We start from the raw sequence: 54,830 nt of genomic DNA, 5'->3' as shown, positions 1-54,830 counted from the left end.
TCGTCGAAAGCTACACCCTGGACCGCCTGCCCCGCGCCGAGCGCAAGCGTCTCTACGCCAAGATGAACGCCGAGAGCGGGCGGGCGCTGTGGGAAACCCTCAACTGGTTCATGGACCCGTTCATGACCACCGGCGCCAGCCCCGTGGGCGTTCCGACCCTGGCGATCGCCGGCGGCAAGGACGTGATCCATCCACCGGCCACCGTCCGCCAGACCGCGGCGCGCCTGGGCGGATCCTGCGAGGTCTTCCCGTCGATGAGCCACTGGCTGCCGGGCGAACCGGGCTGGGAAGAGGTCGCCGCCGCCTGCCTGAACTTCATCGCCGCCGAGGGTCGCGCGGCCGCCTGACTTCGGTCGCGGACCCGGTTTTGCGACGGACTGCGGCTGCCGTCGAATTGCGGCGCTTTCACGGCCCTTCCTTGACTTGCAAGCGGCGAAATGACCGCCTCTTGACAGTATTCGAGGCCGATATGCTCAGAAATTCGGCGTCAAAACACTAATGCAATAGAGTCGCTAAACTTGAGGAACCTTGACGCGTGCGACGTGTTTCCGCGCGGAAGAGGTTTTCATGCACGCCTATACCCATCCGCTACAAAGACGCGAGTCGGAACGTCGTTCCTTCGGGGGCGCGGCCCCGGTTTCGGACACCGGCGCGCCGGCGCTGGCGCCGCTGGCCATGCCGGACCAGCCTCTGCACCGCGCCGCCGAGCCGCGTCGGTTCGGGCCGGAGCCCGGCCTGGGACGGCGGCGGGCGGTCCTGGCGGCCTTCTGCGCCCTGGCGACCGGCCTGGCGGTGTTCGCGGTGACGGCGGCCATGGCCCGGGACGGGCTGGACCCGCTGGAGGTCGTGCATGTGAGCCTGATCCTGGTGCTGTTCGGCTGGATGGCCTTCTCGTTCGCCGCCAACCTGGGCGGCCTGTGGCTGTCGCGCCGGGCCGACGCCTGGGAGCGGGCCATGGCCCAGGCCCCCTTGCCGGCCCTGACGAGCCGCACAGCCCTGTTGGCCCCGATCTATCACGAAGACGTCGGGCCGTTCTTCGCCCGGCTGGCGACCATGCGGGCCGGACTGCACGCCCTGGGCCTGACGCCGATGTTCGACATCGTCGTGCTCAGCGACAGCCGCCGGCCCGAGGTGGTCGCCGAGGAGCAGCGGGGCTTCGCCGCCTTCCGGCGCGGCGGCGTCGGGCCTCGGGCCTACTATCGCCATCGCCCCGAGAACATCGACCGCAAGGCCGGCAATGTCGCCGAATGGGTGCGCCGCCACGGCGGGGCCTATGACCACATGGTGGTGCTGGACGCCGACAGCCTGATGGACGGCCTGACCCTTTGGCGGCTGGTGGCGGCCATGGAGGCCGACCCGTCGCTGGGCCTGATCCAGACCGCTCCGACCATCGTCGGACGCCGCACGGTGTTCGGCCGCCTGGAGCAGTTCGCCAACAACCTCTACGGCCCGCTGGCGGCCTGGGGCGTGGCCTGGTGGAGCGGGGCCGAGGGCAATTATTGGGGCCACAACGCCATCGTGCGGGTGGCGGCGTTCGCCCAGGCCGGCGGGCTGCCGCATCTGAAGGGCAAGAAGCCGTTCGGCGGCCACATCCTGAGCCACGACTTCGTCGAGGCCGCCTTCCTGCGCCGGGCCGGCTGGGGCGTGCGGCTGGCCCCGGCCCTGGGCGGCAGTTTCGAGGAGAGCCCGCCGACCCTGATCGACCACCTGATCCGCGACCGTCGCTGGTGCCAGGGCAACCTGCAGCACCTTGGCGTGCTTGGCGCGCGCGGCCTGCATCCGGTCAGCCGCCTGCACCTGGCGCGGGGCGTGCTGAGCTACGCCCTGGCGCCGCTGTGGATCGCCCTGGTGGTGACCGGCGCCCTGCTGTCGGCGCCGGACGCGGCGACGGGCGAGGCCGGCGGCTATCCGCTGGCGGGAGCGGCCGTCCTGGCCGTCAGCCTGGCTTTCGTTCTGCTGCCCAAGCTGATGTCCTACGCGATGATGCTGGCCGAGGGTCGGGCCCGGCGGTTCGGCGGCGCCTGGCGGGCCCTGGCCAGCGTCGGGCTGGAGACGGTGGCCTCGACCCTGACCGCCCCGGTCATCATGGCGGCCCACACCCGCGCCCTGCTGTCGGTGGCCCTGGGCCGGGACGCCGGCTGGTCGGCCCAGCAGCGCGACGAGGGCCGGCTGAGCGGCCGCGCGGCCCTGGCCTTCCACTGGCCCGAGATGCTGATCGGCCTGGCCCTGGCCGCGCTCGGCCCCGCCACGGGCGCAGGCCTGTCGCCGTGGCTGGCCGTGGCGGCGGCCAGCCTGGTCGCCGCGCCGTTCATCGTCTGGTGGACGGCCAGCATCGCCCGCGGCGTGCGGCTGCGCGACGCCGGCCTGCTGCTGACGCCGGGCGAGCGCCCGACGCCGCCCGTTCAGTGCGAAGGCGTGAACAGCTTCAAGCCCAGTATGCCCGAGACGATCAGCGCCAGGCAGGCCAGCCGCCCGGCCGTGGCCGGTTCCTTGAACAGCAGGATGCCGACGATGGCGGTGCCCACGGCCCCCACCCCGGTCCAGACCGCATAGGCCGTGCCTAGCGGCAGGGACTTCACCGCCCAGCCCAGCAGGCCCATCGAGGCCACCAGGCTGACCGCGGTCAGCACAGTGGGGACCGGCCGCGTGAAGCCTTGCGTGAACTTCAGGCCCACGGCCCAGCCGATTTCGAACAGACCGGCGACGAAGAGGATGATCCAGGCCATGACGGGCTCCCAGACTTCAGGGCGGGGCCGTCCCCGGAAACGCGAAAGGCGCGGGGTCGTCCCCGCGCCTTCGACTAGATAGGACCACCGGACCGGGGGACAAGCCCCGATCCGTCCGCCCTTAGCGGCTGGTGGTGCTGTACAGGATCTGGGCCTGCTCGTAGTTCTTGCCGATCGAGCTGTCGTCCAGCTTCTTCAGGCGCATGTAGACCAGGCCGGCGTGGCCGTCGGCCCAGGCGTCGTCCCACGACACCGTCAGGCGCTTGACGTCGCTGACCGTCAGGTCGTTACGGATCAGGCGCAGCTGCGGCTTGTTCTCCCAGGTCGCCCAGTCGTGCAGGGCGTTAGCCAGGGCCTGGGCCTGGGCGTCGCCCTGGGCGTACTGGATGGTGACGGTGCAGACGTTCTTGTTGCTGCCGGGGTTGTCGACGGCGATCAGATACGGCTTGCCGATATCCATCACCCACTGCTCTTTCTTCTTCTTCATCCCGGCGGCCTTGGCCAGGGACGGCATGTCGCCGCCGACCACGGCCGGCTTGCAGACCTTGTCGAGCACGCCCAGCAGCTGCAGCGAGACCGGGTCGGTGGTCGGCGGGCCGCGGGTCGGGGCGACATAGTCCGGCGCCTGGCCGGCGGGCGGCGCGGCCACGGCGGGGGTCGCGGTCATGGTGTCGGCCGGCGTGGCGGGGGTCTGGGCGGCCGGATCGGCGGCGGGCGCCGGGGCGGCTGCGGGAGCCGGAGCGGTCGGAGCAGTCGGAGCGGTTTGCTCCTGGGCGACGGCGGTCGAAACCGCGCCGAGAGCAAAGAGGCTGGCGAGCGCAAGGCGCATGGTCGAGTTATCCCCGTTAGGCAAGAGGTCGGCATTAAAACCGACAAGCGGTCCCTCGCAACCCTTATGGTGGCCGATTAAGGCGGAGAAGCGGTCACAGGTGTAATTTTCTCAGCGCGCGGGTGCGACCGGACGCCCCAGGGGCAGGGGCGCGGCGGCCGGAGCGACTGGAACGGCGCGCTTCTCCCTTTTCGGATAACGCCCGAAATTTCGGTTTTTATAGTTGTATACCACCATTTTACGTCTTAGGGTTGCTCAACATATTGCCGGCGGGGGACGTCGCGATGATGCAAGCCCGCAGCGCGTGGCTGATCCTGATGTGCGTCGCCGGCCTGGGTTGGGCGGCGATGATCGCCATCGGCCACCCCTTCCTGAGCCTTTCCAACTGCGCCTCGGGCGCGTCGGCGATCGGCGATGGCTGGCGAAACCTGCAAGCTGGACTGCTGCTGAATCCCGCCGATCGCCTGGCCGAGGGTTGGGCGGCCATGGTCCTGGCGATGACACCGATGGCCCTGGGTCCCGCCCTGACCGCGCCGCGCAACGCCTCCCCCGAGGCCCCCGGCGCCCTTCCGCTGTTCGTAGCCGGCTACGGCGCCCTGTGGCTGCTGGCGGGCCTTGCCCTGGTTCCCGCCGCGCTCTGGGTCGCCGGCGCGCTTCCGGACCGCGGCGCGGCCCTGACCGCCATGGCCGTGACGGCGCTGGCTTGGCGGGTGAGCCCCTTTCACCGGCTGGCTTCGAGGCTGTGCCGACCTTCCTCTCCAGCGGAGGCTTCCGGGCCGGCGCCGGGCCGGCGCGCCCTGGACGGCTTCAGGCATGGCGCGGGCTGCGTCCTCACCTGCTGGCCGCTGATGCTCGCCCCGCTGGTCGTCCATGGGCACCACATCGTCCTGATGATGGCGGCCACGGTGCTGCAATGGGCCGACCACGGACGCCTGCGTCGCCTCGCCGAGGCGCGGGCGACGCGGCGGGCCGCGACGGACGACGCCTTTCGTATCGCTTCCCAATCCTCGCGAGCCCATCCCAAGCCGAATGAAGACGGGCCTCCCGTCGCAACCCTCGTCCACCACGCATCAGGGGTCAGACATGCCGCAGGCTGAACAGCTCGTCGCCAATCCAACCTACATGGCCGACATCCGCTATTTCTTCGACACGATCGACATCCAGCACATGGCGGCCAAGAACATCGATCTTGGGTCCTATGCCGGGGTCAAGAAAAACGCCCTGGCGATCTACGCCCACACCACCCAGCCCGGCGGCGACATGCCGCCCGAGCCGGATCGCAAATGGAGCGCCGAACGCTCACAGACCTTCCGCAACTGGATCGTCGCCGGCTATCCGATGGGAACCGCCGTCGCGCCGACGATCGCCGCCCTGGCGGCCGCCGCGCCCGCCGAGCGGATCCGCAAGAACGTCGCCACCCTCAGCCCGGCCGAGATCGAGCAGTTGAAGACGGCGTTCACGGGCGTGATGGCCCGGGACGCCAGCGATCCCACCAGCTACGCCGCCCTCGCCGGCGTCCACGGCCTGCCGCAGACCTGGTGCCTGCATCACGAGGACCGCTTCAATCCCTGGCACCGGGTCTATCTGAAGGCCTTCGAGGATGCGCTGCGATCGGTGCCTGGATGCCAGGACGTCACCGTTCCCTACTGGGATATCTCCACGCCCGTGCCGGATCTCCTCAAGCAGCCGCCCTTCGACAGCTATGTCGTCGCCGCCGACCTCGGGCCGCCCTACGGGGCCGGCTATCGCACGATCCGGAACGACCAGGCCGGGATCAACGCCGGCCTGGCCCGCTACAGCGTGCTCCAGCACATCAATTCGGCCTTGGTGCAAACCCTTTGGGGCGTCTCCGGCGTCAGCGGCATGCAGGACGACTTCATCGCGGCCCACGACGGCGGCCACATGTCGATCGGCCCGACGATGGCCGACCAGAACGTCGCCTCGTTCGATCCGATCTTCTGGTTCTTCCATTGCAATCTCGATCGGCTCTGGCTGCGCTGGCAGGTCAACGACTCCGCCACCACCCTGACCGGCTTCACCTCGACCCTCGAAGGGAATACAGGTTGGTTGTCGGCGCCGTTCAACGCCCTGCCGCCCTTCGACACCACGGCGGACCAGACCATCGCGTTCGGCATCGGCTACGAGGAGCCCGCCATGGCGGCCGAGGCGACATTGGTGAACAAGCTCGGCAGCATCGCAGCGGCGCGCGCCTTCGTCATCCCGCCGGCGGCCAAGGTGTCGGTGATGGTCAAGAACATCGACCGGCTCAACATCCCAGGCTCCTTCGAGGTCAACCTGCTGGCCGACGGCGAGGTGGTCGCCACCCGCGCCTTCTTCCAGCCCAACGCCCCGCGCGACTGTGAGAACTGCCGCAAGCTGGCCCTCGTCAACGTCAACTTCCAGCTGGACGCCGACCGCATCACCGGCCGCAAACTCACCGTGGAGGTCGCCGTGCCCGGCCATGAAGAGATCGGCGCGCGCTTCCCGCTCTCGGCCCTGGGCAATCCCACGATCAACGCCCGGCTTCTCCTCGAGGACGCCTGATCCCAAGCGGCGAACGGCCCGGACGCCGCCGCGCCCGGGCCGTTGCGACTTGCCCAGCGGCGCGCGCTCAGGGCTTGGCGGTGCTCAGCACGAAGGTCGCCGCATCGGGGAAGTTGGCGACGACCACGTACATCTTCAGGCCCGGATAGGCCGGCGAGAGATACGTCCCCTTCTGGATCAGCTGGTTATCCTCGGCCGTCTTCACGAAGCCCGAGCCGACGGCGATGCCGGCATGGATCATGATGTTGCGCAGCAGGGTGGAAAAGGCGACCGGATCGGTCGGCGGCTGGGCCCCGCCATAGTAGCCGACCTGGCAGAAACCGTCCTGCGGGGCCTGGGCCAGGTAGAACCGCGCCGTCGTCGGCGACACCCAGACCTTGGTCGCTGGATCTTGCCACAGGGCCTTGATCGACGCTGGCGCCGGCTTCCAGCCCAGCTTGGCGGCCGCGAGCCCGACCGCTGCGGCGTTGGTTCCGGCCGGCAGGCAGACGCTCTTGAAGACGTCCACCACCTCCTGGCGATAGGTGGGCGCGGCCTGGGCCGCGCTGGCGGCCAGAAGGGCCGAGATCAGAACCGTCGTCGCGATCCGCATCGCGTTCTCCCCGGCGCCGGCGTGGCGCACGTCAGGCTACCCGATATCGAGAATCCACATAACGACGTTCTTCTAGTCTGGCGCCCGCAGGGTGACGATGACGATCTTGGGCGGCGCCCGAAAGCGGACGGGCAGAATCGACACGCCGAGGCCGCCCGTGACGAACAGATGCCGCCCGCGGTCGACATAGGCGCCGCAGCCCCAACGGCGCGCGGCCCGCGACGCATGGACCAGGCGGCCCAGCACCGGCAGATTGACCTGGCCGCAATGGGTGTGGCCCGCCACCGTCAGGGCGACGCGGTCCGGCGCCTGGGCGAACGGGTCGGGCCAACGGCTCAGGACCACGACCGGCGCGGCCGTCGGAACGCCCGCCAAGGCGCGGGGGTAGGACGGCTCGGCGCGGAAGGAGTCGAGGTCGGCCCGGCCGGCGATCCAGAAGGCGCCTTCGGGGCGCGGCGCGAGCACCGCGCGGTTCTCCAGCACCACCGCGCCGCTGGCCGCCAGGGCCCGCTCGATCGCCGGACCGTCGTACCACCAGTCGTGATTGCCGAGCACGGCGTAGACGCCCAGCCGCGCCCGCAGACCCTTGAAGGCGGCGACCCCGCGCAGGATCTCCGACCGGGCGGGAACGGCCCGGGTCGCGGCCGGCTCATGGCCGCCGGCGTAGTCGCCCAACAGCAGCACGGCGTCGGGATGCTGGGCGTTCATCCGCGCCACCACCCGCGCCACCCGGGCCGGATCGACATGGGGCGCGGCGACATGGGTGTCGCTGATCAGACCCAGGCGCACCGGCGGACCGCGCCAGGCCGGCGACTCGATCGTCACCTGGCGCACGACCAGCAGGCGCGGCTCGATCAGGAAGGCCCAGACGCCAAGGCCATAGGCGACCAGCGCCAGCCCCGCCAAGGTCCAGGCCAGACGCAAACGGCCCGAGCGCCGCAGCAGCGCCCAGGCCGTCAGGATGATCAAAGGTCCGGCGAAGGCGCCGATCCAGGCCAGCAGCAGGACACCGCCAGGCCCGGCCATCGAAGGACTTACGCCGCCTCGACCGCGTGCTCGGCCAGGATGGTGAAGCCGTCCGGGCCGACGTCGGCGAAACCGCCCTGGATGTCGAACAGGCGCACGCTCGAGCCGTCGCGGACCGTGACCCGGCCTTCGCGCAGGGTGGTCATGAACGGCGCGTGGTTCGGCAGGACGCCGAAGTCGCCTTCCGTGCCCGGTGCGTCGACCTGGTCGACCTCGGCCGAGAACAGTTCGCGCTCGGGCGCGACGAGGGAGAAGTGCAGCTTAGCCATCAGTCGTGTGTCTCCACGGCGCCCAGGGCCGCTTCGATGTCTTCGTCGGTCTGGATCTCGGTGCCGCAGAACGGACAGAAGCGGATGGTGGCCAGCACGACGCCGGTTTCACCACCCTCTTCCCGATGACCCAGATTGAGCAGGATCAATCCGCTGTCGTGCTCGATCAGCGCGTCCTCGGGATCCGAAGACACCGCATCCTCGAGCTCTTCGCAGCAGAAGTTGATCAGCTCGTGCTCGTCGGTCATCAGGCTTCGCCGGCCAGCTTTTCAGCCTTGGCCACCGCTTCCTCGATCGGGCCGACCATGTAGAAGGCGGCTTCCGGCAGGTGGTCGTACTCGCCGTCCACGATGCCCTTGAACGAGCGGATGGTGTCCTTCAGCTGGACGAAGGCGCCGGGCGTGTTGGTGAACTGCTCGGCGACGTGGAACGGCTGGGACAGGAAGCGCTGGATCTTGCGGGCGCGGGCGACCGTCAGCTTGTCCTCTTCCGACAGCTCGTCCATGCCCAGGATGGCGATGATGTCCTTCAGGGCCTTGTACTGCTGCAGCACTTCCTGGACCGAACGGGCCACGTTGTAGTGCTCTTCGCCGATGACCAGCGGGTCCATGATCCGCGAGGTCGAGTCCAGCGGATCGACGGCGGGGAAGATGGCCTGGGCGGCGATGTCGCGCGACAGGACGGTGGTGGCGTCCAAGTGGGCGAACGAGGCGGCGGGCGCCGGGTCGGTCAGGTCGTCGGCGGGCACGTAGATGGCCTGGACCGAGGTGATCGAGCCCTTGTTGGTCGAGGTGATGCGCTCCTGCAGGTTGCCCATCTCGGTGGCCAGGGTAGGCTGATAGCCCACGGCCGAGGGGATGCGGCCCAGCAGAGCCGACACTTCGGCGCCGGCTTGGGTGAAGCGGAAGATGTTGTCGACGAAAAGCAGCACGTCCTTGCCTTCTTCATCGCGGAAGTATTCGGCGATGGAGAGACCGGTCAGGGCCACGCGGGCGCGGGCGCCCGGGGGTTCGTTCATCTGGCCGTAGACCAGGGCGCAGCGGCTGCCTTCGGTCGAGCCGTTGTTGGCCTTCGGGTCGACGTTGACGTTCGACTCGATCATCTCGTGATAGAGGTCGTTGCCTTCGCGGGTGCGTTCGCCCACGCCGGCCAGCACTGAGTAACCGCCGTAAGCCTTGGCGATGTTGTTGATCAGCTCCTGCATCGTCACGGTCTTGCCGACGCCGGCGCCGCCGAACAGGCCGATCTTGCCGCCCTTGGTGTAGGGGCACATCAGGTCGATGACCTTGATTCCGGTGACCAGCACTTCGGCGGTGTTGGTCTGCTCGGCGAAGGACGGCGCGTCGCGGTGGATCGTGCGGAAGATGTCCGATTGGATCGGGCCCTGCTCGTCGATCGGCTCGCCGATGACGTTCATGATGCGGCCCAGGGTGCCGGGACCGACCGGAACCCGGATCGACTCGCCGGTGTCGCGCACGGCCTGGCCGCGGACCAGCCCCTCGGTGGCGTCCATGGCGATGGCGCGGACGGTGTTCTGGCCCAGGTGCTGGGCGACTTCGAACACCAGGCGCTGGCCCGAGGCGGTGTTGACGGTTTCCAGGGCGTTCAGGATGGCCGGCAGCGGGCCTTCGAACTCGACGTCGACGACGGCGCCGATGACCTGCACCAGCTTGCCGGTCGCGGCGCCGATGGTGGCCGGGGCGGCCTGGGTCGCCTTCGGCGCCGCGGCCTTGGGGGCGGCGGGCTTCTTGGCGGCCGGAGCCTTGGCGGCGACGGCGGGAGCGGCGGCCGCGGCGGCGGCCTTCGGAGCGGCGGGCTTCTTCACGGCGGCCGGCTTGGCGACGGCGGCGGGAGCCTTAGCGGGGGTCTTGGCCATGGCGTTCAGGGTCTTTCGTGCGTGCTCGTGCGTGCGTTTTTTACGTTAGGCTTTTGATCAGACGGCTTCGGCGCCGGAGATGATCTCGATCAGCTCCTTGGTGATCTGGGCCTGGCGGGAACGGTTGTATTCGAGGGTGTAGCGCTTGATCATGTCGCCGGCGTTGCGCGTGGCGTTGTCCATCGCCGTCATCTGGCTGGCGTAGAAGCCGGCCATGTTGTCGAGCAGGGCCGACAGGATCTGGACCGTCAGGTTGCGCGGCAGCAGGGTCTCGAGGATGGCCTCTTCCGAGGGCTCGTACTCGTAGACGGCCGCCGGGCCGGAGGCGGGCTCGCCGCCTTCGACCACGGCCGGGATCAGCTGCAGCGCGGTCGGGACCTGCTGCACCACCGACCTGAAGCGGCTGTAGAACAGGGTGACCACGTCGACATCGCCGGCTTCGTACAGGCGCGTGACCACGTCGGCGATCGGCTGGGCCACCGACAGGGTGAACTGGCGGTAGGCTGACAGGTCGAAGTTCTCGACGATGCGCTCGCCGTACAGGCGGCGCAGCTGGGCGGTCGACTTCTTGCCGACGCAGACGATCTTCACGTCCTTGCCCTCGTGGACCAGGGCGTCGATCCGCTCGCGGGCGGCGCGGACGATCGACGAGGTGAAGCCGCCGGCCAGGCCGCGGTCGGCGGCGGCCACGACGATCAGGTGGCGATCGTCCCGGCCGGTGCCGGCCAGCAGGGCCGGAGCCCCGTCGCCGGACACGCCGCTCGCCAGGTTGGCGATGACGTTCGCCAGCCGACGCGCATAGGGGCGCGCGGCTTCGGCCGCATCCTGGCTGCGGCGGAGCTTGGCCGCCGCCACCATCTGCATCGCCTTCGTGATCTTCTGCGTCGCCTTGACGCTCGAGATCCGATTGCGCATTTCCTTCAAGCTGGCCATTCGGCGCTACTCTCTCCGAGCGTTCCGAGGGGGCTTAGGCGAAGGTCGCCGAGAAGCTGTCGAGCACGCTCTTCAGCGTGTTCTCCAGGTCCTTGTCGAGAGCCTTCTTGGTGCGGATGCCGTCCAGCAGGTCCTTGTGCTGGCTGTGCAGGCGGGCCAGGAACTCGCTCTCGAACCGGCGAACCGACGAGGTCGGGATCTTGTCCAGGTAGCCGCGGGTGCCGGCGTAGATCACGCAGACCTGCTCTTCCACCGCTTGCGGCGCGTATTGCGGCTGCTTCAGCAGCTCGGTCAGGCGCTCGCCGCGGGCCAGCATCTTCTGGGTCGAGGCGTCCAGGTCCGAACCGAACTTCGCGAAGGCGGCCATTTCACGGTACTGGGCCAGCTCGCCCTTGATCGGGCCGGCGACCTGCTTCATCGCCTTGATCTGGGCCGACGAGCCGACGCGCGACACCGAGATGCCGACGTTCACGGCCGGGCGGATGCCCTGGTAGAACAGGTCGGTTTCCAGGAAGATCTGGCCGTCGGTGATCGAGATCACGTTGGTCGGGATGTAGGCCGACACGTCGTTGGCCTGGGTCTCGATGATCGGCAGGGCGGTCAGCGAGCCCGAGCCGTTGTCTTCGTTCAACTTGGCGGCGCGTTCCAGCAGGCGCGAGTGCAGGTAGAAGACGTCGCCCGGATAGGCTTCGCGGCCCGGCGGGCGGCGCAGCAGCAGCGACATCTGGCGATAGGCGACGGCCTGCTTGCTGAGATCGTCATAGATGATCAGGCCATGCAGGCCGTTGTCGCGGAACCACTCGCCCATGGCGCAGCCGGCGAACGGGGCCAGGTATTGCAGCGGGGCCGGCTCCGAGGCCGAGGCCACCACGACGGTGGTGTATTCCAGGGCGCCGTGCTCTTCGAGCGTCTTGACGATCTGGGCGACGGTCGAGCGCTTCTGGCCGATGGCGACATAGACGCAGTAGAGCTTGGCGCTCTCGTCCTTGCCGGCGTTGGCGGCCTTCTGGTTCAGGATGGTGTCGATGGCGACGGCGGTCTTGCCGGTCTGGCGGTCGCCGATGATCAGTTCGCGCTGGCCGCGGCCGACCGGGATCAGGGTGTCGATCGACTTCAGGCCGGTCTGGACGGGCTCGTGCACCGACTTGCGCGGAATGATGCCCGGGGCCTTGACGTCGACCCGGCGACGCTCGGTGTATTCGATCGGGCCCTTGCCGTCGATCGGCTCGCCCAGCGGGTTGACGACGCGGCCCAGCAGGCCGCGGCCGACCGGCACGTCGACGATCTCGCCGAGGCGGCGGACTTCGTCGCCTTCCTTGATGGCCTGGTCCTGGCCGAAGATCACGGCGCCGACATTGTCGCGCTCGAGGTTCAGGGCCATGCCCTTCACGCCGGCCTTCGGGAACTCGACCATCTCGCCGGCCTGGACGTTGTCCAGACCGTAGATGCGGGCGATGCCGTCACCGACGGACAGCACCTGGCCGACGTCCGAGACGGCGGCTTCTTCGCCGAAATTGGCGATCTGCGACTTGAGGATGGCCGAAATCTCGGCGGCGCGGATGTCCATGGCTGTCTTGGGCTCTCTGCGTTTTATCTTTAGGGCGCGCTTATAAAGCGTTAGGCGCGCTTCAGGGCGAATTTCAGGGAATCGAGCTTCGAACGGAGCGAAGCATCGAACAGGCGGGAGCCGACACGCACCTTGATGCCGCCCAGGATGGACGGATCGACGCGGGTCGAGATTTCAGGGGTCTTGCCGACGGCGGCGGCGACGGCGGCCGACACGCCCTTCAGCTGGGCGGCGGTCAGGGCCTTGGCCGTGGTCACCTCGGCGGTGACGACGCCACGGTGCTGGGCCGACAGCTCGACAAAGGCGCTGATGGCGCCCAGCAGGTCGCCGGACCGGCCGTTGCTGGCCACCAGGCCCAGGAACTTGGCGGTCAGCAGCTGGAACTGGGCCTTGGCGGCCACGGCGGTCAGGCCCTTGGCCTTGTCCTCGGCCGAGAAGGCCGGGCTGTCGATCAGGCGACGCAGGTCGGCGCTCTGCGCCACCATCGTGCGCAGCGCCTTCAGGTCGGCCTCGACCTGGACCAGCTGGTTGCTCTCGATCGTCAGTTCGAAGAGGGACTGCGCATAGCGCTGACCCGCATCCGTCGCCTTGGTTTCGTCCGCCACTTGTTCCGCCCGGTGCGTTGCAATCGCCGCGGACAAGAAGATTAACCCTCGTCCCGGCTTAAAGGCTTGAGCGCGCTCTAGAAAAGCGCATGGACGGCCGGCGCTGACGCGCTGCCCTGTCCGAAGCCGCGCGCCTGATAACACGCAGCCTTCGCAGTCGCAACCAAGGCCAATGCGTAAGGTGCGACGGCGTTTCGGAAAAGCGGTCCGCTAGCCGTGCGTGACCCTGCGGAACACAGCCGAGGCGGCGGCCACCAAATTTCCGTCCTCGGTACGGGCCTCGGCCTGGGCGAAGACCAGGCTGCGGGTCGCGCGCTCGATCCAGGCCCTGTGGGCGGAGACCGGTCCGGCGGCGGCGTAGTCGATGATCATCGAGGCCGGTTCGGCGTCGGCCCCGGCGGCCTGGCGCAGGGCGTCTTCCAGCAGGGCGGCGGTCGAGGCGGTCATGCTAGATCCCTTAGTGCGAACCTGTCGGAAGAAAAAGGGCGGCGGAACCGGTCCGCCGCCCCATCAGGCGAATGCTCGAGGAAACAGCCGGACGGGGCGGGAGGCCCCAAGGCGTCCGGGTACTAAACGGCCGGATTACTTCTCGGCCGTCTGCACGCCGGCCTTGGCCGACGCGTTGCAGCGGGTCAGGTCGTCGGCGTCCAGCGACTTGGTCTCGCCCCCGAAGGCCGCCACGCGGCCGACTTCCTTGGCGAGGGCCTTGCACGAGACGGCGGTCAGGGCCCGCGACGGGGCGGCGGTCGAGACGCACTCGGCGCCTTCGCAGACGAAGACGGCGCCGCCGGCGACGACCTTGGTCTTGGCGGCGAGCGGGTTTTCAAGGGCGACGGCGATGCGGCCATCGGCGAAGGCCGAGCCGGCGAACAGGCAGGTCGTCAGGGCGGCGGCGGCCGCCAGGGATTGGAGCTTCATGGGAGCCCTCCAGCGTGTACAGGGGAGTTGGATCGAATGATCGGCGATAAGCTGTACTGGGCGTTCCAAGCCGGGGATGTCAGCGCCGGTATCCCCACCGGGGGCGTCGGCTCAGAACTAAGCACTGCTTAGATACCAGTGTTCAGAAATAGCGCAAGCGGATTTTATTTCGCATGAGCATTTTTTAATGAAACGGGCGTTTTGGGCTATTGCCCGAGGATCGAGTCGAAACGGCCCTTGGCCGCGGTGGGAGCGGCCCGGTCCTGGATCATGCCCTCCAGGCGGGCGTATCGGCCGTCCTTGCCGGCCTTGCGGCGGATCTCGTCGGCGTTGATCACCACGATCCGGCTTTCGCGCTCCAGGACCTTGCCCATGATCGCGGCGAACGCCGCGCCGGCCACGGCCGCCGCCGTCGGCCCGAAGGCCTCCAGCCAGGTCTCGCCGAAGATCGCCTGCAGGCGGCCGATCAGCAGTTCTCGGTTGGGCTGTTCGTCGATCAGGCCAATGAAAAGGCGGTCGCCGCCTTCGATCGCCGCGACTAGGACCAGGGCGATGGCCACGCCCAGCCAGCGCGGCTTGGCGTAGAGGCCAAGCACGGCTCCCAGTACGGCGCAGGCGGCCATCATGATCATGGATGCGATCCTGCCGCGTCTAGGTGAGCGCCGGATTAAGGCCGTTGGCGACCGATTGTCGCAAGACGGCCCGACCCCGAGCAGGGCGCCCGCTGACGTTTCAAGGATGACAAACGCGCGCATTGCGCGAGAATGCACGCACAGGTCGTCATCGCGTTTGCATCGGCGCGAAGCTGGCCCTTAGTGTGCGTCCAACCACCGCCAAGAGCGACATACGGCGCTACGTCCGGATCCAATCAGGCCCGAAGGGACTTCATGCGGATGCTCAGAACCCTCACCCGTCTCGCCCCCGTCATCGCCGTCAGCCTGTTCCTGGCCGGCTGCGGGATCAACACCATCCCCACCCAGGACGAGGCGACCAAGACCGCCTGGGCCGAGGTGCAGAACCAGTACCAGCGGCGCGCCGACCTGATCCCCAACCTGGTGGCGACCGTGAAGGGTTACGCGGCCCAGGAGAAGGGCGTGCTGACCGCGGTCACCGAGGCGCGGGCCAGCGCCACCCAGGTCAAGGTCGACGCCTCGACCATCACCGACCCGGCCCAGTTCCAGCAGTACGCCGCCGCCCAGGACAAGCTGTCGGGCGTGCTGGGCCGGCTGATGATGATCCAGGAGAGCTATCCGGAGCTGAAGTCGAACCAGAACTTCCTGGCCCTGCAGAGCCAGCTGGAGGGCACCGAGAACCGCATCGCGATCGCCCGGCGCGACTACAACAACACCGCCCAGGTCTACAACACCACGTTGCGGACCTTCCCCAGCATCATCTGGGCCAAGACCCTGTACGGCTCCCAGAAGCCGGCCCAGCTGTTCCAGGCCACCGCCAACGCCCAGTCGGCGCCGAACGTCAGCTTCGACGCGCCCGCGGCCCCGGCGGTGAACACCCAGCCCGGCCCGGCGCAGTAGGTTGTTCCTCTCCCTTCCTTCATCCCGGCGAAGGCCGGGACCCACGCCGGGTCTCCGGTCGGGGCGCAGCGCCTTGATCGGCCAGCTCCCCCGGGTCCCGGCCTTCGCCGGGATGAGGGGAGCCGTGGGCGGGCTGATGGCGGCGGTCGCCGTGCTTTTCGCCCTCCCCGCCCTGGCCGCCGGCCCGACCTTCCCCGCCCTGAGCGGACGCGTCGTCGATAGCGCCAACATCCTGTCGCCGGCGGTCGAGGCCGAGCTGACCACCAAGCTGGAGAGCCTGGAGAAGACCACCGGCCGCCAGCTGGTGGTGGCCACCGTGCCCAGCCTGCAGGGCTACGAGATCGAGGACTACGGCTACCAGCTGGGCCGCACCTGGGGCATCGGCCAGAAAGGGACCAACACCGGCGCCCTGCTGATCGTCGCCCCGACCGAGCGCAAGGTGCGCATCGAGGTCGGCTACGGCCTGGAGCCGGTCCTCACCGACGCCCTGTCCAGCGTCATCATCCAGACCGCCATCCTGCCGAAGTTCAAGGCCGGCGACCTGGAGGGCGGGGTCGTCGCCGGGACCGACGCGGTCATCGCCCAGCTGGCCCTGCCCGACGAGGAGGCCAAGACCAAGGCGGCCCAGGCCTTCAAGGTGTCGCAGCAGGCCGAGCGGAGCGCCGGCCCCTCGCCGATCCTGGCCCTGCTGGTCCTGTTCGTCGTCATCGTGGTGCTCAGCCAGGTGTTCGGCCGTCGCGGACGTCGCGGCGGCGGCCTGGGCTCGGCCCTGCCCTGGATCATCCTGAACGGCATGCTCAGCGGCGGCCGCGGCGGAGGCGGCGGCTGGAGCGACGGCGGCGGGGGCGGCGGATTCTCCGGCGGCGGCGGCTCGTTCGGCGGCGGCGGCTCCTCGGGAAGTTGGTGATGAAGACACTTTCGCAAGCCGATCAGGACCGCATCGCCCAGGCGGTGGCCCAGGCCGAGAAGACCACCGCCGGCGAGATCTATTGCGTGCTGGCCCCCGAGGTCGGCGACGACCGCGCGGTCCCGCTGATCTGGGCGACCAGCGCGGCCCTGCTGCTGCCGGCCCTGGCCCTGCTGGCAGGCTTCCGGCCCGAGATGCTGAGCCGGCTGTTCGGCGGCTGGAGCATCGGCCACGCGGCCGCCCAGGACGTGGCCATCCTGTCGGCCCTGCTGACCTATGTCGGCCTGCAGGCGGCGATCTTCGCCGTCGTCGCCGCCCTGGTCTCGATCCCGGCCGTGCGCCGCGCGCTGATCCCCTCCGGCATCAAGAAGGCCCGGGTGCGCCGGGCGGCGCTGGACTACTTCATGGCCAAGGACCTGCACCTGACCCGCGAGCGCACCGGGGTGCTGATCTTCGCCGCCCTGGCCGAGCACCGGGTCGAGGTGATCGCCGACGACGGCGTCCACGCCGCCGCGCCGAGCGGGGTGTGGGACGAGGTGGTGGCCGACCTGGTCGCCGGCCTCAAGCGCGGGGCCATCGCCGACGGCTTCGTGGCCGCCATCGCCCGGGCCGGCGCCATCCTGGCCGCCCACGCGCCGCCGCGCCCCGGCGACACTAACGAGCTGCCGGACGGGCTGACCGTGTTGCCAAAATAGAGAACCCTGTCCCATAGGGAGGGAGGGTGCGTTTGGCGCCCCTGCGCGTTCTGGCGTGACGCTTCAGGAGGCTTCGATGACCGACGAGACCGAGTTCACCGCTTTCCTCGACCAGCGACGCCGCGTCGCCCAGGCCTATGTCAACGGCGACGCCGGACCGCTGGGCGAGATCGCCGCCCAGGCCAATCCTGCCACCTTCTTCCCGCCTAACGGCGGGCGCGAGGAAGGCGCGGGCCACGTGACCGCCGTCAACGCCCGCGGCGCCCGCAGCTTCGCGGCTGGCGGCGAGACCCAGCTGGAGATCCTGCACAGCCAGGCCAGCGGCGACCTGGCCTACTGGACCGGCCTGCAGCACGCCACGGTGCGGTTCGCCGGCCACGACCAGCCGGTCGAGATGCACCTGCGGATCACCGAGGTCTTCCGCCGCGAGGACGGCGCCTGGAAAATGATCCACCGCCACGCCGATCCGCTGGCCGAGGCGAAGCCGCCGGGACAATAGATCGGGGACATGCCCTCGCGGCGTGTCCCCCAAACTGGCGCCGCGCGTGAAAAGGGACACGCCGCGACGGCGTGTCCCCGGCTCCTAGAACGACTTGCGGATCGTCAGGCCCGCCGTGCGCGGCTGGCCGATCGAATAGCCCAGCCGGGCCCGGCCGCCGCGCTCGCGATCGAACGACAGCAGGGCGTTCTCGTCGGCCACGTTGTTGACGTAGGCGATGATGTCCAGGCCGTCGTCCATCTGCACCCCGGCGCTGAGGTTGATGATGTCATAGCTGGGCAGCTGCAGGTTCAGCACCGTGGCGTCATTGCCGGAGGCTCCGCCGAACGGCAGGCCGGAGACGAACGAGCGCGGGTTGTTCTCCTGGTCGCTGGCCTGGGTGTAGCGATTGCCCACGTGCTGGAACGAGGCGGTGACATAGCCGTCCATGGTCTCGGTCAGGGTCCGCGTATAGGTGGCGCTGACCGAGATCTGGAACTTGGGCACCGACGGCAGGCGGTTGCCTTCGCGGATGCCGCCGATCACCGCCCCCGTGCCGTCGCGGACCGTGGAGTCGAACTCGGCTTGCAGCAGGCTGCCCGAGACGCGGAGGTCGAAACCGGGCGCCAGGCGGGCCGACAGCTCGCCCTCGATCCCCTTGGTGTGGGCCTTGGGCACGTTGAACACCACGCGCGACGAGCACGAGCCGGCGTCCAGCGTGGTCTGCAGGTTCTTAATGTCGGTATAGAACACCGCCCCGTTGAAGGTGACGCCGCCCATCCGGGTCTTGACCCCGCCCTCGTAGTTCCACAGCGTCTCGTCGTCGTAGGACTGGAAGCCGCCGAAGATCGCCGCGTCGGCCGGGGTGCACAGCGGCAGGTTCAGCGGGTCGTTGACCCCGCCCAGCCGGAAACCCTTGGACGCCTGGGCGTTGAAGGTCAGGCCTGGATTGGCCTTGTAGCTGAGCAGCAGCCGCGGGGTGAAGCCGTCGGACGACGTCTTGTCCACCTGGTCGTCGCCGTTGGCGAACAGGCCGCCGGAGGTGAAGCGGCGGTTCTCGCTGAAATCGTAGTAGCGGCCGCCGGCGGTGATCGTCAGCTTCTGAATCTCATAGCTGGCCTCGCCGAACACCGCCTTCTGCTTGATCTTGTAGGGCAGCGAGGCGTTGTAGGGCGAGTTGGCCGGGAAGCCGTTGGCCACCGCGGCCGAGGTGCCCGCCCCCAGGGTAGCGTCGGTATAGGCGTCGTAGCCGGGCGTGGGCAGGCGTTGGTTATAGACCCGGTCGACCTTCGAGTAGAACGCCCCGACCAGCCACTGGAACGGGCCGTCGCCGTCGGAGCCGAGGCGCGCTTCCTGGGTGAACTGCTCCAGGTCGGTGGTGTCGACCAGCTTGGACGGCAGGGTGACCGCCGCCGCCGGGAAGCCCAGGTCCACCGACACGCTGCCGCTCAGGGCGCTGGCGTCGCGGTTCACGGCGATCTTGCGGTCGATATAGCTGGTCACCGAGGTCAGCTTCAGCCCGTTGAAGCCGAACGAGGCGGTCAGATCGCCCAGGAAGGTCTTGTCGCCGAAGCTCTCGTCCAGCAGCAGGTACTGCTCGCGCTCGCCCAGGGTGATCGCCGGACGGGTGGTGGTGAACGGGTTGGCGAACAGGTTGAACGCCTCCTGGCGGTTGAAGCCGCCGGCGTGGATCTTCTGGTAGACCAGGCGTGGGGTGATGGTGATGTCTTCGGTCGGCTTGAACAGCAGCGACACCCGGCCGCCGCGGCGATAGCCGTCGTTGACGTTGTTCTTGCGCGCGCCGCCCTCGCCCAGGGCGTCGACGAAGCCGCCATATTCGGTGTCGTAGCCCACCACTCGTAGGGCGGCCTTGTCCGACAGCGGCAGGTTGACGGCGCCCTTCACATAGCCGCCGACGTCGCCGCCCTTCAGCGTGTTGAAATTGGCCTCGACCGTGCCTTCATAGGCGCCGAGCTTGGGCTGGTTGGTGATGTAGCGGATCGTGCCGCCCACCGAGCCCGAGCCGAACAGCGTGCCCTGCGGCCCGCGCAGGGTCTCGACCCGGTTCAGGTCGAACAGGTCGATGTCCGGGGTGAACAGCGACAGCGAGATCACCGACTCGTCGAGATAGACGCCCACCTGTTCCTTGACCCCCGGCTGGTCGCGGACCACCTGGCCGGCCGAGACGCCGCGCACCGACACCTGGCTCTGGCCGGGTCCAAGGTTCTGGATCGTCAGGCCGGCGACGTTGCGCGACAGGTCCTCCAGGGTCACCGCGCCGGACTTCTGGATGTCGGCCTGGCTTTGGGCGTTGATCGAGAACGGCACGTCCAGGATGGTGGCGTCGCGCTTGGTGGCGGTGACGATGATCTCCTCGACCACGTCCGTCCGGTCCTGGGCGGAGGCGACCGCCGGCGGGACGACGAGCGCCGCCAGTGAAGTGGCGGCCAGCAGCGCGCGTCGCGCGCCCCGACGATGGCTCTCAAGACGCATGAGTTCCTCCCGTTTCATCCCGGCGGCTCTTGGATTTTCAATTTTCGACCGCAACCTGAGCGTTCTTGGCCGAATCATTGAAAGTCAACACCAAAGCAAACCAGAACTTCGAAACCTCGAATCTTTAATGCGGAGCGTGAGATCGGCGCAACAATGCCGGCGTGGTCTTGGCGAGGCCCCTCGCCAATGGTCAAGCTTTATAGGTCTGCCTGGAACTGTTAGCGCTACCGCACGCAAACCGGCTTTTCGGCGGATCTCCGCTTTACGTTCGCGTGACCTTTCGCGGACGGAAATCCCGGTCTAGGGTGGCCGCCAATTCAAACTAACGTTTAAAGGGGAGAGCGCCCATGCGCGAAGCGGTCATCGTCTCTTACGCCCGGACCGGCCTGGCCAAGTCCAACCGCGGCGGGTTCAACAACACCCACGGCGCGGCCATGGCCGGCCACGCCATCCAGCACGCGGTGTCGCGCGCCAAGCTGGACGGCGCCGAGGTCGAGGACGTGGTCCTGGGCTGCGGCGGTCCCGAAGGCGCCACGGGCATGAACGTGGCCCGCAACGCCGCCATCTGGGCCGGCCTGCCGGTCACCACCTCGGGCCAGACCGTCAACCGCTTCTGCTCCTCGGGCCTGCAGGCCATCGCCACCGCCGCCAACTATGTCCGCAACGACGGCGCGCCGGTCGCCGTCGGCGGCGGGGTGGAGTCGATCTCGCTGGTGCAGGGGGGCGGCCACATGAACCGCTTCCACATCACCGAGGAAAAGCTGATGCGCGAGAAGCCGGCCCTGTGGATGGCGATGATCGACACCGCCGACATCGTCGCCAAGCGCTACAACATCAGCCGCGAATACCAGGACGAATATTCGCTGCGCAGCCAGCAGCGGATCGCCGCCGCGCAAGCCAGTGGCCTGTTCGACCAGGAAATCGTGCCGATGGCCACCCAGATGAAGGTGGTCAACAAGGAGACCAAGGAAGAGAGCCTGGTCGATTATGTGGTCACCAAGGATGAGTGCAACCGTCCTGAGACCACACTGGAAGGCCTGGCCAAGCTGGAGCCGGTCAAGGGTCCGGGCAACTTCGTCACCGCCGGCAACGCCAGCCAGCTGTCCGACGGCGCGGCGGCCGTGGTGGTGATGGAGGCCAAGGAGGCCGCGCGCCGCAACCTCGAGCCGCTAGGCCTGTTCAAGGGCTTCGCCATCGCCGGCTGCGAGCCCGACGAGATGGGCATCGGCCCGGTCTTCGCCGTGCCGCGCCTCTTGGAACGTCATGGCCTGAAGGTCGACGACATCGACCTGTGGGAGCTGAACGAGGCCTTCGCCAGCCAATGCCTCTACAGCCGCGACCGCCTGGGCATCGATCCGGAGAAGTACAACGTCAACGGCGGCTCGATCGCCATCGGCCACCCGTTCGGCATGACCGGGGCCCGCTGCGCCGGTCACCTGCTGCTGGAAGGCAAGCGCCGCAAGGCCAAGCTGGGCGTGGTGACCATGTGCATCGGCGGCGGCATGGGCGCGGCCGGGCTGTTCGAGATCTTCTAGGACCCGCACGGGGACAGGCGCAGGCGCCTGTCCCCGTCGCGTTGTCAGACGCCGGCCTTAGTGGCGGAACACCCGCACGCCGGTGAAGGCCATGGTCAGGCCCAGCTTGTCGGCGGCCTCGATCACCTCGGGATCGCGCATCGAGCCGCCCGGCTGGATGATCGCCGTGGCCCCGGCCTCCGCCGCCTGGATCAGGCCGTCGGCGAACGGGAAGAAGGCTTCCGAGGCGCAGGCGCAGCCCTTCAGATCCAAGCCGAAATCAGCCGCCCGAAGGGCGGCGATGCGGGCGCTGTCCTTGCGGTTCATCTGGCCCGCCCCGACCCCCAGGGTCTGGCCGGCGCGGGCGTAGACGATGGCGTTGGACTTGACGTGCTTGCCGACCGTGAAGGCGAACAGCATGTCGCGCACTTCCTCGTCCGTGGGCTGGCGTTTGGTGACGATCTTCAGGTCCGAAGCCTTGATCCGGGCGTCGTCGCGCGACTGGACCAGGAAGCCGCCGGCCACCGACTTGAACGTATCGCCCGTCGACAGCGCGTCGGGCAGGCCGCCGGTCACCAACAGGCGCAGGTTCTTCTTGGCCGCGAACACGGCGATCGCGTCGTCGTCGGCTTCCGGGGCGATGACCACCTCGGTGAAGATCTCGACCATCGCCTCGGCGGCCTCACGGGTCAGGCGCGAGTTCACGGCCACGATGCCGCCGAAGGCCGAGGTCGGATCGCAGGCCAGCGCCCGCTCATAGGCCTGGCGCTGGGTGGCGCCGACGGCCACGCCGCAGGGATTGGCGTGCTTGATGATCGCCACGGCCGGGCCGGCGGCCGGGTCGAACTCGGCGATCAGCTCGAAGGCCGCGTCGGTGTCGTTGATGTTGTTGTAGCTGAGTTCCTTGCCCTGCAGCTGGGCGGCCGTGGCCACGCCCGGACGCGGGTTGGGGAAGGTGTAGAAGGCCGCCTTCTGGTGTGGGTTCTCGCCGTAGCGCATGGTCTGGCGCAGGGTCCCGGCGATCGCCTTGCGGGCCGGGAAGTCCTGGCCCAGCTGGGCGGCGAACCAGGTGGAGATCGCCGCGTCATAGGCCGCCGTGCGGGCGTAGGCGCGGGCCGCCAGGGTCTGGCGCAGGGCCAGGGTGGTGCCGCCGGCCTTCAAGGCCTCCAGCACTTCGGCGAGGTCGGAAGGGTCGGTGCAGACGGCGACATAGCCGTGGTTCTTGGCCGCCGAACGGATCATGGCCGGGCCGCCGATGTCGATGTTCTCGACGCATTCGGCGTAGTCGCCGCCCTTGGCGACCGTGGCCTCGAACGGATAGAGGTTCACGTACAGGATATCGATGCCGCCGATGCCGTGGTCGGCCATGGCCTTGGCGTGCTCGGGGGCGTCGCGCACGCCCAGCAGCCCGCCATGCACGATCGGGTGCAGGGTCTTGACCCGGCCGTCCATCATCTCCGGAAAGCCCGTCAGGTCGGAGACGTCCTTGACCGGCAGGCCGGCCGCGGCGATCGCCGCCTTGGTGCCGCCGGTCGAGACCAGCTCGACCCCGGCCGCGTGCAGGACCTGGGCGGCCTCGACCAGGCCGGTCTTGTCGGACACCGACAGCAGGGCGCGCTTGGGGGCGACGAGATCGGGGGCGGACGGATAGTCGGGGGCGGCGGGCACGGCGGACTCCTCGGGTCTGGTGACGACGGAATGGAGCCCAGGCGCGCGGCGGTTGAGGTCCGCGCTCCCCGATGGTTGCCCATCACTAGCGCCAGTCACGCGGACGGCGCGGAAAATACGAGGGTCGGCGGGGGAGTCAATGCAGGTCTTGGGCCGGTCGGACGGGGCTTGATCGCCCGCCGACCGGCCCACGCCGGCCTGTTTTCAGAGGATGAAGTCGCTGGCGACCAGGGTCGGACCGTAGACGATCAAGGTGGCGTCGGCGATGTGGTCCAGGTTGTTGTCGAGCTGGACGTAGTAGTAGTTCGCGCCCGCCGGGTGCGAGATCAGGATCTCGCCCGCCACGCCGTGGAACTGGTTCACCAGGGTGAAGGCCGTATCGCCGTTAGCGGCCTTGCCGTCCGCGTCGATGGCGCTGAAGTCCAGCTTGTCGATCCCGGATTCGAAGGCGTTGATGGTCTCGTACTTGCCGATCGGCAGGTCGCTCATGGCCATGAACTGGAAGACGTCCTTGCCCGCGCCGCCGTCCATCGTGTCGACGCCGGCGCCGCCGATCAGGATGTCGTTGCCGCTGCCGCCCAGCAGGCGGTCATTGCCGTCGCCGCCGCTGATGAAGTCGTTGCCGCCCATGCCGTCGATGCGGTCGTCGCCCGCCTCGCCATAGAAGGTGTTGGCCTGGGCGCCGCTGTCCGACAGGTTGTCGGCGCCGGCCCCCGCGTAGACGGTGCTGGCGCTTTTGGTCACCAGGGTGTCGGAGCCGCTGCCCAGCTTCCAGACCTCGATCGAGCTGACCGTGTCGATGAAGCCGTCGCCGGTGTTGACCACGCCGGTCGCCTCGTTGCCGACGATCGCGGTCGTGATGTCGGACCAGTCGCCCGTATCGCGGCCCAGGCCGCCATCAAGCACGTCATTGCCGGCGCCGCCGTGCAGGATGTCGTCCCCGCCCCTGCCGTACAGGAAGTCATGGCCGGCCCCGCCGTCCAAGACGTTGGCGAAGTCGTCGCCCGAAAGCTTGTCGGCGCCCGACCCGCCGATCAGGTTCTCGATGTTGATGAACGTCATCGAACCCAGGGCGGTGGTCTGGGCGGTGGTCACGCCCAGGTCGACGATCATGGCGCTGGTCACGCCCTTGAACGAGACCGTGTCGACACCCGCTCCGCCATCCAGCTCGTAGGCGCCGTTCGCGGCCACCAGGATGTCGTTGCCGGCGCCGCCGTGCAGGATATCCGTCTTGGATGCGCTCGTCAGGGTGTCGGCGTTGGCGGTGCCCGAGACGATGGCATGGACCGGCGTCACGGGCGCCGGCGGCGTTATGGGCGCTACGGGCGTCACGGGCGCCGCCGCCGGCGCGGCCGCGACGCTGTCGGCGAGTTTGACGCTGGACGAGGGCTGAGGAATGACCGTGTCGCTGATCGTCTTGATCGACAGGCCCTTGAAGTCCGCCGCGAAGGTCTCGGGAGAGGACTCCCGGTAGACCCCCTCCTTGAAATAGGCCCCCACCAGGTCGTTAAAGCCCAGGGCGCCGTGGAAATCCACCAGCTCGACGCCGTTGCGCCAGACCATCAGGTGGCCCTGCCCAAAGGGATCGAACTTGATCTGGAGCTTGAAGTCGTACCACTGGCCGCGGACCACGTCCGCCGTGTCGGTATAGTGCCGGACATAGCGGATGTCGGCGTCGGTCGAGATCGCCGCGGCCGAATCGCGGGTGACGACGCGCATCTTGTCGCCGACCATCTCGAGCGCGAACGCCGGGCTGTGGCCGGCCTCGCCCTTGTCGAACGTCGACTGCAGCTGAACCAGCGTCATCCAGTCGGCGGTGTTCTTCGCGCCCGGTTCGATCATGACGCTGAAGCTGATCTCGTAGGTCTGCCCCGTCTGCAGCTTCGCGGCGCTGGCGATCTCCGACCGTTCCTTGGTCGGGCCGTCGCCGGCCAGGTTGTCGCCCGCCCGCACTTCGAACCGCGAGACGCCATCGGCGACCTGGTAGTTCCAGCCGTTGCCGACGTTCTGCACGTAATAGACTTGGTTTTCCGAATTCATGGACCTTACTCCCCGACCCGTGGGGAAAATGGCCAAGCGTCCTATATTCGCCTTTAAAAAACGCGGATAAAAGAATCCTAATGAGATAACGTTGAGATATATCTCAGCCCGAGTTTCCCCGCTCGAGCGATCTGTTAAGTTAATTTTGAGTAAATAAATGACCTTCTAGGCTCGCTACATTAAGTCTAATCATATGAGCGGCAGAAGTTGTGCTCTAACTTATGTAAACCCCAAAATGCTTGCGCTCCAAAATCGGAAGCGTTCAGAGCCTCGCGACACGTTAACGATTGCCGAGATCTCGATCGCGCTTTTGTCGATGCGTCGCTTCGGCGCGGCGTTGGGCCCTGCGACACTTGCTAAGCTTGGCCATTGAAGACCAGCCGTCCCCAGGCGCTCGACACCCCGTGGCGAAACGACGCGCCGCGCCGCCGCGAAAATTTGGCGTGGAGAATTGCGCCTGGGCTTCGGATTCAGGCAGGCCCGGGCGCTTTCGGACGCGACGGGGCCGTCATAGAGCCCGCCGGACGCCGGCGGGGGAGGCCTTCTAGGCCAGCCTGACCGGCAGCACGGCGCGCACGCCTTCCGGCTCGAAGGTCAACTTGGGCTGGCCGCCGAGGTCGGCCGACAGGCCGCGATCCAGCAGGCGGGTTCCAAAGCCCTTGCGGTCCGGAGGGGCCACCGGCGGGCCATCGTGTTCGGCCCAGGTCAGCACCGCCCCGTCGTCGCCCACCTGGTCCCAGGCGATGACCACCTTGCCGGCGGGGGTCGACAGCGCTCCGTACTTGGCGGCGTTGGTGGCCAGTTCGTGTACGGCCAGCGCCAGGGAAAGCGCGGTGCTGGCGCCGACCCGCAGGCTGGGCCCGTCGATGCTGACCCGACCCGGATCGCGATCGTCGACGAACGGGGCGACGCCCTGACGCACGATCTCGTCCAGCGCCGCGCCCTCCCAGCTTTCGCGGGTCAGCACGTCATGGGCGGCCGACATGGCCAGCAACCGTTCGATCAGCCGCTCGCGGACCCGCGCCGTCGCCTCATCCGCCCGCAAGGTCTGGCGGACGATCGACTGGATCGAGGCCAGGGTGTTCTTGACCCGGTGGTTGAGCTCGTTGATCAGCAGACGCTGGCGAGCCTCGGCCGCCTTGGTCTCGGTCATGTCCATGGCCATGCCGATATAGCCCTGGAACTGGCCGCGAGCGTCGATCTGCGGCCGGGCGTTGGCCACCATCCAGCGATAGGTTCCGTCGCCGCACCGGAACCGCGCCTCGAAGCTCCAGGGCCGGGGCCCCTCCGGCGCGCCGCGCGCCGCCGCGCGCCGGGCTCCGACGGTGGCGACATCCTCGGGATGGATCATGCCGATCCAAGCGTCGCCCAGCAGGTCCTGGGCGTCCAACCCGGCGAACTCGGCGAAGGCCTCGTTGGCGAAGGTGATCCCGCCCTCGGCCGAGGTCATCCAGACCGGCGCCGGCGCCGAGTCGGCCATGGCCCGGAACCGGGCCTCGCCCTCGCGCAGCCGCTCCTCTGCCCGCTTGCGCTTGGTGATGTCGGTGTGCACGCCGATCCATTCGCGGATCGAACCGTCGGGCTCCAGGACGGCGACCGCGCGGACCGCGAAATCGCGCCAGACGCCGTCATGGCGACGCACCCGATGCTCGAAGGTGTAGGGGCCGCCCTGGGCGACGGCGGCCTTCCAGGCCTGGAGGGTCGGTTCGGCGTCGTCCGGGTGGACCGCCGCGGCCCAGCCAAAACCCTGATACATCTCCGGGGTCTGGCCGGTCAGGGCGGACCAGCCGGGCTGGTCGCCGACCATCCGGCCGGAGGCGTCGTTGGTCCACAGGATGCCGTCCACAGCGCCGATGGCGGCCCGGAACCGCGCCTCGCTGGCGGTCAGCCGGTCATGCACCTCGACGCGGTCGGTGACGTCGCGGATGAACCCCAGGAACACCGTCGCGCCCGGCTCGCCGAACGCGGCCAGCGACACCTCGATGGGAACTTCGACGCCGTCGTTGCGCACGGCCATCAACTGGGACTTCTGGCGCTCGACCGGCGGTTCGGGCGAGGCCAGGCGCCGGGTCAGGATCTGCCGATAGGCGGCCTGGTGGCGCAGCGGCGCCAGCACCTCGATCAGGCCTCGGCCCAGGACCTCCTCGCGCGGCCAGCCGAAGGCCGCTTCGGCCCGGGCGCTCCAGTCGAGGATGACGCCCCGGGGATCCATGACCACCACGGGATCGATCGCGGTGCGCAGGATCGGCTGCAGGGCGGCGAGATTCGACATCTGCCCCCTCCCTCCGGCCGACGTGACCGAAGACAGCTACAGGACGAGCCGGGGGCTGTGAATTGCACCGCCCGACGCAGGCCTGGGACCTAATGTCGCAGGCCTGCGCCGATCCTAGTGGTCGGCCGCCCGGGCCAGTTTCCAGCGGATCTTGGCGCCCTTCTCCGGGCGGACCTGGCTCTTGAGCACGATGGCCCCGGCCCGCCGTGCGTGGCCGTGATCGAAATGGGCCGAGGGCGCGATATGGACGTCGACGGCGTCGTTGCGCAGCCACCAGCCGACATTGGAGGGCCCCTTGATCAGCACGCTCTTGCCGTCGCGGGCCAGCGAGGCGCGGGCGTCGGGATGCAGGTGGAAGGTGACCGAGAACGGCAGGTAGCGGCGCGGGCCGTCGGGGTTGGCCGAGCCGACGGGCAGAAGGCTGTCCTCGCCGCGCAGCTCGTCGGCCTTGATGTCAAGATAGAGGCGCCGGGCGTGGGTCAGGCCCAGGCGGCGCCAGCCGTCGTGGATGATGTCCAGCCAGACGCCGACGTCGGCGTCGTGGCGCTTGACCTCCACCTCGGTCGCGCCGTCGATCAGCCAGGGGCCCAGGGCCTCGGCCCGCCAACCCGACAGCGGCCGGCCGGCCGAGCCGTCGCCTACCGACACGGTCGAGGCGGCGTCGGACAGACGGAAGGCGTTGGCCCCGGTCGCCTCGGGACTCCAGCCGCAGCTGGTGATCAGCCGGTCCTTGCCGAACACGATCTCGACGGCGGCCGGCTGGGCGCAGGCGGCCGCGCTGAGGGCGCCGACCGCCGGCGGGCCGGCGTCGGCCATCACCTGGAGGCTGCCGCCCTGCATCTTCTGGTAGCCGACATGGGGCGCGGCCTGGGGCGGGCGCGGTCCGTGGTCGTCATGGGCCAGGGCGGCCGCGAGCCGCCGCGGCTCGACCGCCTCCCCGCCCTGGAACGCCGCCAGGCAACCGTCGGCCAGGGTAAAGAACCGCACCGACGAACTGAGGCGGTCGATGGCCCGGCCCAGGCCCTCGGGCGCGGGACGGCCGCGCTGGCCCAGGGCGTCGTCGAGGGTCAGCAGGTCGAACAGCAGTTCCAGGCCCGCCTGCGGCGAGCGGCTGGCGTGGCCGCCGTCGGGCAGGACCGTGGCGTCCAGCAGGGCGCCTACCCGCTTCAGGCCCTGGACCATCAGCCGGTCGCTGACCTTGCCGGTCAGGGCGCAGCCGGCGATGGCCACGACCACGGCGCGCTCCAGCTTGCGGCCAGGCGCGTCCGAGGCCTTGAGCAGCTGGCGGGCCCCGCGGGCGATGTCCAGCGCCATGGCCGCGATCTCGGCGTCCGACGCCTCGGGCGCCAGGGCCTTGGCGGCGCAGGCCAGGTGGAAGGTGCGGCGCTCCAGGCGCTCGCCGCTCCACGAGAACACGTTCCAGGTTCCAAACACCCGCCGCCAGTCCTGCAGCAGGCGCAGCGCCAGGCGGGCCGAGCCGGGGCCGGCGGCCAGCAGGTGCGGCAGCCAGTCGAAGCCGTGCAGGGCGGCGGCGAACTGGCGAGTCGGGCTGGGCTGGTCGAACGGATCGCCGGTCTCGCCCAGTCGCAGGGCGCCGCCGTCCAGCACCATCAGGCCGTCCAGCAGCTGGCGGCCGCGCTCGGGATCGACGGGGCGCGGATCGTGCGGGTGAGCGGCCAGGCCGACGGGCCGCGGCCGGCTGATCGTCGCCCGATGCGGCGGCGAGCCGAACCATTCGCGCTCGACGTTGCCCTTGATCGCCGCGCCGAGCGCCTTGAGGAACACGCCCTTGGTGCGTTTGCCGCGGCCTCGGGCCCCTCGGGCGCGACTGGGGGGGCCGCCGGCCAGGGCGGAGGACTTGCGGGCGGAACCTGTCTCGGGAGCCCCCTCCATGCCGCTGGATCAGCCCCCCTTCAGGGCGCGGATATTGTCGGCATAAGCGGCCGGTCCGCCCTTGAACACCGCCGAGCCGGCGACCAGCGCCGTGGCCCCCGCCGCCACGCACTGCGGGGCCGTGACCGGGGTGACGCCGCCGTCGACCTCGATGATGATGTCGGCGCCGGCCTTGTCGACCATCCGCCGCAAGGCCTCGACCTTGCGCAATTGGCCCGGAATGAAGCTCTGGCCGCCGAAGCCGGGGTTCACCGACATCACCAGCAAGAGGTCGACGTCCTCCAGGATCCACTCGACATGGTCGATCGAGGTCGAGGGATTGAACACCACCCCGGCCTTGGCCCCCAGTTCGCGAATGCGCTTGAGCGAGCGGTGCAGGTGCGGGCCGGCTTCCGGGTGGATGCTGATCAGGTCGGCCCCGGCGGCGCGGAACGCCTCCAGGTACGGATCGGCCGGGCTGATCATCAGGTGGACGTCGAACGGAATGCTGGCGTGCGGCCGGATGGCTTTGACGATGTCCGGGCCCAGCGTGATGTTGGGCACGAAATGGCCGTCCATCACGTCGACATGCACCCAGTCGGCGCCGGCCGCCTCGATGGCGGCGACCTCTTCGCCCAGCTTGGCGAAGTCGGAGGCGAGAATGGACGGGGCGATCAGCGGCGCGGTCATGTCCATGGCTTAGCGGGCTAAGGCTCGCGCCACAAGCGAGCCCGTGCCGCCCACGGGTTTGCAGTGTTCTCGGCCGCTCAAATCTTGGCGATCAGCGCTTGACGAAACGCGCCGCGAAAAAGCCGTCCAGTCCGCCTTCGCGGTGGTGGGGCAGGATCCGCAGCGTACCGCGCGGCGTCAGGCTGGCGGCCGGAGCGCCGCCTTCCTCGGGGCCGATCGGGTCCAGGGCGATGTCGGGGCGGCGGGCCAGGAAGGCCTCGACCTGGGCTTCGCCCTCTTCCGGCTCGAGGGAGCACACACAGTAGACCAGGCGTCCGCCGGGCTTCAGCCGGCCCGCGGCGCTGTCGAGCAGGCGGCTCTGAACGGCGGCCAGGCTGGCCACGTCGCCGGGCCGCGCGGCCCACAGCACGTCCGGATGGCGGCGGAAGGTGCCGGTGGCCGAGCACGGGGCGTCCAGCAGTACGGCGTCGAAGGTCCGCGCGTCGTCCCAGGCGCCGGCGTCGGCGGCGATCACCTCGGCGGTCAAGTTCAGGCGGGCCAGGTTCTCGGTGACGCGCTGCAGGCGGGCGGCCGAGCGGTCGACGGCGACGGTAACGGCGCCGGCGGCGGCCAGTTGCAGGGTCTTGCCGCCCGGCGCGGCGCACAGGTCCAGGGCGGTCTGGCCGGGCTGGACGTCCAGCAGGCGGGCGGAGATGGCGGCGGCGGCGTCCTGCACCCACCAGACGCCGTCCTCGAAGGCCGGCCAAGCCGAGACGTCGCCCCGGCGCGACGTGCGCAGCGTGCCGCCCGGGAGGATCTCGCCCTCCAGCTCGGCCGCCAGGGCCTCGGCGTCGGCGTCGGGCTTCAACGACAGGTCGGTGGCCGGCTCGAAGCCGATCTGGGCGGCGACCGCGTCGGCGGTCTCCTTGCCCCAGGCGCCCACCCAGCGGGCGTACAGCCACAGCGGCGCCAGGTGCTCGGGTTCGGCCGAGGGCGGGCCGTCGCGCAGCAGGCCGCGCAGCACGGCGTTGACCAGGCCCTTGAACGGCCGGCTGGCCTTGTTGGCGCCGGCCAGCTCGACGCTGGTGGCCACGGCGGCGAAGGCCGGGACCTCCAGGAAGAAGGCCTGGGTCGCGCCCAGGCGCAGCAGGTTGCGCACGCGCGGCGGCGGCTCCTTGGCCAGCTTGCCGGCCAGGGCGCGGTCGATGGGCCCCAGGTGGCGCAGGGCGGCCATGGCCAGGGCGCGCGCGAAGGCCCGCTCCCGCGGTTCGAGAAAGCGGAAGGCGTTGGCCGAGGCGGCCTCGTCGAGCCCCCCGCGCCGCGACAGGGCCGCGTCGATGAGGGCGAGAGCGCCTTCCCGTGCGGGGAGGCCGTCATTGAGTTCCTGAGTCACCCGCCCGCCGTGCCCAAACGCGACGGCGAGCGCAAGCTTTTTGGCGTCGACGGTGCTAGGAAGACGATCATGTCCGAGACCGATCTGCCGCCCGGCGCGGCGCCCGACAAGCCGCTCACCCCCGCCGCCCGTCGCGCCCTGGAAGAGGCCGCCGCCCGCCGCACGGCCGAACGGGCCGCCGCCCTCCCCACCGAGGAGGGCGGCCGCGACGGCCCCGAGCCGACGCGGTTCGGCGACTGGGAGCGCAAGGGCGTCGCGGTCGATTTCTAGGCCTGGCTACAGGATGAAATCGCCGTGGACCAGCGAGGTGGTGTTGGCCACCAGGATCGAGAAGTCCGCATGGCCGTCGCCGTTGACGTCGGCCTGGACCGTCACCCCGCCGGCGGCCACGTCGTAGCGAACCTCGCCGGCCACATGGTGGAAGGCGGTCTGGCCGATGAAGGCGAAGGGGTCGTCGACACCGCCCGCCACGGCGTCGATAGTCGACAGGTCGATGCGATCGCCCTGGGCGTGCGAGAAGTCAGTGATCTTGTCGACGTCGCCCGAGTTGAAGGCGCCAAACACGAACAGGTCCGAACCCGCGCCGCCAGTCAGGGTGTCAAAGCCCGCGCCGCCCGCCAGGGCGTCGGCGCCGCTTCCGCCGATCAGCGTGTTGTTGAACGCCGATCCGTTCAACTTGACCCCTGCCGTCGCGCCGGAGGCGTCGACGTCTTCGAATCCCGACACATAGGCGGTTCCGCCGACGACCTGGCTGGTCGAGAAGTTGCCCAGGTTCACCGTGGCGGCCGTCTTGAGGACCAGGGTGTCGCGACCGGCCCCGCCGTCGATGACGATGTCGGCGGCGTCGTAGACGATGCGGTCGTCACCGCCCTCGCCGCGCACCTGGTCCGCGTCGGCGCCGCCGTCGAGGACGTCGTTGCCCAGTCCGCCCTTGAGAACATCAAACCCTGCTCCCCCCATCAAGGTATCGGCGAAGGCTCCGCCGGTCAGGGTGTTGTTGAACTGCGAGCCGGTGACGATGATCGCGCCCACCGAGTCCGTGGCGTCGACGTCTTCGAAGCCGGAGACGTAGGCTGAGCCGCCCGTGACCTGGCTGGACGAGAAGTTTTCCAGATGCACGACGGCGGCCGCCTTGAGGATCAGGGTGTCGCGACCGGCCCCGCCGTCGATGACGGTGTCGGCGGCGTCGTAGACGATACGGTCATCCCCGGCCTCGCCGCGTTGCTGGTCGGCGTCCGCGCCGCCGTCGAGGAAGTCGGCCCCGGCCCCGCCGTTGAGGACATCGAAGCCGCCCCCGCCCATCAGGGTGTCGGCGAAGGCGCCGCCGACCAGCTTGTTGTTGTACTGCGAGCCGTTCAGGACGACAGCGGCGCTGGCGGCGGAGGCGTCGACATCCTNTCAGGGTGTCGGCGAAGGCGCCGCCGACCAGCTTGTTGTTGTACTGCGAGCCGTTCAGGACGACAGCGGCGCTGGCGGCGGAGGCGTCGACATCCTCAAAGCCCGCGACATAGGCCGATCCGCCGCTGACCTGACTGGTCGAGAAGTTCCCCAGGTTCACCGTGGCGGCCGTGTTGAGGACCAGGGTGTCGCTGCCGGCTCCGCCGTCGATGACGGTGTCGGCGGCGTCGTAGACGATGCGGTCGTCGCCCGCCTCGCCGCGTTGCTGGTCGGCGTCCGCGCCGCCGTCGAGGAAGTCGGCCCCGGCCCCGCCGTTGAGGACATCGAAGCCGCCCCTGCCCATCAGGGTGTCGGCGAAGGCGCCGCCGACCAGCTTGTTGTTGTACTGCGAGCCGTTCAGGACGACAGCGGCGCTGGCGGCGGAGGCGTCGACATNTCAGGGTGTCGGCGAAGGCGCCGCCGACCAGCTTGTTGTTGTACTGCGAGCCGTTCAGGACGACAGCGGCGCTGGCGGCGGAGGCGTCGACATCCTCAAAGCCCCCCACATACGCCGTTCCGCCGCTGATCTGGCTGGTCGAGAAGTTCCCCAGGTTCACCGTGGCGGCCGTCTTGAGGACCAGGGTGTCGCGACCCGCCCCTCCGTCGATCACCGTGTCGGCGGCGTCGTAGACGATGCGATCATCGCCCGCCTCGCCGCGTTGCTGGTCCGAGCCGGTCCCGCCATCAAGGACGTCGGCGCCGTCGCCGCCCGTCAGGGTGTCCGCGCCGCCGCCGCCCGTCAGGGTGTCGGCATAGGCGGCGCCGATCAATTTGTTGTCGGCGGTCGATCCGGTGAGGACGACGGCGCCGCTCGCGGCCGAGGCGTCGACGTCCTCGAAGCCGGTGACCACGGCTGTTCCACCCGCCACCTGGTTCACGGCGTCGCCGAGATCCACCGTTGCGGCGGCGGTCAGGACCAGGGTGTCGTGGCCCGCGCCGCCGCTAAGGGTTGCGACGGTGCGGTCGTAGGTGAAGGTGTCGTCGCCGGACAGGTCGAGCGCCTTCTCCGGTGGGGCGACCAGGGTGGGGGTGGCCAGGGTGGGGCTGGCCAGGACCGTCGTGGTGGTCGTACCCGAACCCTCGACGTGCATGACCTTGGTCGAGCCGTCCACGTTCTGGGCCCGAACGTCGAGGTCCAGGTTGTTGATGGTCAGCGAACCGGCGCCTGAGACGACCTCCGCGCCCAGCTCCACCGAGGCGACGTAGTCGTTTGAGGAGACGAGATTCAGGCCCTTGAGCGTGGTCAGGATCCCGGCGATGTCGATCTGGCCCTTGGGCGTATCCTGGTCGAGGACGACGGCGGNTAGTCGTTTGAGGAGACGAGATTCAGGCCCTTGAGCGTGGTCAGGATCCCGGCGATGTCGATCTGGCCCTTGGGCGTATCCTGGTCGAGGACGACGGCGGTGTAGGTCCAGTCGCCGGTGGTGTTGGCGTAGATCTTGCCGGTGACCGACCCGTTGGAATAGGTCCCCACCTGGGCGCCGAAGGCGTCGAAGTCGCCCTTGTGCACCCAGACCATGACCTCGGTCGTGACGGTGGAGGCGCCGCCGTTGGGGGTGTCGGTCAGCCAGATGTCGAACGANCCTGGGCGCCGAAGGCGTCGAAGTCGCCCTTGTGCACCCAGACCATGACCTCGGTCGTGACGGTGGAGGCGCCGCCGTTGGGGGTGTCGGTCAGCCAGATGTCGAACGAGACGTTGAAGCCGCCGGTGTTGCCCTTGTAGCTGACGTCGTAGTCGGCGGTCAGCTGTTTAAGGGTGCTCACCTGCACCGGGAAGACGCCGCCGATGTCACTGGCCTTGTGGCCGCCGCTCATCGGGGCAGGACCGAAGATCACCTCGGGGTAGGCGCGGACGGTCGGATAGGGTTCGGTGACGACGGGGAAGGACCAGTTGAAGGTCGTCTTGGCCGTCATGTCCGAGACGCTGTAGGCGCTGTTGATCGCGTAATCGGTGTTGTAGACGAGCGCGCCGGGGTTCCAGACGTTGTTGAGCACGTACCAGCCATGAGCCGTCCAGGCCGCGCCGGGACCCGTCAGCTGGGCATAGCCGGCGGGAATGGCGGCGGGGTCGGCCTTCAGACCAAAATCGTAGGCGGTCAGGCTGGACAGGGCGACGTTGCGGATCACCAGGGTCTCGCCGTTGGCGAAGCCGAGCTTGACGTCCGCGCCGCTCTGGGTGGCCAGGGTCTGCAGCTGGGCGAAGCTGGTCACGCCATAGCCGCTCAGCTGGATGACGTCGCTGCCGGGCTTGAAGCTCATGATGGCGTCGGAGCCGTTGCCGGCCGAGACCTTGAACAGGTCCCCGCCCGCGCCGCCGACCAGCACGTCGTCGCCGGCCAGGCCGTTCAGCGTCGCGCCGACCGTGCCGGCGACAATGACGTTGTTGAGGGCGTTGCCGGTCCCGGCGGTCGAGCCGGCCGAGTTGAGCAGCAGGTTCTCGACGTTGGCCGCCAGGGTCACCGGACCCCAGAACCGGGCGTCGACGGTGTCGATCCCTTCGCCGGCCTTCTCGACCACGACCGAGGCGTTGTCCCACAGGTAGTAGGTGTCGTCGCCCGCGCCGCCGATCAGGGTGTCGCCGCCCGAGCCATGGAACACGTCGTTCTTGCTCGATCCGAGTTGGGTTTCCTTGGCCGTGCTGTTGGCCACCCAGTTGCTGGTCGAGCCCGAGAGCGTCAGCTCGAGCCCCTTGGCGGTGATATACTTGGACATTGTTCCCCTCCGAACAAGGGAGGGTCTAAGCGCTTCACGCTGAACGATAAGTAGAACTTTGTGATTAATCTGCGGTTACGACAGTATAACAGAGCGTTAATTCTGCAACCTACCCGAAAGTACGACCACGACTTCGCCCATACCAGAGGTATAATTCAGTCGTTTGCGGTGATGTCGCAGATATACTAAGGAACTTCTGAACGCTGAATAGTATAGATAGCTATCCTAAGCGCGCCCATGACGAACGAAGATCAAAAACGCAGCAGAGGGATCAAAGAGTCGCCGGTGTTCGGGAGTCGTGAATCGCCGTCAGCCGAGGCCGGCGAGCGCCCTCATTGCTTGCTCTGGCGACGGCGGCGGCGCGCCGTTTTGTCGCGCCGCTCGGGATGGACGATCGTGCGGCGAACGCGGCCTCAGGCGCCGGCCATCTCGGCCACCACCTTCAGCGCCGCCTCACGCGGGTCGTTGGCCGCCGTGATCGGACGGCCGCAGACCAAGTGGCTGGCGCCGGCCTTCAGGGCTTCGGCCGGGGTGGCGGCGCGAGCCTGGTCGTTCTTGGCCGACCAGAAGGGGCGCACACCCGGGGTCACCACCAGGAAGTCGGGGCCGGCGATCTCGCGGGCCAGGGCGGCCTCGTGCGGCGACGAGACGATGCCGTCGACGCCGCAGTCCACCGCCTGGCGGATGCGCCGGGCGACCAGGTCGCGGGCGGAAAAAGCATAACCAAGTTCGATCAGGTCGGCGTCATTCAGGCTGGTCAGCACGGTGACGGCCAGGATCTTCAGGTCCGAGCCGCCCTTGGCCTTGACGGCGGCCTGCATCACCTGCGGCTCGGCGTGGACGGTCAGCAGGTCGCAGCCGGCCCCCGCCAGCACCCGAGCCGAGCGCTCGACGGTCGCGCCAATGTCGTGCAGCTTCCAGTCCAGGAAGATCGACTTGCCCTCGCCCTTCAGGTCGCGGGCCAGAGCCATGCCGTCGGTGGCCAGCAGCTCCAGCCCGATCTTGTAGAACGACACCGCATCGCCCAGCGTGTCGACCATCGCTCGGGCCTCGGCGACGCTGGGCAGGTCGAGCGGCAGGATCAGGCGCGGATCGGCCAGGAGTTTGGGGGTCATGGGCGTTTCCCGGGGTGTGGCGCGCAGGGTCGCATCCCCCTAAGTAGGGTGCGGATCCGCGCGAATTGAAAGCTAAGCACCCCGAATGAGCCAGGCCGAGCTCGCCGTCAACTTCTTCGTCGCCCTGTTCGCCCTGATCGACCCGATCGGCAACGTGCCGCTGTTCGCCGCCGCCACCCTAGGCGCGGCCGCCGCCGGCCGACGGATGGTGGCGGTCTATATCGGCCTGTTTGTCGCCGCCTTCCTGATCTTCTTCTACTTCACCGGCGTGTCGCTGCTGGAGTTCTTTGGCATCTCGATGCCGGCCTTCCGCATCGCCGGGGGCATCATCCTGTTCATCCTGGGCCTGGACATGGTGCGCGACGACTTCACCACCATGTTCGCCGACGCGGCCGAGGGCGTGGAGGGTCAGTCGGCGCGGGTCTACGCCAAGCAGCGGTTCGAGCGGCTGATCGTGCCGTTCGCCATGCCGTTGCTGATCGGGCCGGGCGCGATCTCGACGGTGATCATCTACGCCAGCGAAGCCAAGGGTTTTGGCCTGGCCGGCGTGGCCATCGGCTGCGGGGTGATCGCGGCCGTCGCGGTGGTGCTGGTGGCCACCTTCTGGGCCTCGCCGATCATCAGCCGGGTGCTGGGCCGGATCGGCATGAGCATCGTGGTGCGGGTGCTGGGCCTGATCCTCTGCGCCCTGGCGGTGCAGTTCGTGCTGATCGGGGTGGGCGACGCGACGCGGGGCCTGGTGCGTCAGGACGCCAAGGCGCCGTACGCGGATCACAGGTAGCCCGATCTAGATCTTCCGAAACCGCGAACCCTGGCTGGCCATCAGGGCCAGGGCCCAGTCGTCGGGGACCAGCTTGGCCAGCGCGGCGATGGCCTTGTTGGGCGCGCCGGGCACGCAGATCGCGCGATTGGCCTCGACGGCCTCGTAGCCGGCGGCGGCCACCTCGTCGGCGCCCAGCCACAGCCAGGCGGGCAAGCTCTGGCTGACGTGGGCGCGGGTGCCGTTGACGTCGTGAAATTCCGAATAGGTGAAGCCCGGGCACAGGGCGCTGACGTGGACGCCGCTGGCTTGCGTCTCCAGGTGCAGGCTCTGGGAGAACTTCACCAGAAAGCTCTTGGTCGCCGCATAGAGGGTGTGGCCGGCCGCGCCGGGGGCGAGGCCCGCCAGGGAGGCGACGTTGACGATCCGGCCGAAGCCGCGCTCGACCATGCCCGGCAGCACCTTGTGGGTCAGGCCGCAGACCGAGACCAGCAGCACCTGCAGGAAGGCCGCCTGGTCGGTCCACTGGGTCTGGGCGTAGGCGCCGGGCAGGCCGTAGCCGGCGTTGTTGACCAGGGCGTCGACCACCCGGCCTTCGGCCTCGATGGCGGCCAGCACTTGGTCGACGGCGTCGGGCTGGGCCAGGTCGGCGGCGATCGGATAGGCCTCGACCCCGAACCGCAGGCGGATCTCGGCGGCCAGGGCCTCCAGCCGGTCCAGCCGGCGCGCGGTCAGGGCCACGTCATAGCCGTGGCTGGCGTAGATGCGGGCGAAGGCGGCCCCGATGCCGGCGGAGGCGCCGGTGATCAGGGCGAGGCGGCGGGCCATGCGGCGTGTGTCCAGAACAGCGGCTTAACGTCACCAGACGAAGCACGACCGCTGATTTGGTTCAAGCATGCGCCCATGGCCCCACCCGTCATGACGGACCAAAAAGAGGGAGGGGGCGCTCGGGCTCAAGCGCCCCCTCGGCGGCGCCGGAGCGCCGCGGAGCCCGTCCTTCGGGCTGGGGGATCAGGAAGGACGGGGCTTGTCGCGTCTAGGCCGCTTCGCTGAGCGCCGGCTGGGCGCCGCGCGTCCAGCGCACGGCGGCCTCGGCGATGCGCACGCCGAACAGGCGGGCGGTCTCGCGGTCGCCGGCCGGCGGGCTGATCTCGGGCGAGGCGTTGTCCGATTGGCCGGCCAGGCCGATGAACGAGCCGACGCGGTTGATCGTGTCGGGGCCGCGCTCGGCGGCGGTGACCCCGGGAGGGGCCAGGCCCAGGTTCACCCAGTTCATGCCGTGCTGGGCGGCCAGGATGGTCAGGCTTTCCAGGGCGTGACCCTTGTCGCCGGCGAAGCTGTGCGAGTTGGTGAAGCCCGCGGCCAGCTTGTCCTTCCAGGCGCCGGTGAAGAACGCCCCGGCCGTGGCGTCGGCGAACACTTTGAACACGCCCGAGACGTCGCCCATGTAGGTCGGGGCGCCGAACACCACCGCGTCGGCCGCGGTGATCTGCTCGATGATCGGCGCGAAGTCCTGGGCGGCGTTGTCAATCTTCAGCACCACGGGTGTCTGGCCGGCGTCGCGGACGCCCTCGGCGATCTTGTCGGCCAGGACGGCGGTATGGCCGTAGCCCGAGTGATAAACGATGGCGACCTTGGTCATTGTCGTGAGCCCTGAAGGGTTGCGGCTTCGCAACTGAAACCGTGCCAATTACGTATGGGCGCTCACGGCATATTCCAGGGGATCAGCAACCGACGTTGGTGCAGTTATTCTGCAAGCCGATTTAGCGGCGATGAATCCGCCCTAAGCCGCCGCCTCAACCGTCGCGCTGTTCAGCAGGTCGGCGACCGAGATCTGCGACAGGCGGTCGGCGACGGCCGTGTCGGCGGCGATCATCGCCCCGCGCACGGCGTCGGGAATCTTCTCCCCCACCGGGCAGCCCTTGACGCCCTTGGGGGCCACGCCGAGGTGGGCGCAACCGTTCACGGCTCGCAGGACGACGTCCAGGGTGATGGTCTCGGGGGCCTTCAGCAGCCAGGCCCCGCCGTTGGCGCCGGCCCGCGCGCCGATCAGCCCCGCCTTGCCCAGCATGGCCGTCACGCGACGCACCACGACCGGGTTGGTCGGGACCGAGGCGGCCAGCTCGGCGCTGGCCACGGCGCGGTCCGCCGAGAACGCATTCTTGTGCGCCAGATAGGCCAGGGCGTGCGCGGCGACGGGGAATTTCTGACTGTCGGACATTTTTCTATGACAGGACCCTAAGGGCGTCGCTCGTGCGTTCAACCAAAAACTATCGTCGTCGTCCGGCGTCAGGTCACGATTGAACCCGAGCAGGATTGGGTGTATCGCGCCCCGCTTGATCGATATGGGGCTCCGCACCGCGTTTTGCGAGGGCGACCCCGGAGGGATTGAATGGCTTCCGAAGCCTCTGGCGCCCCTGCTCCCGACAGCGCCGCCCCGTGTGATGTCCCTCCGCAAGCCGGCCACGACCCGAAAGGGCACGGTTTCCTCGCGCTCGCGCTCGGCGCCGTGGGCGTGGTGTTCGGCGACATCGGGACCAGCCCGCTCTACGCCATGCGCGAGGCCCTGGCCCATTCGCGCAGCACCACCGCGACCGAGCACGCCGTGCTGGGCGTGGTGTCGCTGGTGCTGTGGACCCTGACGCTGTTCGTCACGATCAAGTACGTGATCTTCTTCATGCGGGCCGACAACAAGGGCGAGGGCGGCACCCTGGCCCTGATGGCCCTGGCCCAGAAGGCGCTGGGCAAGGTCGGCAACAAGCGCTCGACCGCGGTGTTCTTCCTGGGCGTGATCGGCGCGGCGCTGTTCTACGGCGACGGCATCATCACCCCCGCCATCTCGGTGTTGTCGGCGGTCGAGGGCATGAAGGACGCGCCGCACGTCGGCCACGCCCTGACGCCCTATATCCTGCCGATCTCGGCGGGGATCCTGGTGGCGCTGTTCCTGGTCCAGGCCAAGGGCACCCATCGCATGGCCGCCCTGTTCGGCCCGGTGATGGCGGCCTGGTTCCTGATCCTGGGCGCTCTCGGCCTGTTCCACCTGGTCGACGACCTGTCGATCCTGCGCGCCGTCAATCCCTGGTACGGCCTGCGCTTCCTGCTCGAAAACGGCTTCCTGGGCTTCGTCATCCTGGGCAGCGTGTTCCTGGCCGTGACCGGGGCCGAAGCCCTGTACGCCGACATGGGCCACTTCGGCAAAAGCCCGATCCGCGCGGCCTGGCTGTACCTGGCCTTCCCTTGCCTGGCCCTGAACTATCTGGGCCAGGGCTCGCTGGTGCTCGACCATCCGGCCTCGCGGCACAATCCGTTCTGGGACATGGTCCCGACCTTCGCCTACTGGCCGGTGCTGCTGATGGCCACCGCGGCCACGGTCATCGCCAGCCAGGCGGTGATCACCGGCGCCTTCTCGATGACCCAGCAAGCGGTGCAGCTTGGCCTGCTGCCGCGCCTGGACATCAAGCGCACCTCCGAGACCCAGGCCGGCCAGATCTACGTGCCGGCGGTCAACACCTTCCTGCTGGTGGGCGTGCTGATCCTGCTGGTGATGTTCCAGAGCTCCCACAAGCTGGCTTCGGCCTATGGCATCGCCGTGACCGGCGCGATGTTCGTCGACACCTTGCTGGCCTATGTGGTGCTGCGCCTGGTGTGGAAGTGGAGCCTCTGGCAGACCGCCGCGCTGCTGATCCCGCTGGCGATGATCGACATGGTGTTCATCGCCTCCAACATGCTGAAGATTCCGGACGGCGCCTGGCTGCCCCTGGCCTTCGGGGCTGTGCTGGTGCTGGTCATGTGGACCTGGACGCGCGGCGCTCAGATCCTGACCGACAAGACCCGCCGCGACAGCGTGCCGCTGGTCGACCTGATGGAGATCCTGCGAGCCCGCGCCCCGCACCGCGCGCCCGGCACGGCGATCTTTCTGACCTCCGACCCGGACATGACCCCGGTCGCTCTGATGCACAACCTCAAACACAACAAGGTGCTGCACGAGCGCAACGTGATCCTGACCGTCCGCACGGCCGAGACGCCGCGCGTCGCCGACGAGGACCGCGTCCGCACCCAGGCCATCAACGCCGACTTCAAGAAGGTCGAGATCTATTACGGCTTCATGGAAAGCCCGAACGTGCCCAAGGCCCTGGCCATCCTGCGCAAGCAGCAGGGCCTGAAGTTCGACATCATGGCCACCAGCTTCTTCCTGGGCCGCCGTTCGATCGTACCGTCGGCCAACAGCGGCATGCCGCTGTGGCAGGACCGGATCTTCATCTTCTTAATGAAGAACGCCACCAACCCGACCGACTTCTTCAAGATCCCGCCCGGCCGCGTGGTCGAACTGGGCGCCCAGGTGACGGTCTAGGCCATGGAAGCGGCGCTGCGCATCCTCGGCGACGGCCTGTCGATCGCCGCCCTGGCGATCATCGCCTCCACCGCCCAGTCCGCCTGGAAGCGGATTGGGGACGGCAAGCGAATTCCGATGCAGTGGGGCCCCGACGGCAAGCCGACCTGGCGCGTGTCCAAGGCTGTCGGCTTGCTGGCCATCCCAGCCCTAGCGACCGTCATCCTGCTGTCCTTCACTCTGACCCAGCTGACCTTCACGGTCGAGGGCCTCGGCGCGGTGATCGTTCTGTGCGTGCGCGCGATCCTGGCCGCCGCCCTGGCGCTGAGCCAGCTGGTGCATCTGCGCAAGGTCATGGAGACCCTGGGCGACGACGGCGACGTTTAGGCGGGGAAGCGATTTAGGACGATCCGTCCCGGCTGGGGCCAACACCCACGTTTCAATCGTCGCGAAACCGCGCTAAACGCCCCGCGACCTTGTGTTTCTCCGGCGGAGAAACACGCTGCGACTTTGTGTTTCTCGGAAGGACCCCCTCATGGCTGGCAAGCCCGTGAAGAAGGTCGTGCTCGCCTATTCGGGCGGCCTCGACACCTCGATCATTCTCAAGTGGCTGCAGACCGAATACGGCGCCGAGGTCGTGACCTTCACCGCCGACCTTGGCCAGGGCGAGGAGATCGAGCCGGCGCGCGCCAAGGCCCTGGCGGCCGGGGTCAAGCCGGAGAACATCTTCATCGAGGACGTACGCGAGGAGTTCGTCCGCGACTTCGTGTTCCCGATGTTCCGGGCCAATACGGTCTATGAGGGCCAGTACCTGCTGGGCACCTCGATCGCCCGCCCGCTGATCGCCAAGAAGCAGATCGAGATCGCCCGCAAGACCGGCGCCGACGCCGTCAGCCACGGCGCGACCGGCAAGGGCAATGACCAGGTCCGCTTCGAGCTGGGCTATTACGGCCTGGAGCCTGACATCCATGTGATCGCGCCCTGGCGCGAGTGGGACTTCAAGTCCCGCGAGGCGCTGCTGGACTTCGCCGAGAAGCATCAGATCCAGATCGCCAAGGATAAGCGCGGCGAGGCGCCGTTCAGCGTCGACGCCAACCTGCTGCACAGCTCGTCCGAGGGAAAGGTCCTCGAGGACCCGGCCGTCGAGGCCCCCGAGTTCGTCCACATGCGCACGATCGCGCCGGAAGACGCGCCGGACAAGCCGACGATCATCACCATCGACTTCGAGAAGGGCGACCCGGTCGCCATCGACGGCGTGGCGATGAGCCCGGCCACGCTGCTGACCAAGCTCAATGAGCTGGGCCGCGACAACGGCATTGGCCGCCTGGACCTGGTCGAGAACCGCTTCGTCGGCATGAAGTCGCGCGGCGTCTACGAGACCCCGGGCGGCACGATCCTGCTGGCCGCCCACCGCGGCATCGAGTCGATCACGCTCGACCGCGGCGCCATGCACCTGAAGGACGAGCTGATGCCGAAATATGCGTCGCTCGTTTACAACGGCTTCTGGTTCGCCCCCGAGCGCGAGATGCTGCAGGCCGCCATCGACTACAGCCAGCAGAAGGTCACCGGCCAGGTGCGGGTCAAGCTCTACAAGGGCAACGTCGCCGTCATCGGCCGCACCAGCCCCTACAGCCTCTACGACCAGGACCTGGTCACCTTCGAGGAGGGCAAGGTCGCCTACGACCACCGCGACGCTGGCGGCTTCATCAAGCTCAACGCCCTGCGCCTGCGCGTTCTGGCCAAGCGCGACAAGCGCGACGCTTAAGGCTCCCAGCGTTGGCGACACGACAAAGCCCCGCCGGCGACGGCGGGGCTTTTTTGTTGGCGGATGATGTCCCCGTCCGACGAAGCGGGGCGAAAAGCGCGCGCTTTCGGGTGCGATGGCGCTCGCGGCGACGGCCGAAGGGCGACAGCAAGGGTGGCCTGGGCGCGCAGGTCGGGCTAAACCCTGGCATGGCGCGAACCAAGCAAAGCCCTGAATTCGAGATCGAGGTCGACGGCGAGCCCTTCGTCTGGCGGCTGCATCGCCAGCCCGGCTGGTCCAGCGACGCCCCGGTGCTGCACGGCATGGCCATCGCCGTGCGTCACGCCGAAGGCCAGCGCGAGGCGGTGGTCGAGTTTCCGCCGGGCCCGCACCCCCGCTACGGCGCGCCGCTGCTGAAGCCCGCGCAGATCGCAACCGCGCTGGTGGCCAAGGCCATCACCTCGGCCATCGCGGCCGGATGGAGCCGCGGTCCCGCGGCAAGACCGTCGCCATCGTCGTGGACGCCACCGGGGCCTGACGCCTAAACCCGCGTCGGATCGCCTCGGCCGGCCTCAAAGCCTCGCCGGTCACTTGGTCTCGCCTGGCCGATAGGTCCGCTCTACATGGCCGGCCAGTTGGTCCGGATAGAAATAGACCGTCCGCAGGTCGCCCTGCCCATAGCGCTGGACCTGGTCGGCGAAGTGCCTGGAGCCCGGGTCGCCGCTCTCGCCGCCGGCCGACACGGCCAGGGCCTTCACCCTCGGACCGAACTCGACCACGGCTACGAAGCTGTTGCCGCTGGTCCCGTAGTAGTTCTTCGTGCCCGGATAGCGCTTGGCCCCGAACGAGGCCAGCGAACCCCACTGGCCCGAGGTGAAGGGCACGGCGATCGAGGGCTTGGCGTCGTCGAAGGTCTGGACGATGGCGCCGTCGTTGCGCTGGAAGCGGTTGATCCGGCCCCACGGCGTGCGCCAGTCGCCGAAGTCGGCCGCCAGCCGGTCCGAGGCCTCGGCCAGAGCCGCCAGCTTCTGGGCCGGCGTGGTGCGCTCGGCCATGTACTTGTAGACCGACACGCCCTGCGCCTTGGCCGCCGCCGCCGACTTGGCCCACAGGGCCTCACCCCAGAACACAGCCAGCGAGGTCTCGGTCGAGCCCTCCGACCACTTCAGGTCCCACCCCCTCAGCGCCGCCATCTGGTCGCCCAGCCGGCCCTTGACCGGGTCGCCGTCAGGCGTCTGATCATAGGCCTTGGACAGGGTCGGGATCAGTTCGGCGAAGGCGGTCAGGTAGGGATCGTAGGCCGCCTGGATCAGGGTCGGCAGGGTGAAGTCCTTGCGTGCGCTCAGCACCCGCGTGGCGTGGACCCCGCGCGGCGTCTCGCCGACACTATCCATGTAGCGCGGATAGTCGGCCTGTCTCGGGCTGTAGGGACCGGCCGCCGAATAGGGCCAGTTGTTGGTGTTCATCAGCCAGCCGTTGGGCGGGTTCTTCAGGTGCGGCGCCTCGGACAGGGCGTGCAGGCCCTTCCAGTTCGCAGCCGGGTCCGTCCCGTCGACCGGGCGCGTATAGTCGAAGCGGTCGTCACGGCGCGGGATGAACTGCGGGTGAAGATAGGCCACCTCGCCCTTGGCGTCGGCGAACAGGGTGTTGTTCGAGGAATTGGCCTTCAGCTCGGCCACCTTCAGGAAGCTTTGGTAGTCGGTCGCCTTGGTGCGCAGGAACGACTGCTCAAGGGCCTCGACCGGCCGGTACATCATCGCAAAGGCGATCCACTTGCCGCCCCCTTGGCCGTCCGCCGCCCGGACGATCGGGCCGTGATGGGTGCGATAAACGGTGAAGGTCCGGCGAGCCAGGGCGCCGTCGGCGACCTTGTAGGCGACCTCGACGGCCGACGTCGCCACCGGCCGGTCCTCGGCGCCGTACCGGTAGACCAGCTTGCCCTCCTTGCGGACGATCGTCTCGGCGAACTCGTCCACCACATCGACCGTGCTGGAGGTATGCATCCAGCCGGCATGGGCGTTGAAGCCCTGGTAGATGAAGAACTGCCCCCAGGTCGCCGCGCCATAGGCGTTCAGCCCGGCGTCGCTGGTCATCTGCAGCTCGGAGCGGAAGAAGAACGAGGTGTGCGGATTGATCAGCAGCAGGGCGTGGCCGTCCCGGGTGTTGGACGGGGCGATGGCGAAGCCGTTGGAGCCAGTGGGCTCGGAAAATTCCACCGCCTGGGCCAGCTCGCGGGCCCTGACCTCGGCCGAAGCCTGGAGCTGGGGCTTGCCGTAGAAGGCCTCCAGCTCGCCCAGCGAGATCCGCTCGACGTCGCCGCCGATGCTGCCCTCGGTGAAGCTCAGCGCCATCCAGGGCTCGAACCGGGTGATGACCTTCGGCTTCACCGCCGGATGGGTCGCCAGGTAGAAGTTCAGTCCGCCGGCCCAGGCGTCCATCAAGGCCTTCAGCCAGGCGGGGCTCGCCGCGTAGCGGGCCTGAAGGTCGGCGGGATCGACAAACAGCCTCATCCGCAGGTCCTGCCAGACCGCCGCCTCGCCCTCAGCCTCCGCCGTGCGGCCCAGGGCGGTCAGGTAGTTGGCCTCGATGCGCGGGAAGTCGTCCTCGGCCTGGGCGTAGACCATGCCGAACACCGCGTCGGCGTCGCTCTTGCCGTGCACATGGGCGATTCCCCAGTCGTCGCGCGTGATCTGCACCCGGGCCGCGATGGCGCGCTGCCGGGCTAGGTCGGCGGCGGGCCCGGCGGCCAGGGCGGGCGCCGACAGCGCCGCGCAGGCCGTCGACAGCAGCAACAGGTTTCCGATCCGCAAGACGCGCCCTCCCGATCCACGGATAGGACCGTCGGGCGCCGCCGGGACCTTGTCCAGGCCCGCGCGGGAAGTCAGGCGCGATCCGGCCCGCTTGCCGCGAAAGGTGGTCGGGAAATGTCGGAAAGGCCCTTAGTGGAGCCGAGGGGAAAGCTCGAACGGCCTTTGAAAATACACGGAAATTCCGAGTGCGATGTTACGGTTGAGAGGCGCGGATGTAACACTTTCCCCGTTCAGGGCATGTTCGGGAACGCTTTGGCAGGCTGTTGAAGGCCTATGATGCTGCGGGCCTGGCCGTGGCCACCGACTGGCGACGCTATTGGGCGCCATCAAAGGTGACCTACCTGGGTTTGGACATCTCTCACCTGAAAGAACCCCTTGGTCTGAATGGACAACGGGCTGTTGTCGCTCAGCCAGCGGCAGCCGCCTTATCCAACTGACTCTTTACCCACTTTGACCGTTCCGTGAACACGTCGGTCAGTTTGTCGTTTAGGGGGTGAGCGCCGCCCGCCTCGGCGATCTCGTCGCGAGCCGCCGCCGCCAAGTCGGGGAGTTTGTCCGCCATCAGGCCGATGCGGTCGCGCACTTGCTCGAAGTCGATGCGGTTCTCCTTGGCGAAACCGGCCCAGCGACGCAGGCCAATCTCACCCAGACGATATTCGCCGCCGATTTTCATGGCGAGTTTTACGTCTTGAAACTGCACCTGAGGCGCATAGGGCAGGATGCTCGCCACGTCGTAGATGGGCGCCAGTCGCGCCCGCCCACCGCCTGCGTGCAGTAGCGAGAAGTTCTTGGCGTGGGCGTCAGAGCCGCCGATCATCCAATTGAAGATGGCTGCGTCTACGAAGCTCTCGATATCCTCTTTCGGCGCGGAAGATACCACGCGAAGCAAGTCAAGAATGTCCCGCAGGCCGGGGCCACCTTCGTTTTGGTATTTCCGATCCGGCAGCACGCCGAGGGCTTGGCAGAAGTCCTCTTGATGGATGCGAGCGACTCCGGTGGCCGTGGCAAGCCGGTCGTATCGCTCCACGACGATGGCGACCTCGCCTTCGAATGTTTGGACGGACGACTGGGCGACAGGAAGGCCAAGTCGCCCCAAAACGGATAGGCAAAAGTGCTCATTCTCGGCCTGTGCCTCGAGGTCAGCGGATGGCGGTTTCAGGATATGGGTCGTCGGAATTCTTCCGCGTGGTATGCCCCATTGGCCGTTCTGCTGAATGAGCGCTATCTTGGGCTGGGCTCCCGCGAGGCTGAACTGACCGCCGTCACCCGCCCGCCGCCACGCACCACGGTTAGTTCGCAAACCGGCAAGACGCTCGCCGACTTGTCTCTCAGTCAGCCAATCCACTCCATCTGCCTCACCATCGAGCACGGCGGCGAGGCGAGCCGGCGCGACGAACTGGACGGCGCCCGCGCAGTCTTCACCCACAGCGCCGATCAGTCCGAAGGGCTGCCGCGCACTTACCTGAAAGCGCCGCGCCCACTCTTGGATAACTTGTTCGTTGTCGGGTAGCAGCCCCCAGACGAAGGCACCGACTGCGGCGCCCGAGTAGCTCGCGCCGGTGAGGGGCATGGAGAGTGAGACCGGGGTAGCCCCCGGTCGCTCACGCCATTGCGGTGCGTAGGTTAAGGATAGGCGCCCTTTTTCGTAGTCCAGACGCCCCGCTTCGATCCCATTCATCAGGATGACCAGATGGCTCATTTTGGGGGCGCCATTCGCCGGGCGCGCGCAATTACAGCGTCCAGGTCCGGTGTGGACAAGGGCTGCTCGGACGATTGCTGGGTTAAGCTCTCGGCTCCAACTGAAAGCCGCATGCCAAGAGCATTCAAGGTGCGAAGGAGCAGTCTGAGCGAGGCTCCGGAGCTACCATTCTCGACTTGGATTAGCCAACGTCGACTCGCGCCCACCTGGGCGGCAAGTTCGACCTGATCCAAACCGAGAGCCTTACGGCGTTCGCGGATCGCGGAGCCGAGATCATGAGGCGTATTGATCAGCACGATTCAGACCTATGTGCATGATTTTTCACATCGTGATGTGTGCATAATTTTTCACTTCTCGCAACGTGCAGAATTATGCACACGTCACGATGTGCAATAAGATGCACATATGCCAGCGGCGGGACCGAGCGCGCCCGCCGGTCGCTTCCTCAGGTGCATGATCGGGCATCCCGGCGCCGGGAGAGCGGCGCCTGTCCCCACAACAGACAGCTGGGCCGAGCAGGCTCCCGGTCGCCGCTCAGATCCCGCAGAAGACTGAATCATCGCCGCGTAGGATAGGAGACATCAAGGCGCGCACCTGACATGACCAACGCCTTGCGGTTGTGGTGGGAACGGGTATCGTCGCAACAAGCAACGTTGGGGACGTGTGGTGGCGGATGGACCGAAGTTCTTTGCAGCATCGCCGCAAGCCTTCCTGAGATCCGCCGTAAGCGCGGTTCCAGCGGTACGATACGCCGTCGGCATTGGCGGGATCGCGGCAGTCGTCGCCATCATCGCTGGCTTTCAGATCGACCTACGTATCGCGCTGTTTGGCACGATCATAATCTTGGGGCTCATGTTTGTCCTGCTTGTCTTCGCCCGTATTGCGAGCGTCGCTGGAGCCGCCTTGCTGCTCCCCGCTCTGTTCGCGAACCTCCAGGACGGGCCGCCGAGAGCCTCTCTCTCGCCTCGCACCCGTCGCGGATCCCGACGTCGCCCTCTTGCTCTCCCTTGGCTGACCTTGCCGCAGATCACCGAACCTGAACTAGCGGCGACCGCCAACCGTTCTCGGCCGCTCCCCCAGCGTAGCGTCTAGCCTCGCCAGCCTATTTATCGACGACGGACGCGCTGTCGGCCGCAGGCTTGATGTAGCCGACCAAGGTGAGCAGTTCGGTGACCACGCGGGCGGCGTTTCGTTGCGCGAGCAGCCTCAGTTGCTGGATTTCCGGATCACTGTGCGGGTTGGGGTATTCGAAGGCCGCCGCCACCGTCGGCCCATCGCGCCGATAAGATTGGTCTGGATCATCATGGGTGAACCGGTTGACCAGGATCGTCAGCGCCTTGTCCACGACCTCAGCATGCTTGCCGCCAAGAGCCTCGGCGATGCGTTCAGCCGCCCCCGGCTTGTCGGTGTAATGTTCCAAGCAATAGACGAGATCGTGTGCGTCCTTTGGATGGCCGCGATGCTCGAGCGCAAAAGCCTTCAGTCACGTGAAGCTGACGATGTTGGCGTAGGCGATGGTCTCCTTGGTCAGGGCCTTGTCCGTCAGGCGCTCGGCCTCGATCACGATCTTGTCGTGGAGATCCTTGACGATCGAGGCGTGGGGGACCTGTACCGCCGACAGGTTTCCCTTGGTCGGCAGCTCCTGCATTTGGCCGCCGCTGAGATTGGGATCGTCGGACAGAAATTCCAGAATGACCGCGGTCCCATCTTCCGTCCACATCCGCCAGCGCCAATTGACCTTGGCGCCTTTGTCATTCTCGGCGCGCTCAAACCCCATGGCCTTCAGGTTGGCTTCAAGCGTTTGATAGGCCTCGGTGTTGGCCAGAACCGCCAAGTCGATGACGAGATCGACGTCGGCAGTGCCGGCATGGGCGCGAACTTCCGGCGGCTGCGCCCGCACAAGATATCGCGGGGTCAGCCCGCCAACGAGGTAGACCGACTCCTTCCACGGACCCAGACCACTGAGCAGGGTCACCAACATGCGTTCGCAATCCGCCGTTACGCTGGCGTCGTAGAATTCGATGGTGCGCGGCTTGGTCATGGGGTCGGAAGTCTTTCGGCGCGAAGGTGGTCGGCGAACTCCGATGAGCGCCCACCGCCCTGCAGAAGGTCGAGATAGGTTTGAAGCGGGTCGGCGATCCAGCCGAATTCATTGCGCTCCCGGAACGCGAAATCGGTCGGTGAATCGGCCCTGATCACCGCCAGATTCCATCCGTCGACGACGCTGCGGGCATTCATCTGGGCCAGGACCGCGTCAGCACGGTCAGCACCGATACGACACTGGATCTGGCCAATATGCGACATGTAGGGCGCATGGGCCTGGCCGGCGACCGCGCCGGTGATTTCGTAGTCGGCCCCAACCTGAGTGGCGACGGCGTCCAGCTTCCGCACGACGGGCGCGACCGCGCTTTCTGGGACGTAGTAGGTGCGCATTTCCGGCGGCTTACTGGTTCGCTGATGTTGGGCCCAGGCGTCCAACAACGCGCGGCGATCGGACAGGCGGCGCTCCTTGCTTGGCCCGCTGCCGCGCACCTCGACCCAATCGCGGCGCTCTAGTTCGGTCAAGGTCTGGGAGGCTGTCGCCGGCGAGACCTGAGCGCGCTCGGCAACGTCCTGAACGCCGAACCATTCCTTCCGGCACACCCAGGCGGCGTGCAGGACCTGGGCGCGACGACCAGTGAAAACGGCGTTGATCGACCGCTTCTGGCGCTTGGCCATTGGGCGATCGATCAAGACGTAAACGCCGTCGGCAGGGATATAGAGGCTGCCGCTCTCGTCGAAATATCCGACGCGGGCGTCCTGCAGATGCTTTCGAGCGCCAGGCGAAACGGTCTCGGACGCCACCATCGGCACGCGTTGGCCATCAATACCGGGCATCTCACGCAGATGGTCGCGCAATTGCCAGATCGACTCGCGCACGTCGCGTGGAAAGGCCGAACGCTTGACTTGAACGAACAGGCGCAGCGATCGCCCATTGATCGCGACGTCGATCACGGCGTCAGCGCCGCCGTCTTGAAGAAGGATCGCGACGTCTGGATCGAGCACGGCGCCGGGAATTTCGGCGAGCGCACTGTTCAACTGTTCGACCAGAGCCTGCTCGTACAACATTCTTGAGGAATTTCCTGCGCAGTAAATATGGCATTTGTTCCATATTCGGGGAAATGTCAAAATTTACTGCGCAGGAAATTGCTGGGTTCCATCAGCGCTATAGGATCCGTCGCATCCCGCCTCGCCGATTTAGCCAAAAGCCTCACAACGGTGCCGATGTTATCGAACATTGGAACTGTTAGCCGCTTGGCGGATGTCGTTGAAATTACCTAAAGCATACGCCGCCGCTATTTAGAGCACCATTACTTGCACTTCGAGCAATTTTACTACAATGTAGTTCAACAGATTTTCGAACCACGGCGCACCCTGGCGTATCCGAACCTTGAAAAACTCTCGGAAAGGACTTGCCCCGATTAAAATCGAGCGACCAACATGGCGTCCGAGTAAATCCTCCTCACCGGCAAGGCCATCGCCCGTCCACCCTATGCCCGTCGGCGAGACTGGGGTGCAAGCGGAGCGGCGGGCTTCGCGGGAACCCGGCTGCAGGCCGCACCGCGGCCGAAGCTGGGCGGAAGCCGATCCGAAGCGCACCAGGGGCGGAGCCCCAAAGTTTGTCCGCGCTGCTCGTGAATCTCGATCAGTTGATGCGCGATCCATCTATCTATCCAGAATCACCACCCAAATAGCGCCTGAGCGTGACCCGATAGCCGACCGCTTTGAACGTAGAAGCGGACTTTTCCAGCGTCTGAGAAGGGTGGGGAGCGGACAATCGCGCTGGTCGCCCGGCACTAAACCGGGATGCAACCTGAGCACATCAGCCGGACACTCGAACGACTTTCTGACGAAGCACCCAGACACCGGCGATCATGAAAAACATGAGCATCATGGTCCCTATGATCCGGCCAACGGTTGGAGGCGTGCCAACTTTGGCTGCCCTTTCGAGTGCTGCCGCCGCACGCCACAGCGCGAAGAACAACGTCGCGAAGAATAGAAGCGCCACGGGGCTGTTCCGGGTGGGAAGACCGAAGATCGCTGCGACCAACGTGATTGCTGGCGGCGCTAGGAATATCCAAGGCGTCCATTCGGGGATTTCAGGTGCCGGTCGTCGCGCTAGGGAAACTGTGAAGATCGCCCAGCTCCAACCACACATCAGGCCAGCAAACAGCGCCGTGAATATCCCTTGAAACAGGGGCATGCCGAGCGCTGCCAGTGGCACCAAGTTCAACAAAATCCAGACGATTGTCAGGATTGCAGGGTGCAGCAAAGCGATGCGCTGCGCGACGGCCGGGCGGTACATGAGGTGCGTTTCGTTGTGAAGCTTGAGGGACTGTCCTCCGCAATCACCTGCGTCGCAAGCTTCTAAGATTTGGTCCGCTCAGGGTCGTTCATCGCCGGGAGCAGCGCTCCAGCATTCGGACATTCGCCGGCGTCGCCACCAACGGACCTTCCCAGCTTCAGCAAGGGGTGGATTCCTCCGTGCGCCATCAGCGCCCAGACGATCCTCGCCATCTTGTTGGCCAATGCGATGGTGACCAGCATCCGTGGCTTTCGGGCCAGCATGCTCTCCAGCCCTGGGTTGGAAGGTGTCCAAGGGCGCAATGCGCTGCCTGATCAGCGTGGACTCCCTGACGGCATCATGATGCGCGTGTACTCGCCATTGAATATGGTAGCACTAAGTGCTACACATTTCTCATGACCAAGGCCAAGGAAGTCACGCGGGCCTTCAAGACGGCTTGGTTCACCAAGGCGGCCAAGAAAGCGCTGATCAAGGACAGCGAGCTTTGCGCGGCGGTTGCGGCGGCAATGGCTGGCCAGGCCGATGATCTGGGTGGCGGGGTGTTCAAGAAGCGCCTCGACAAGAACCGTAGCCGCAGCATCATCCTGGCCAAAGGTCGAAGGTATTGGGTTTACGCCTATCTGTTCGCGAAGAAGGACAGGGCGAATATCGACGACGACGAATTGAAGGCCTTTCGTCAGCTGGCCGATCTCTACGCCGAAAAGACCGACGTAGAGATCGACAAGGAGCTAAAGGCCAAGGCGATTGTGGAGATCTGTCATGACCAAGCGCAAGTTTAAGAGCGACGCCTTTGAGGCGATCCATGACAACGTCGCCGGGATGTACCGGGCCGGCACCATCGACAAGGCCACGATGCGCGACTTCGACGCGACGTGCCTCGCCGTGCCGCCGATGATCGAGCCCGCGCAAATCAAGCAGCTCCGCGAGAGCAACCATGTCAGTCAGCCAGTCTTCGCCCGCTATCTAAACACCAGCGAGAGCACCGTGGAAAAGTGGGAAGCCGGTGCCAAAAAGCCCAGCGGCGTTGCGCTCAAGCTGCTGGCGATCGTTCAGAAGCACGGCTTGCAAATCCTGGCCTAGGAGGCGTCGCTTCAGGGCCGCGCCGATACGGCTTTCACCGGAACTGCCAATTTTTGACTTCTGGGACCTTGGAAAGGCCCGCTTTTGGTTGTCGGCAACGGCGTCGCCGGCGCGGATCCGAGGGGCTGGACCATCACGTCAGCGTTCAGCGGACGCTTGCTGGGGTTGCCTTCAATCAGCTTGAGGTGGGTGGAGATCTGGGCGGCCGACCTGTTGTTGACCTGCAAAGTAGGTCAGGCGTTCGACGACAGCCGGGACAAGGATGTGCGCTACTTCCTCGAGCGTCGGTCCGATCCCATCGGCGCGGCGATCGCTGCCTCGATCACGCTTCCCGCCGAATGACCACAACCAGCCCGTAGTCGGCCGCCGAGCTTGGAGCGCGTGATGAAGAATCCCCTGAAGCCGGCGGCGCGAATGACCGGCGAAACGGCCGGGCGGATCACCGGCGTCTCTCTGCCGATCTTCGGACTCCAATGGAGCGACCCGGGAACAATTATACGCGCCACCTTGCAACATCCCTGCGGCCGAAGCCCCGGTCACCGAGTTGACCGGAATCATCATTCCCGAGGGTGTTTTATTGAATTAAATCTGATAGTTAACTGGGTCCTTGGTGGAGCCGAGGGGAATCGAACCCCTGACCTCCTCATTGCGAACGAGGCGCTCTACCATCTGAGCTACGGCCCCAAGGAAGCGCGGAGATACGTTGGGCCGGCGGCCTCGTCAAGCGTCGGGTTGGGTCTGTCGGCGGGGTTCGCTTGCCAGGGCCGTCGCAGCGCGGCAAGAAGCGGTGTCACTGGACGGGAAGCTCATGGTCGCCATCCTCAACTTCGTCTTCTTCATCGCCGGCGCGCTGCTGAGCCTGCTGTGGTGGGCGATCATCATCTCGGCGGTGCTGAGCTGGCTAGTGGCTTTCGACATCATCAACCTGCGCAATCGCGCGGTCTATCAGATCAGCACCTTCCTCGACCGGGTGACCGGTCCGATCCTGCGCCCATTCCAGCGGATCATCCCGCCGCTAGGCGGCGTCGACATTAGCCCGATCATCGTGCTGCTGATCATCACCGGCGTGCAGAGCATCCTGCTTCCGGCCCTTCACCGGACGCTGATCGGCCTGGTCGGCGGCGGCTACTACTAGCCGCGATGTCTTCAGGCCTGCGCCTGGCCATCCGCCTCACCTCGCGCGGAGGACGCGAGGCGGTCGACGGCTGGGCGGTCGACGGCGACGGCCGGCCCTATCTGAAGGTGCGGGTCTCGGCCCCGCCGGTCGAGGGCGCGGCAAACGCGGCCCTGATCGCTTTCCTGGCCAAGACTCTGGGCGTGTCCCGGTCGTCCGTGACCCTGGCGTCCGGCGCGGGAGCGCGGCTGAAGCTGATCGACGTC

The 54,830-nt window shown here is 67.7% G+C and carries 53 protein-coding genes, 1 tRNA gene, 3 pseudogenes and 1 riboswitch (2 of these 58 cut by a window edge); of the genes and pseudogenes, 20 read left to right on the top strand and 37 right to left on the bottom strand.

Features of this window, described 5'->3' with window-relative positions:
- Both ASD47_RS24495 and mdoH read left to right on the top strand, forming a co-directional pair.
- On the top strand, positions 1 to 347 hold the 3' end of the coding sequence (locus ASD47_RS24495; protein WP_056762354.1) for an alpha/beta fold hydrolase. Its footprint begins 403 nt before the window's first position; the window shows 347 of its 750 coding nt (coding positions 404–750); the start codon falls outside the window, past its left edge; it ends in the stop codon at positions 345 to 347.
- Positions 348 to 567: 220 nt separating this feature from the next.
- Positions 568 to 2,346 (top strand): annotated as a pseudogene (gene mdoH / locus ASD47_RS27830) (glucans biosynthesis glucosyltransferase MdoH); the annotation flags it as partial.
- 56 nt (positions 2,347 to 2,402) lie between these two features.
- Here the strand turns inward: mdoH and sugE are convergent.
- Entirely contained in the window at positions 2,403 to 2,726 is a 324-nt protein-coding gene (gene sugE, locus ASD47_RS26395; RefSeq protein WP_082564796.1) for a quaternary ammonium compound efflux SMR transporter SugE, read from the bottom strand.
- A gap of 121 nt (positions 2,727 to 2,847) precedes the next feature.
- Positions 2,848 to 3,555, bottom strand: a complete 708-nt coding sequence (locus ASD47_RS24485) for a hypothetical protein (protein WP_056762350.1) — start codon at positions 3,553 to 3,555, stop codon at positions 2,848 to 2,850.
- Positions 3,556 to 3,842: 287 nt separating this feature from the next.
- Here ASD47_RS24485 and ASD47_RS24480 point away from each other — a divergent pair, with 287 nt between their 5' ends.
- The gene (locus tag ASD47_RS24480; protein WP_235526198.1) at positions 3,843 to 4,652 is read left to right on the top strand and encodes a DUF2182 domain-containing protein; all 810 of its coding nucleotides are present in this window, start codon (positions 3,843 to 3,845) and stop codon (positions 4,650 to 4,652) included.
- Positions 4,639 to 6,099, top strand: coding sequence for a tyrosinase family protein (locus ASD47_RS24475; protein ID WP_056762347.1), 1,461 nt, complete (start codon positions 4,639 to 4,641; stop codon positions 6,097 to 6,099). The genes ASD47_RS24480 and ASD47_RS24475 overlap by 14 nt, the downstream gene beginning before the upstream one ends.
- Positions 6,100 to 6,166: 67 nt before the next feature.
- Here ASD47_RS24475 and ASD47_RS24470 read toward each other — a convergent pair whose 3' ends face one another.
- The 11 genes from ASD47_RS24470 to ASD47_RS24420 all read right to left on the bottom strand — a co-directional run bounded on the left by ASD47_RS24470 (position 6,167) and on the right by ASD47_RS24420 (position 14,517).
- On the bottom strand, positions 6,167 to 6,691 hold the full coding sequence (locus tag ASD47_RS24470; RefSeq protein WP_056762345.1) for a hypothetical protein: 525 nt from the start codon (positions 6,689 to 6,691) through the stop codon (positions 6,167 to 6,169).
- Positions 6,692 to 6,763: 72 nt separating this feature from the next.
- Complete coding sequence (locus ASD47_RS24465) at positions 6,764 to 7,717, bottom strand: metallophosphoesterase (protein ID WP_056762343.1); 954 nt, start codon at positions 7,715 to 7,717, stop codon at positions 6,764 to 6,766.
- Positions 7,718 to 7,725: 8 nt separating this feature from the next.
- Positions 7,726 to 7,986, bottom strand: a complete 261-nt coding sequence (locus ASD47_RS24460; protein WP_028038864.1) for an ATP synthase F1 subunit epsilon — start codon at positions 7,984 to 7,986, stop codon at positions 7,726 to 7,728.
- Positions 7,986 to 8,234 (bottom strand): hypothetical protein, encoded by a 249-nt coding sequence (locus ASD47_RS24455; RefSeq protein WP_029910885.1) that lies wholly within the window; start codon positions 8,232 to 8,234, stop codon positions 7,986 to 7,988. The genes ASD47_RS24460 and ASD47_RS24455 overlap by 1 nt, the downstream gene beginning before the upstream one ends.
- A complete protein-coding gene (atpD, locus tag ASD47_RS24450) occupies positions 8,234 to 9,862 on the bottom strand; it encodes a F0F1 ATP synthase subunit beta (RefSeq protein WP_056762341.1) in 1,629 nt (542 codons plus the stop codon). The genes ASD47_RS24455 and atpD overlap by 1 nt, the downstream gene beginning before the upstream one ends.
- A 57-nt stretch (positions 9,863 to 9,919) precedes the next feature.
- A complete protein-coding gene (locus ASD47_RS24445; RefSeq protein ID WP_056762338.1) occupies positions 9,920 to 10,795 on the bottom strand; it encodes a F0F1 ATP synthase subunit gamma in 876 nt (291 codons plus the stop codon).
- A gap of 34 nt (positions 10,796 to 10,829) precedes the next feature.
- Positions 10,830 to 12,362: a F0F1 ATP synthase subunit alpha gene (gene atpA, locus ASD47_RS24440; protein WP_056762336.1), complete on the bottom strand. Its 1,533-nt coding sequence runs from the start codon at positions 12,360 to 12,362 to the stop codon at positions 10,830 to 10,832.
- Positions 12,363 to 12,412: 50 nt separating this feature from the next.
- On the bottom strand, positions 12,413 to 12,967 hold the full coding sequence (locus ASD47_RS24435; RefSeq protein ID WP_056762334.1) for a F0F1 ATP synthase subunit delta: 555 nt from the start codon (positions 12,965 to 12,967) through the stop codon (positions 12,413 to 12,415).
- A 210-nt stretch (positions 12,968 to 13,177) separates the two neighbouring features.
- On the bottom strand, positions 13,178 to 13,414 hold the full coding sequence (locus ASD47_RS24430; protein ID WP_056762331.1) for a hypothetical protein: 237 nt from the start codon (positions 13,412 to 13,414) through the stop codon (positions 13,178 to 13,180).
- 135 nt (positions 13,415 to 13,549) lie between these two features.
- A complete protein-coding gene (locus ASD47_RS24425; protein ID WP_056762329.1) occupies positions 13,550 to 13,885 on the bottom strand; it encodes a hypothetical protein in 336 nt (111 codons plus the stop codon).
- 206 nt (positions 13,886 to 14,091) lie between these two features.
- Positions 14,092 to 14,517: a hypothetical protein gene (locus tag ASD47_RS24420; RefSeq protein WP_056762327.1), complete on the bottom strand. Its 426-nt coding sequence runs from the start codon at positions 14,515 to 14,517 to the stop codon at positions 14,092 to 14,094.
- Positions 14,518 to 14,772: 255 nt separating this feature from the next.
- On the opposite strand from ASD47_RS24420, the gene ASD47_RS24415 reads away from it, so the two are divergent.
- From ASD47_RS24415 to ASD47_RS24400, 4 genes are all read left to right on the top strand, one after another.
- Entirely contained in the window at positions 14,773 to 15,417 is a 645-nt protein-coding gene (locus tag ASD47_RS24415) for a LemA family protein (protein WP_056762325.1), read from the top strand.
- 136 nt (positions 15,418 to 15,553) lie between these two features.
- Positions 15,554 to 16,324 carry a YgcG family protein gene (locus ASD47_RS24410; RefSeq protein WP_156402417.1) on the top strand — a complete coding sequence of 257 codons (771 nt, stop codon included), beginning with the start codon at positions 15,554 to 15,556 and terminating at the stop codon, positions 16,322 to 16,324.
- The gene (locus ASD47_RS24405; protein WP_056762321.1) at positions 16,324 to 17,019 is read left to right on the top strand and encodes a TPM domain-containing protein; all 696 of its coding nucleotides are present in this window, start codon (positions 16,324 to 16,326) and stop codon (positions 17,017 to 17,019) included. Before ASD47_RS24410 ends, ASD47_RS24405 begins: the two co-directional genes overlap by 1 nt.
- A 76-nt stretch (positions 17,020 to 17,095) precedes the next feature.
- Complete coding sequence (locus ASD47_RS24400) at positions 17,096 to 17,518, top strand: DUF4440 domain-containing protein (RefSeq protein WP_056762319.1); 423 nt, start codon at positions 17,096 to 17,098, stop codon at positions 17,516 to 17,518.
- An 84-nt stretch (positions 17,519 to 17,602) separates the two neighbouring features.
- On the opposite strand, the gene ASD47_RS24395 is transcribed toward ASD47_RS24400, so the two are convergent.
- On the bottom strand, positions 17,603 to 19,990 hold the full coding sequence (locus ASD47_RS24395; RefSeq protein ID WP_056762401.1) for a TonB-dependent receptor: 2,388 nt from the start codon (positions 19,988 to 19,990) through the stop codon (positions 17,603 to 17,605).
- Between the two features lie 347 nt (positions 19,991 to 20,337).
- Here ASD47_RS24395 and ASD47_RS24390 point away from each other — a divergent pair, with 347 nt between their 5' ends.
- On the top strand, positions 20,338 to 21,525 hold the full coding sequence (locus tag ASD47_RS24390) for an acetyl-CoA C-acyltransferase (RefSeq protein WP_056762317.1): 1,188 nt from the start codon (positions 20,338 to 20,340) through the stop codon (positions 21,523 to 21,525).
- Between the two features lie 57 nt (positions 21,526 to 21,582).
- Here the strand turns inward: ASD47_RS24390 and purH are convergent, their stop codons facing one another.
- The 6 genes from purH to ASD47_RS24360 form a co-directional block, all read right to left on the bottom strand.
- On the bottom strand, positions 21,583 to 23,172 hold the full coding sequence (gene purH / locus ASD47_RS24385) for a bifunctional phosphoribosylaminoimidazolecarboxamide formyltransferase/IMP cyclohydrolase (protein WP_056762315.1): 1,590 nt from the start codon (positions 23,170 to 23,172) through the stop codon (positions 21,583 to 21,585).
- A 28-nt stretch (positions 23,173 to 23,200) separates the two neighbouring features.
- A riboswitch (ZMP/ZTP riboswitch) is annotated at positions 23,201 to 23,281 on the bottom strand.
- A 95-nt stretch (positions 23,282 to 23,376) separates the two neighbouring features.
- Entirely contained in the window at positions 23,377 to 25,212 is a 1,836-nt protein-coding gene (locus tag ASD47_RS28050) for a heparin lyase I family protein (RefSeq protein WP_056762312.1), read from the bottom strand.
- A gap of 544 nt (positions 25,213 to 25,756) precedes the next feature.
- Positions 25,757 to 27,484 (bottom strand): PAS domain S-box protein, encoded by a 1,728-nt coding sequence (locus tag ASD47_RS24375; RefSeq protein WP_056762311.1) that lies wholly within the window; start codon positions 27,482 to 27,484, stop codon positions 25,757 to 25,759.
- 114 nt (positions 27,485 to 27,598) lie between these two features.
- Positions 27,599 to 29,377, bottom strand: a complete 1,779-nt coding sequence (locus tag ASD47_RS24370; RefSeq protein WP_156402411.1) for a heparinase II/III family protein — start codon at positions 29,375 to 29,377, stop codon at positions 27,599 to 27,601.
- 9 nt (positions 29,378 to 29,386) lie between these two features.
- Positions 29,387 to 30,046 (bottom strand): ribulose-phosphate 3-epimerase, encoded by a 660-nt coding sequence (gene rpe / locus ASD47_RS24365; protein WP_056762398.1) that lies wholly within the window; start codon positions 30,044 to 30,046, stop codon positions 29,387 to 29,389.
- 91 nt (positions 30,047 to 30,137) lie between these two features.
- Positions 30,138 to 31,418 (bottom strand): RsmB/NOP family class I SAM-dependent RNA methyltransferase, encoded by a 1,281-nt coding sequence (locus ASD47_RS24360; protein WP_056762309.1) that lies wholly within the window; start codon positions 31,416 to 31,418, stop codon positions 30,138 to 30,140.
- Positions 31,419 to 31,487: 69 nt separating this feature from the next.
- On the opposite strand from ASD47_RS24360, the gene ASD47_RS24355 reads away from it, so the two are divergent.
- Positions 31,488 to 31,688, top strand: coding sequence for a DUF1674 domain-containing protein (locus tag ASD47_RS24355; protein WP_056762307.1), 201 nt, complete (start codon positions 31,488 to 31,490; stop codon positions 31,686 to 31,688).
- A gap of 6 nt (positions 31,689 to 31,694) precedes the next feature.
- On the opposite strand, the gene ASD47_RS28375 is transcribed toward ASD47_RS24355, so the two are convergent.
- From ASD47_RS28375 to pyrF, 5 genes and pseudogenes are all read right to left on the bottom strand, one after another.
- The gene (locus ASD47_RS28375; protein ID WP_369800344.1) at positions 31,695 to 32,777 is read right to left on the bottom strand and encodes a calcium-binding protein; all 1,083 of its coding nucleotides are present in this window, start codon (positions 32,775 to 32,777) and stop codon (positions 31,695 to 31,697) included.
- A gap of 39 nt (positions 32,778 to 32,816) precedes the next feature.
- The coding region (locus tag ASD47_RS28370) for a calcium-binding protein (protein ID WP_369800343.1) at positions 32,817 to 33,189 on the bottom strand (373 nt) is incomplete at its 3' end.
- A gap of 63 nt (positions 33,190 to 33,252) precedes the next feature.
- Positions 33,253 to 33,946, bottom strand: a 694-nt coding sequence (locus ASD47_RS27820; protein WP_369800342.1) for a calcium-binding protein, incomplete at its 3' end; no start/stop codon positions are given.
- Between the two features lie 492 nt (positions 33,947 to 34,438).
- A pseudogene (locus ASD47_RS28365) lies at positions 34,439 to 35,114 on the bottom strand (hypothetical protein); the annotation flags it as partial.
- An 866-nt stretch (positions 35,115 to 35,980) separates the two neighbouring features.
- Positions 35,981 to 36,682 (bottom strand): orotidine-5'-phosphate decarboxylase, encoded by a 702-nt coding sequence (gene pyrF, locus ASD47_RS24330; protein WP_056762296.1) that lies wholly within the window; start codon positions 36,680 to 36,682, stop codon positions 35,981 to 35,983.
- Between the two features lie 85 nt (positions 36,683 to 36,767).
- Between pyrF and ASD47_RS24325 the strand changes: the two genes are divergently transcribed.
- Complete coding sequence (locus ASD47_RS24325; RefSeq protein WP_056762294.1) at positions 36,768 to 37,463, top strand: MarC family protein; 696 nt, start codon at positions 36,768 to 36,770, stop codon at positions 37,461 to 37,463.
- Positions 37,464 to 37,469: 6 nt separating this feature from the next.
- On the opposite strand, the gene ASD47_RS24320 is transcribed toward ASD47_RS24325, so the two are convergent.
- From ASD47_RS24320 to ASD47_RS24310, 3 genes are all read right to left on the bottom strand, one after another.
- Complete coding sequence (locus ASD47_RS24320) at positions 37,470 to 38,270, bottom strand: SDR family oxidoreductase (protein ID WP_056762292.1); 801 nt, start codon at positions 38,268 to 38,270, stop codon at positions 37,470 to 37,472.
- A gap of 208 nt (positions 38,271 to 38,478) precedes the next feature.
- The gene (locus tag ASD47_RS24315; protein WP_056762290.1) at positions 38,479 to 39,084 is read right to left on the bottom strand and encodes a flavodoxin family protein; all 606 of its coding nucleotides are present in this window, start codon (positions 39,082 to 39,084) and stop codon (positions 38,479 to 38,481) included.
- A gap of 141 nt (positions 39,085 to 39,225) precedes the next feature.
- The gene (locus tag ASD47_RS24310; protein WP_056762287.1) at positions 39,226 to 39,663 is read right to left on the bottom strand and encodes an Rrf2 family transcriptional regulator; all 438 of its coding nucleotides are present in this window, start codon (positions 39,661 to 39,663) and stop codon (positions 39,226 to 39,228) included.
- Positions 39,664 to 39,834: 171 nt separating this feature from the next.
- On the opposite strand from ASD47_RS24310, the gene ASD47_RS24305 reads away from it, so the two are divergent.
- From ASD47_RS24305 to ASD47_RS24290, 4 genes are all read left to right on the top strand, one after another.
- The gene (locus ASD47_RS24305; protein ID WP_056762286.1) at positions 39,835 to 41,793 is read left to right on the top strand and encodes a potassium transporter Kup; all 1,959 of its coding nucleotides are present in this window, start codon (positions 39,835 to 39,837) and stop codon (positions 41,791 to 41,793) included.
- Positions 41,794 to 41,796: 3 nt separating this feature from the next.
- The gene (locus ASD47_RS24300) at positions 41,797 to 42,159 is read left to right on the top strand and encodes a DUF1648 domain-containing protein (protein ID WP_056762284.1); all 363 of its coding nucleotides are present in this window, start codon (positions 41,797 to 41,799) and stop codon (positions 42,157 to 42,159) included.
- A 148-nt stretch (positions 42,160 to 42,307) separates the two neighbouring features.
- Positions 42,308 to 43,537 (top strand): argininosuccinate synthase, encoded by a 1,230-nt coding sequence (locus tag ASD47_RS24295; protein WP_056762282.1) that lies wholly within the window; start codon positions 42,308 to 42,310, stop codon positions 43,535 to 43,537.
- Between the two features lie 188 nt (positions 43,538 to 43,725).
- Positions 43,726 to 44,061, top strand: coding sequence for a hypothetical protein (locus ASD47_RS24290; RefSeq protein WP_235526193.1), 336 nt, complete (start codon positions 43,726 to 43,728; stop codon positions 44,059 to 44,061).
- 42 nt (positions 44,062 to 44,103) lie between these two features.
- On the opposite strand, the gene ASD47_RS24285 is transcribed toward ASD47_RS24290, so the two are convergent.
- From ASD47_RS24285 to ASD47_RS28360, 8 genes and pseudogenes are all read right to left on the bottom strand, one after another.
- Positions 44,104 to 46,326, bottom strand: coding sequence for a penicillin acylase family protein (locus ASD47_RS24285; protein WP_235526191.1), 2,223 nt, complete (start codon positions 46,324 to 46,326; stop codon positions 44,104 to 44,106).
- 406 nt (positions 46,327 to 46,732) lie between these two features.
- Positions 46,733 to 48,025, bottom strand: a complete 1,293-nt coding sequence (locus ASD47_RS24280) for a type II toxin-antitoxin system HipA family toxin (protein ID WP_156402410.1) — start codon at positions 48,023 to 48,025, stop codon at positions 46,733 to 46,735.
- The gene (locus ASD47_RS26390) at positions 48,022 to 48,321 is read right to left on the bottom strand and encodes a helix-turn-helix domain-containing protein (protein WP_235526188.1); all 300 of its coding nucleotides are present in this window, start codon (positions 48,319 to 48,321) and stop codon (positions 48,022 to 48,024) included. Before ASD47_RS26390 ends, ASD47_RS24280 begins: the two co-directional genes overlap by 4 nt.
- Before the next feature lie 806 nt (positions 48,322 to 49,127).
- On the bottom strand, positions 49,128 to 49,445 hold the full coding sequence (locus ASD47_RS27315; RefSeq protein WP_200945301.1) for a hypothetical protein: 318 nt from the start codon (positions 49,443 to 49,445) through the stop codon (positions 49,128 to 49,130).
- 63 nt (positions 49,446 to 49,508) lie between these two features.
- Entirely contained in the window at positions 49,509 to 50,066 is a 558-nt protein-coding gene (locus tag ASD47_RS27310) for a hypothetical protein (RefSeq protein WP_200945300.1), read from the bottom strand.
- Complete coding sequence (locus tag ASD47_RS24270; RefSeq protein WP_082564793.1) at positions 50,063 to 51,133, bottom strand: hypothetical protein; 1,071 nt, start codon at positions 51,131 to 51,133, stop codon at positions 50,063 to 50,065. The genes ASD47_RS27310 and ASD47_RS24270 overlap by 4 nt, the downstream gene beginning before the upstream one ends.
- A 754-nt stretch (positions 51,134 to 51,887) precedes the next feature.
- The gene (locus ASD47_RS24265) at positions 51,888 to 52,370 is read right to left on the bottom strand and encodes a hypothetical protein (protein WP_056762280.1); all 483 of its coding nucleotides are present in this window, start codon (positions 52,368 to 52,370) and stop codon (positions 51,888 to 51,890) included.
- 167 nt (positions 52,371 to 52,537) lie between these two features.
- Positions 52,538 to 52,642, bottom strand: a pseudogene (locus ASD47_RS28360) (IS110 family transposase); the annotation flags it as partial.
- Between the two features lie 123 nt (positions 52,643 to 52,765).
- Between ASD47_RS28360 and ASD47_RS24255 the strand changes: the two are divergent.
- The 3 genes from ASD47_RS24255 (at position 52,766) to ASD47_RS24245 (ending at position 53,792) form a co-directional block, all read left to right on the top strand.
- Positions 52,766 to 53,149, top strand: a complete 384-nt coding sequence (locus ASD47_RS24255; RefSeq protein ID WP_056762277.1) for a type II toxin-antitoxin system RelE/ParE family toxin — start codon at positions 52,766 to 52,768, stop codon at positions 53,147 to 53,149.
- Entirely contained in the window at positions 53,130 to 53,450 is a 321-nt protein-coding gene (locus ASD47_RS24250; protein ID WP_056762275.1) for a DNA-binding transcriptional regulator, read from the top strand. Before ASD47_RS24255 ends, ASD47_RS24250 begins: the two co-directional genes overlap by 20 nt.
- Before the next feature lie 84 nt (positions 53,451 to 53,534).
- Positions 53,535 to 53,792 (top strand): hypothetical protein, encoded by a 258-nt coding sequence (locus ASD47_RS24245; RefSeq protein ID WP_056762273.1) that lies wholly within the window; start codon positions 53,535 to 53,537, stop codon positions 53,790 to 53,792.
- A gap of 266 nt (positions 53,793 to 54,058) precedes the next feature.
- On the opposite strand, the gene ASD47_RS24240 is transcribed toward ASD47_RS24245, so the two are convergent.
- Positions 54,059 to 54,134, bottom strand: a tRNA-Ala gene (locus ASD47_RS24240).
- Positions 54,135 to 54,258: 124 nt separating this feature from the next.
- On the opposite strand from ASD47_RS24240, the gene ASD47_RS24235 reads away from it, so the two are divergent.
- Together ASD47_RS24235 and ASD47_RS24230 are read left to right on the top strand one after the other, a co-directional pair.
- On the top strand, positions 54,259 to 54,585 hold the full coding sequence (locus ASD47_RS24235; protein ID WP_056762271.1) for a YggT family protein: 327 nt from the start codon (positions 54,259 to 54,261) through the stop codon (positions 54,583 to 54,585).
- Between the two features lie 5 nt (positions 54,586 to 54,590).
- Positions 54,591 to 54,830, top strand: partial view of a DUF167 family protein gene (locus ASD47_RS24230; RefSeq protein WP_056762269.1) — the 5' portion only. 69 nt of this gene lie beyond the right edge of the window; the window shows 240 of its 309 coding nt (coding positions 1–240); the start codon lies at positions 54,591 to 54,593; the stop codon falls past the right edge of the window.

It is taken from the genome of Caulobacter sp. Root1472 (assembly GCF_001426985.1).
Classification (GTDB): domain Bacteria; phylum Pseudomonadota; class Alphaproteobacteria; order Caulobacterales; family Caulobacteraceae; genus Caulobacter; species Caulobacter rhizosphaerae.
The sequence above is the reverse complement of the archived record's forward strand: the minus strand, read 5'-3'. Positions and strand labels throughout refer to the sequence as shown.

What these genes read in the sequence shown, in the direction of transcription:
- ASD47_RS24395 (WP_056762401.1), bottom strand. Translation starts at nt 19,990, where the DNA reads ATGCGTCTTGAGAGCCATCGTCGGGGCGCGCGACGCGCGCTGCTGGCC.
- ASD47_RS24420 (WP_056762327.1), bottom strand. Translation starts at nt 14,517, where the DNA reads ATGATCATGATGGCCGCCTGCGCCGTACTGGGAGCCGTGCTTGGCCTC.
- ASD47_RS24470 (WP_056762345.1), bottom strand. Translation starts at nt 6,691, where the DNA reads ATGCGGATCGCGACGACGGTTCTGATCTCGGCCCTTCTGGCCGCCAGC.
- ASD47_RS24375 (WP_056762311.1), bottom strand. Translation starts at nt 27,484, where the DNA reads ATGTCGAATCTCGCCGCCCTGCAGCCGATCCTGCGCACCGCGATCGAT.
- ASD47_RS24410 (WP_156402417.1), top strand. Translation starts at nt 15,554, where the DNA reads ATGGCGGCGGTCGCCGTGCTTTTCGCCCTCCCCGCCCTGGCCGCCGGC.
- ASD47_RS24235 (WP_056762271.1), top strand. Translation starts at nt 54,259, where the DNA reads ATGGTCGCCATCCTCAACTTCGTCTTCTTCATCGCCGGCGCGCTGCTG.
- ASD47_RS24415 (WP_056762325.1), top strand. Translation starts at nt 14,773, where the DNA reads ATGCGGATGCTCAGAACCCTCACCCGTCTCGCCCCCGTCATCGCCGTC.
- ASD47_RS24465 (WP_056762343.1), bottom strand. Translation starts at nt 7,717, where the DNA reads ATGGCCGGGCCTGGCGGTGTCCTGCTGCTGGCCTGGATCGGCGCCTTC.
- rpe (WP_056762398.1), bottom strand. Translation starts at nt 30,046, where the DNA reads ATGACCGCGCCGCTGATCGCCCCGTCCATTCTCGCCTCCGACTTCGCC.
- ASD47_RS24310 (WP_056762287.1), bottom strand. Translation starts at nt 39,663, where the DNA reads ATGTCCGACAGTCAGAAATTCCCCGTCGCCGCGCACGCCCTGGCCTAT.
- ASD47_RS24280 (WP_156402410.1), bottom strand. Translation starts at nt 48,025, where the DNA reads ATGAGCCATCTGGTCATCCTGATGAATGGGATCGAAGCGGGGCGTCTG.
- ASD47_RS24370 (WP_156402411.1), bottom strand. Translation starts at nt 29,377, where the DNA reads ATGGAGGGGGCTCCCGAGACAGGTTCCGCCCGCAAGTCCTCCGCCCTG.
- ASD47_RS24270 (WP_082564793.1), bottom strand. Translation starts at nt 51,133, where the DNA reads ATGTTGTACGAGCAGGCTCTGGTCGAACAGTTGAACAGTGCGCTCGCC.
- ASD47_RS24250 (WP_056762275.1), top strand. Translation starts at nt 53,130, where the DNA reads ATGACCAAGCGCAAGTTTAAGAGCGACGCCTTTGAGGCGATCCATGAC.
- ASD47_RS24255 (WP_056762277.1), top strand. Translation starts at nt 52,766, where the DNA reads ATGACCAAGGCCAAGGAAGTCACGCGGGCCTTCAAGACGGCTTGGTTC.
- ASD47_RS24295 (WP_056762282.1), top strand. Translation starts at nt 42,308, where the DNA reads ATGGCTGGCAAGCCCGTGAAGAAGGTCGTGCTCGCCTATTCGGGCGGC.
- ASD47_RS24480 (WP_235526198.1), top strand. Translation starts at nt 3,843, where the DNA reads ATGCAAGCCCGCAGCGCGTGGCTGATCCTGATGTGCGTCGCCGGCCTG.
- sugE (WP_082564796.1), bottom strand. Translation starts at nt 2,726, where the DNA reads ATGGCCTGGATCATCCTCTTCGTCGCCGGTCTGTTCGAAATCGGCTGG.
- ASD47_RS24485 (WP_056762350.1), bottom strand. Translation starts at nt 3,555, where the DNA reads ATGCGCCTTGCGCTCGCCAGCCTCTTTGCTCTCGGCGCGGTTTCGACC.
- ASD47_RS24475 (WP_056762347.1), top strand. Translation starts at nt 4,639, where the DNA reads ATGCCGCAGGCTGAACAGCTCGTCGCCAATCCAACCTACATGGCCGAC.
- ASD47_RS24305 (WP_056762286.1), top strand. Translation starts at nt 39,835, where the DNA reads ATGGCTTCCGAAGCCTCTGGCGCCCCTGCTCCCGACAGCGCCGCCCCG.
- ASD47_RS24315 (WP_056762290.1), bottom strand. Translation starts at nt 39,084, where the DNA reads ATGACCAAGGTCGCCATCGTTTATCACTCGGGCTACGGCCATACCGCC.
- ASD47_RS24400 (WP_056762319.1), top strand. Translation starts at nt 17,096, where the DNA reads ATGACCGACGAGACCGAGTTCACCGCTTTCCTCGACCAGCGACGCCGC.
- ASD47_RS24355 (WP_056762307.1), top strand. Translation starts at nt 31,488, where the DNA reads ATGTCCGAGACCGATCTGCCGCCCGGCGCGGCGCCCGACAAGCCGCTC.
- ASD47_RS24290 (WP_235526193.1), top strand. Translation starts at nt 43,726, where the DNA reads ATGGCGCGAACCAAGCAAAGCCCTGAATTCGAGATCGAGGTCGACGGC.
- ASD47_RS24265 (WP_056762280.1), bottom strand. Translation starts at nt 52,370, where the DNA reads ATGTACCGCCCGGCCGTCGCGCAGCGCATCGCTTTGCTGCACCCTGCA.
- ASD47_RS24445 (WP_056762338.1), bottom strand. Translation starts at nt 10,795, where the DNA reads ATGGCCAGCTTGAAGGAAATGCGCAATCGGATCTCGAGCGTCAAGGCG.
- ASD47_RS24430 (WP_056762331.1), bottom strand. Translation starts at nt 13,414, where the DNA reads ATGACCGCCTCGACCGCCGCCCTGCTGGAAGACGCCCTGCGCCAGGCC.
- ASD47_RS27310 (WP_200945300.1), bottom strand. Translation starts at nt 50,066, where the DNA reads ATGACCAAGCCGCGCACCATCGAATTCTACGACGCCAGCGTAACGGCG.
- atpD (WP_056762341.1), bottom strand. Translation starts at nt 9,862, where the DNA reads ATGGCCAAGACCCCCGCTAAGGCTCCCGCCGCCGTCGCCAAGCCGGCC.
- ASD47_RS24405 (WP_056762321.1), top strand. Translation starts at nt 16,324, where the DNA reads ATGAAGACACTTTCGCAAGCCGATCAGGACCGCATCGCCCAGGCGGTG.
- ASD47_RS24325 (WP_056762294.1), top strand. Translation starts at nt 36,768, where the DNA reads ATGAGCCAGGCCGAGCTCGCCGTCAACTTCTTCGTCGCCCTGTTCGCC.
- ASD47_RS24425 (WP_056762329.1), bottom strand. Translation starts at nt 13,885, where the DNA reads ATGAAGCTCCAATCCCTGGCGGCCGCCGCCGCCCTGACGACCTGCCTG.
- atpA (WP_056762336.1), bottom strand. Translation starts at nt 12,362, where the DNA reads ATGGACATCCGCGCCGCCGAGATTTCGGCCATCCTCAAGTCGCAGATC.
- ASD47_RS24460 (WP_028038864.1), bottom strand. Translation starts at nt 7,986, where the DNA reads ATGGCTAAGCTGCACTTCTCCCTCGTCGCGCCCGAGCGCGAACTGTTC.
- ASD47_RS28050 (WP_056762312.1), bottom strand. Translation starts at nt 25,212, where the DNA reads ATGAATTCGGAAAACCAAGTCTATTACGTGCAGAACGTCGGCAACGGC.
- ASD47_RS24300 (WP_056762284.1), top strand. Translation starts at nt 41,797, where the DNA reads ATGGAAGCGGCGCTGCGCATCCTCGGCGACGGCCTGTCGATCGCCGCC.
- ASD47_RS24455 (WP_029910885.1), bottom strand. Translation starts at nt 8,234, where the DNA reads ATGACCGACGAGCACGAGCTGATCAACTTCTGCTGCGAAGAGCTCGAG.
- ASD47_RS24390 (WP_056762317.1), top strand. Translation starts at nt 20,338, where the DNA reads ATGCGCGAAGCGGTCATCGTCTCTTACGCCCGGACCGGCCTGGCCAAG.
- ASD47_RS24320 (WP_056762292.1), bottom strand. Translation starts at nt 38,270, where the DNA reads ATGGCCCGCCGCCTCGCCCTGATCACCGGCGCCTCCGCCGGCATCGGG.
- pyrF (WP_056762296.1), bottom strand. Translation starts at nt 36,682, where the DNA reads ATGACCCCCAAACTCCTGGCCGATCCGCGCCTGATCCTGCCGCTCGAC.